This window comes from Maritimibacter fusiformis (genome assembly GCF_008086115.1).
Lineage (GTDB): Bacteria > Pseudomonadota > Alphaproteobacteria > Rhodobacterales > Rhodobacteraceae > Muriiphilus > Muriiphilus fusiformis.
Genome location: NZ_VSIY01000013.1, coordinates 55,540 through 113,054, shown reverse-complemented (window position 1 = coordinate 113,054; position 57,515 = coordinate 55,540). Strand labels below are relative to the sequence as shown.

At 68.8% G+C, this 57,515-nt stretch carries 48 protein-coding genes (2 of these 48 only partly in view); 22 read left to right on the top strand and 26 right to left on the bottom strand.

The window, feature by feature from the left end; all coding sequences use genetic code 11:
* The 8 genes from glpK to FVF75_RS12735 all read right to left on the bottom strand — a co-directional run.
* Window positions 1-158, bottom strand: partial view of a glycerol kinase GlpK gene (gene glpK / locus FVF75_RS12770; RefSeq protein ID WP_148378564.1) — the 5' end (the start) only. Its footprint begins 1,330 nt before the window's first position; only the first 158 of its 1,488 coding nucleotides appear in the window; the start codon lies at window positions 156-158; its stop codon lies off the left edge, out of view.
* Window positions 136-1,641, bottom strand: coding sequence for a glycerol-3-phosphate dehydrogenase (glpD, locus tag FVF75_RS12765; RefSeq protein WP_148378561.1), 1,506 nt, complete (start codon window positions 1,639-1,641; stop codon window positions 136-138). The genes glpK and glpD overlap by 23 nt, the downstream gene beginning before the upstream one ends.
* A gap of 73 nt (window positions 1,642-1,714) precedes the next feature.
* A complete protein-coding gene (locus tag FVF75_RS12760) occupies window positions 1,715-4,831 on the bottom strand; it encodes an efflux RND transporter permease subunit (RefSeq protein WP_148378557.1) in 3,117 nt (1,038 codons plus the stop codon).
* Entirely contained in the window at window positions 4,828-6,177 is a 1,350-nt protein-coding gene (locus tag FVF75_RS12755; protein ID WP_148378554.1) for an efflux RND transporter periplasmic adaptor subunit, read from the bottom strand. Before FVF75_RS12755 ends, FVF75_RS12760 begins: the two co-directional genes overlap by 4 nt.
* Entirely contained in the window at window positions 6,177-6,776 is a 600-nt protein-coding gene (locus FVF75_RS12750; RefSeq protein WP_148378552.1) for a TetR/AcrR family transcriptional regulator, read from the bottom strand. The genes FVF75_RS12755 and FVF75_RS12750 overlap by 1 nt, the downstream gene beginning before the upstream one ends.
* Complete coding sequence (locus tag FVF75_RS12745; protein ID WP_148378550.1) at window positions 6,773-7,171, bottom strand: hypothetical protein; 399 nt, start codon at window positions 7,169-7,171, stop codon at window positions 6,773-6,775. Before FVF75_RS12745 ends, FVF75_RS12750 begins: the two co-directional genes overlap by 4 nt.
* 480 nt (window positions 7,172-7,651) lie before the next feature.
* Window positions 7,652-8,638 carry a hypothetical protein gene (locus FVF75_RS12740; protein WP_148378548.1) on the bottom strand — a complete coding sequence of 329 codons (987 nt, stop codon included), beginning with the start codon at window positions 8,636-8,638 and terminating at the stop codon, window positions 7,652-7,654.
* Window positions 8,639-8,661: 23 nt separating this feature from the next.
* Window positions 8,662-9,093: an META domain-containing protein gene (locus FVF75_RS12735; protein ID WP_148378545.1), complete on the bottom strand. Its 432-nt coding sequence runs from the start codon at window positions 9,091-9,093 to the stop codon at window positions 8,662-8,664.
* 115 nt (window positions 9,094-9,208) lie between these two features.
* On the opposite strand from FVF75_RS12735, the gene mnmH reads away from it, so the two are divergent.
* Complete coding sequence (gene mnmH, locus FVF75_RS12730) at window positions 9,209-10,264, top strand: tRNA 2-selenouridine(34) synthase MnmH (protein ID WP_187393069.1); 1,056 nt, start codon at window positions 9,209-9,211, stop codon at window positions 10,262-10,264.
* A 46-nt stretch (window positions 10,265-10,310) separates the two neighbouring features.
* On the opposite strand, the gene FVF75_RS17580 is transcribed toward mnmH, so the two are convergent.
* The 5 genes from FVF75_RS17580 to FVF75_RS12700 form a co-directional block, all read right to left on the bottom strand.
* Entirely contained in the window at window positions 10,311-11,549 is a 1,239-nt protein-coding gene (locus tag FVF75_RS17580; protein WP_187393068.1) for an SPOR domain-containing protein, read from the bottom strand.
* Between the two features lie 89 nt (window positions 11,550-11,638).
* The gene (upp, locus tag FVF75_RS12715) at window positions 11,639-12,271 is read right to left on the bottom strand and encodes a uracil phosphoribosyltransferase (protein WP_148378535.1); all 633 of its coding nucleotides are present in this window, start codon (window positions 12,269-12,271) and stop codon (window positions 11,639-11,641) included.
* Window positions 12,264-13,247, bottom strand: a complete 984-nt coding sequence (locus tag FVF75_RS12710) for an adenosine deaminase (protein WP_148378532.1) — start codon at window positions 13,245-13,247, stop codon at window positions 12,264-12,266. Before FVF75_RS12710 ends, upp begins: the two co-directional genes overlap by 8 nt.
* Window positions 13,244-14,455: a phosphopentomutase gene (locus FVF75_RS12705; protein WP_148378529.1), complete on the bottom strand. Its 1,212-nt coding sequence runs from the start codon at window positions 14,453-14,455 to the stop codon at window positions 13,244-13,246. Before FVF75_RS12705 ends, FVF75_RS12710 begins: the two co-directional genes overlap by 4 nt.
* Window positions 14,456-14,458: 3 nt before the next feature.
* On the bottom strand, window positions 14,459-14,848 hold the full coding sequence (locus FVF75_RS12700) for a cytidine deaminase (protein WP_148378526.1): 390 nt from the start codon (window positions 14,846-14,848) through the stop codon (window positions 14,459-14,461).
* 163 nt (window positions 14,849-15,011) lie between these two features.
* Here FVF75_RS12700 and FVF75_RS12695 point away from each other — a divergent pair, with 163 nt between their 5' ends.
* A complete protein-coding gene (locus FVF75_RS12695; protein ID WP_148378523.1) occupies window positions 15,012-17,297 on the top strand; it encodes an NADP-dependent malic enzyme in 2,286 nt (761 codons plus the stop codon).
* Here FVF75_RS12695 and FVF75_RS12690 read toward each other — a convergent pair.
* Window positions 17,294-18,802, bottom strand: a complete 1,509-nt coding sequence (locus FVF75_RS12690; protein ID WP_148378521.1) for a hypothetical protein — start codon at window positions 18,800-18,802, stop codon at window positions 17,294-17,296. The genes FVF75_RS12695 and FVF75_RS12690 overlap by 4 nt on opposite strands.
* Before the next feature lie 300 nt (window positions 18,803-19,102).
* Here FVF75_RS12690 and FVF75_RS12685 point away from each other — a divergent pair, with 300 nt between their 5' ends.
* Both FVF75_RS12685 and FVF75_RS12680 read left to right on the top strand, forming a co-directional pair.
* Window positions 19,103-20,992: a propionyl-CoA synthetase gene (locus tag FVF75_RS12685; RefSeq protein WP_148378518.1), complete on the top strand. Its 1,890-nt coding sequence runs from the start codon at window positions 19,103-19,105 to the stop codon at window positions 20,990-20,992.
* 70 nt (window positions 20,993-21,062) lie between these two features.
* Window positions 21,063-22,430, top strand: coding sequence for a sigma-54-dependent transcriptional regulator (locus FVF75_RS12680; protein ID WP_148378515.1), 1,368 nt, complete (start codon window positions 21,063-21,065; stop codon window positions 22,428-22,430).
* Window positions 22,431-22,500: 70 nt separating this feature from the next.
* On the opposite strand, the gene FVF75_RS12675 is transcribed toward FVF75_RS12680, so the two are convergent.
* The 4 genes from FVF75_RS12675 to FVF75_RS12660 form a co-directional block, all read right to left on the bottom strand.
* Window positions 22,501-22,899 carry a curlin gene (locus tag FVF75_RS12675; RefSeq protein ID WP_148378513.1) on the bottom strand — a complete coding sequence of 133 codons (399 nt, stop codon included), beginning with the start codon at window positions 22,897-22,899 and terminating at the stop codon, window positions 22,501-22,503.
* Between the two features lie 29 nt (window positions 22,900-22,928).
* Window positions 22,929-23,324 (bottom strand): curli-like amyloid fiber formation chaperone CsgH, encoded by a 396-nt coding sequence (gene csgH / locus FVF75_RS12670; protein ID WP_148378510.1) that lies wholly within the window; start codon window positions 23,322-23,324, stop codon window positions 22,929-22,931.
* Between the two features lie 80 nt (window positions 23,325-23,404).
* A complete protein-coding gene (locus FVF75_RS12665) occupies window positions 23,405-23,845 on the bottom strand; it encodes a curlin (RefSeq protein WP_148378507.1) in 441 nt (146 codons plus the stop codon).
* A 377-nt stretch (window positions 23,846-24,222) separates the two neighbouring features.
* A complete protein-coding gene (locus tag FVF75_RS12660; RefSeq protein ID WP_148378504.1) occupies window positions 24,223-24,984 on the bottom strand; it encodes an NAD kinase in 762 nt (253 codons plus the stop codon).
* Window positions 24,985-25,146: 162 nt separating this feature from the next.
* On the opposite strand from FVF75_RS12660, the gene glyA reads away from it, so the two are divergent.
* Window positions 25,147-26,439, top strand: a complete 1,293-nt coding sequence (gene glyA, locus FVF75_RS12655; RefSeq protein WP_148378500.1) for a serine hydroxymethyltransferase — start codon at window positions 25,147-25,149, stop codon at window positions 26,437-26,439.
* A 457-nt stretch (window positions 26,440-26,896) separates the two neighbouring features.
* On the opposite strand, the gene FVF75_RS12650 is transcribed toward glyA, so the two are convergent.
* Entirely contained in the window at window positions 26,897-27,919 is a 1,023-nt protein-coding gene (locus tag FVF75_RS12650) for a hypothetical protein (protein WP_148378497.1), read from the bottom strand.
* Between the two features lie 63 nt (window positions 27,920-27,982).
* Complete coding sequence (locus FVF75_RS12645; protein ID WP_148378493.1) at window positions 27,983-29,611, bottom strand: AMP-binding protein; 1,629 nt, start codon at window positions 29,609-29,611, stop codon at window positions 27,983-27,985.
* 112 nt (window positions 29,612-29,723) lie between these two features.
* Between FVF75_RS12645 and FVF75_RS12640 the strand changes: the two genes are divergently transcribed.
* From FVF75_RS12640 to FVF75_RS12630, 3 genes are all read left to right on the top strand, one after another.
* Window positions 29,724-30,374, top strand: coding sequence for a sulfotransferase family 2 domain-containing protein (locus tag FVF75_RS12640; RefSeq protein ID WP_148378489.1), 651 nt, complete (start codon window positions 29,724-29,726; stop codon window positions 30,372-30,374).
* A 183-nt stretch (window positions 30,375-30,557) separates the two neighbouring features.
* A complete protein-coding gene (locus tag FVF75_RS12635; protein WP_187393067.1) occupies window positions 30,558-31,256 on the top strand; it encodes a Hint domain-containing protein in 699 nt (232 codons plus the stop codon).
* 152 nt (window positions 31,257-31,408) lie between these two features.
* Complete coding sequence (locus tag FVF75_RS12630) at window positions 31,409-31,960, top strand: GNAT family N-acetyltransferase (RefSeq protein ID WP_187393066.1); 552 nt, start codon at window positions 31,409-31,411, stop codon at window positions 31,958-31,960.
* On the opposite strand, the gene selD is transcribed toward FVF75_RS12630, so the two are convergent.
* On the bottom strand, window positions 31,957-34,149 hold the full coding sequence (gene selD / locus FVF75_RS12625) for a selenide, water dikinase SelD (RefSeq protein ID WP_425463233.1): 2,193 nt from the start codon (window positions 34,147-34,149) through the stop codon (window positions 31,957-31,959). The genes FVF75_RS12630 and selD overlap by 4 nt on opposite strands.
* A 171-nt stretch (window positions 34,150-34,320) precedes the next feature.
* On the opposite strand from selD, the gene FVF75_RS12620 reads away from it, so the two are divergent.
* The 3 genes from FVF75_RS12620 to FVF75_RS12610 are packed head-to-tail and all read left to right on the top strand — an operon-like array spanning window position 34,321 to window position 39,182.
* A complete protein-coding gene (locus FVF75_RS12620) occupies window positions 34,321-34,800 on the top strand; it encodes a GbsR/MarR family transcriptional regulator (protein ID WP_148378475.1) in 480 nt (159 codons plus the stop codon).
* Window positions 34,801-34,804: 4 nt separating this feature from the next.
* The gene (locus FVF75_RS12615) at window positions 34,805-36,049 is read left to right on the top strand and encodes an efflux RND transporter periplasmic adaptor subunit (protein WP_187393065.1); all 1,245 of its coding nucleotides are present in this window, start codon (window positions 34,805-34,807) and stop codon (window positions 36,047-36,049) included.
* Between the two features lie 4 nt (window positions 36,050-36,053).
* Window positions 36,054-39,182 carry an efflux RND transporter permease subunit gene (locus FVF75_RS12610; RefSeq protein ID WP_148378465.1) on the top strand — a complete coding sequence of 1,043 codons (3,129 nt, stop codon included), beginning with the start codon at window positions 36,054-36,056 and terminating at the stop codon, window positions 39,180-39,182.
* 73 nt (window positions 39,183-39,255) lie between these two features.
* Here FVF75_RS12610 and FVF75_RS12605 read toward each other — a convergent pair whose 3' ends face one another.
* On the bottom strand, window positions 39,256-39,774 hold the full coding sequence (locus FVF75_RS12605) for a hypothetical protein (protein WP_246138082.1): 519 nt from the start codon (window positions 39,772-39,774) through the stop codon (window positions 39,256-39,258).
* Between the two features lie 222 nt (window positions 39,775-39,996).
* On the opposite strand from FVF75_RS12605, the gene FVF75_RS12600 reads away from it, so the two are divergent.
* From FVF75_RS12600 to FVF75_RS12590, 3 genes are read left to right on the top strand one after another with little or no spacing between them, the layout of a single operon-like run.
* Window positions 39,997-41,061 (top strand): TRAP transporter substrate-binding protein, encoded by a 1,065-nt coding sequence (locus tag FVF75_RS12600; RefSeq protein WP_148378461.1) that lies wholly within the window; start codon window positions 39,997-39,999, stop codon window positions 41,059-41,061.
* Between the two features lie 30 nt (window positions 41,062-41,091).
* Window positions 41,092-41,607 carry a TRAP transporter small permease gene (locus FVF75_RS12595; RefSeq protein WP_148378458.1) on the top strand — a complete coding sequence of 172 codons (516 nt, stop codon included), beginning with the start codon at window positions 41,092-41,094 and terminating at the stop codon, window positions 41,605-41,607.
* Window positions 41,604-43,100: a TRAP transporter large permease gene (locus tag FVF75_RS12590; protein ID WP_148378456.1), complete on the top strand. Its 1,497-nt coding sequence runs from the start codon at window positions 41,604-41,606 to the stop codon at window positions 43,098-43,100. Before FVF75_RS12595 ends, FVF75_RS12590 begins: the two co-directional genes overlap by 4 nt.
* 81 nt (window positions 43,101-43,181) lie before the next feature.
* Here FVF75_RS12590 and FVF75_RS12585 read toward each other — a convergent pair whose 3' ends face one another.
* Window positions 43,182-44,198, bottom strand: a complete 1,017-nt coding sequence (locus tag FVF75_RS12585; protein WP_148378453.1) for a DUF2125 domain-containing protein — start codon at window positions 44,196-44,198, stop codon at window positions 43,182-43,184.
* Window positions 44,199-44,265: 67 nt separating this feature from the next.
* Between FVF75_RS12585 and FVF75_RS12580 the strand changes: the two genes are divergently transcribed.
* From FVF75_RS12580 to FVF75_RS12570, 3 genes are all read left to right on the top strand, one after another.
* Complete coding sequence (locus tag FVF75_RS12580; protein WP_425463236.1) at window positions 44,266-44,805, top strand: gamma-glutamylcyclotransferase; 540 nt, start codon at window positions 44,266-44,268, stop codon at window positions 44,803-44,805.
* 88 nt (window positions 44,806-44,893) lie between these two features.
* Entirely contained in the window at window positions 44,894-46,069 is a 1,176-nt protein-coding gene (locus FVF75_RS12575) for a biopolymer transporter ExbB (RefSeq protein ID WP_148378450.1), read from the top strand.
* A 1-nt stretch (window position 46,070) separates the two neighbouring features.
* The gene (locus FVF75_RS12570) at window positions 46,071-48,290 is read left to right on the top strand and encodes a peptidoglycan -binding protein (protein WP_148378446.1); all 2,220 of its coding nucleotides are present in this window, start codon (window positions 46,071-46,073) and stop codon (window positions 48,288-48,290) included.
* Between the two features lie 4 nt (window positions 48,291-48,294).
* On the opposite strand, the gene FVF75_RS12565 is transcribed toward FVF75_RS12570, so the two are convergent.
* The 3 genes from FVF75_RS12565 to gloB all read right to left on the bottom strand — a co-directional run bounded on the left by FVF75_RS12565 (window position 48,295) and on the right by gloB (window position 52,789).
* Window positions 48,295-49,284, bottom strand: a complete 990-nt coding sequence (locus tag FVF75_RS12565) for a M23 family metallopeptidase (protein ID WP_148378443.1) — start codon at window positions 49,282-49,284, stop codon at window positions 48,295-48,297.
* A 97-nt stretch (window positions 49,285-49,381) separates the two neighbouring features.
* The gene (clpA, locus tag FVF75_RS12560; RefSeq protein ID WP_148378440.1) at window positions 49,382-51,715 is read right to left on the bottom strand and encodes an ATP-dependent Clp protease ATP-binding subunit ClpA; all 2,334 of its coding nucleotides are present in this window, start codon (window positions 51,713-51,715) and stop codon (window positions 49,382-49,384) included.
* A gap of 306 nt (window positions 51,716-52,021) precedes the next feature.
* Window positions 52,022-52,789, bottom strand: coding sequence for a hydroxyacylglutathione hydrolase (gene gloB, locus FVF75_RS12555; protein ID WP_148378437.1), 768 nt, complete (start codon window positions 52,787-52,789; stop codon window positions 52,022-52,024).
* A gap of 63 nt (window positions 52,790-52,852) precedes the next feature.
* Between gloB and FVF75_RS12550 the strand changes: the two genes are divergently transcribed.
* The 5 genes from FVF75_RS12550 to FVF75_RS12530 all read left to right on the top strand — a co-directional run.
* The gene (locus FVF75_RS12550; protein ID WP_246138081.1) at window positions 52,853-53,524 is read left to right on the top strand and encodes a DUF938 domain-containing protein; all 672 of its coding nucleotides are present in this window, start codon (window positions 52,853-52,855) and stop codon (window positions 53,522-53,524) included.
* 89 nt (window positions 53,525-53,613) lie between these two features.
* Window positions 53,614-54,414, top strand: a complete 801-nt coding sequence (locus tag FVF75_RS12545; RefSeq protein WP_148378435.1) for a class I SAM-dependent methyltransferase — start codon at window positions 53,614-53,616, stop codon at window positions 54,412-54,414.
* A gap of 292 nt (window positions 54,415-54,706) precedes the next feature.
* Window positions 54,707-55,270, top strand: coding sequence for a F0F1 ATP synthase subunit delta (locus FVF75_RS12540; RefSeq protein ID WP_148378432.1), 564 nt, complete (start codon window positions 54,707-54,709; stop codon window positions 55,268-55,270).
* Window positions 55,271-55,274: 4 nt separating this feature from the next.
* Window positions 55,275-56,813, top strand: a complete 1,539-nt coding sequence (atpA, locus tag FVF75_RS12535; protein ID WP_148378430.1) for a F0F1 ATP synthase subunit alpha — start codon at window positions 55,275-55,277, stop codon at window positions 56,811-56,813.
* Window positions 56,814-56,842: 29 nt separating this feature from the next.
* Window positions 56,843-57,515: the 5' portion of a F0F1 ATP synthase subunit gamma gene (locus FVF75_RS12530; protein WP_148378428.1), read on the top strand. It continues 209 nt past the right edge of the window; 673 of the gene's 882 nt are visible here — the first part of the coding sequence; the start codon lies at window positions 56,843-56,845; the stop codon falls past the right edge of the window.

The window sequence follows — 57,515 nt, the reverse complement described above, 5'->3', positions numbered from 1 at the left end:
CTGTCCCAGATATCCGCCGGGTCGTGTTCGACCTGGCCCGAGGCCGGGAAATGCTGGGCAAACTCGCGCTGCGCCGAGGCGACGGGCCGCATCGCGGCGTCGAACGCGATGGCGCGCGACGAGGTCGTGCCCTGATCAATCGCCAGAATGTGTTTCATATCCCCTCCCGTTTTCTGCCATCCAGTCCTCGACCGCCCGCGCCTCGCCGGGGGTCATGTGCAACCCCAGCTTGGTGCGCCGCCACAGCACGTCCTCGGCGCTGCGGGCAAACTCGTGGCCCACCAGCCAGCCCAGTTCCGCCTCGGTCAGGGTGGCGCCGAACGACCGGCCAAGGTCGGCGGCCTTTTTCGCCCCGCCCAGAAGCGCCCGCGCCTCGGTGCCGTAGGTTCTGACCAGCCGCGCCGCCCAGTCGTCGCCCAGGAACGGATAGGCCGCGCGCAGTTCCTCGGTCAGCGCCTCGGCCCCGTCCCAGGGAAAATCCCCGCCCGGCAGCGCCACGCCGGCGGTCCAGCCGTCCCCATGCCCCAGCTTTTCCAGCGCATGTTCGGCCAGCCGGCGATAGGTGGTGATCTTGCCGCCGAACACGCTGAGCAGCGGCGCGCCGTCCTCGTCCAGCGACAGCACGTAGTCGCGCGTCGCCGCCGTGGCCGAGCTTGCCCCGTCGTCGTAAAGCGGGCGCACGCCGGAAAAGCGCCAGACGATGTCGGCCTTTGTCACCGGGCGGGCGAAATAGTCCGAGACGAAATCGCAAAGGTATTCGGCCTCGGCCTCGGTGCATTCCGCCGCGCCGGGGGGGCCGTCGTGGTCGGCGTCGGTGGTGCCGATCAGGGTGAACTCGCCCTCGTAGGGCATCGCAAAGACGATCCGCCCGTCGCCGCCTTGCAGGATATAGGGCTGGTCGTGGGCGAACAGCCGGCGCGTGACGATATGGCTGCCGCGCACCAGCCTGATGTGTTCGTCGCTGTCGATGCCCAGCGTGTCGCCCAGCACCTCGGCCACCCACGGCCCTGCGGCATTGACCAGCGCGCGGGCGCGGTGGCGGGTCTCGGCGCCGGTCGTCGCGTCCTCGGTCGTCACCTCCCAATGGTCGGCGTGGCGCCGGGCGCCGGTCACCTTGGTGCGGGTCAGGATGGTGGCCCCGCGCGCCGCCGCGTCGCGGGCGTTGAGCGCGACAAGGCGGGCGTCCTGCACCCAGCAATCGGAATACTCGAAACCCTTGGTATAGGCGGGTTTGAGCACGCCGCCCACCGGCGAGGCGGCCAGATCGAGGCTGCGCGCCGCGGGCAGGTGTTTGCGCCCGCCCATGTGGTCATAGAGAAACAGCCCCAGCCTCAGCAGCCAGCGCGGCCGCAGCCCCTTGTGATGCGGCAGCACGAAGCGCATCGGCCAGGCGATATGCGGCATCGCGACCAGGAGCACCTCGCGCTCGCGCAGCGCCTCGCGCACCAGCCGGAACTCGTAGTATTCGAGATAGCGCAGCCCGCCGTGAAACAGCTTGGACGAGGCCGAAGATGTGGCCTGCGCCAGGTCGCCCTGTTCGGCCAGCGTCACCGACAGGCCGCGCCCGGCGGCGTCGCGCGCGATGCCGCAGCCGTTGACGCCGCCGCCGATGACGAACAGATCCTGGATGTCGTCGCCCAATCGTCACCTCCGTTTGCCGCGCCTCGTCAGGCTGCACGGCATCGCCGGGGGATTCAACCGGCTTCGCCGCCCATCAGGCCGTGGCCTCCGCCGCTTCGGGCCGGTCCTTGTCCTCGCCCAGCGTGGTCAGCCCGAAATCGTCGAGGATGACGTAGACCGCCGGCAGCACCAGGATCACCACCAGCATGGCCACCACCAGCCCGAACACCAGGCTGGCCACCAGGGGCACCAGGATCTGCGCCTGGATCGAGGTTTCGGTCAGGATCGGGATCAGCCCGACCACCGTGGTTCCGGTGGTCAGGAACATCGCCCTGAACCGCGCCCTGACCGCCGCCGACACCGCCTCGGTCACGCTGGCGCCGCCTTCGCCGTGTTCGTGTTTGACGAACTCGACCAGCAGGATCGAGTTGTTCACCACCACCCCCGCCAGCGCGACATAGCCCAGAAGGCTGGGCATCGAGAAATCCAGACCCATCGCCATGTGCCCGAAGATCGACCCGACCAGCGCCAAGGGGATCACCAGCATGACCACGATCGGCTCGAGGTAGGAGCGGAACTGGAAGCTGAGCAGCGCGAACACCCCGAACAGCCCGATCACGAAGCCCTGCATCATCGACATCTGCGTCTTGGTCGCCTCGGCGCGCTGGCCCTCGACATCGAGCGAGATGCCCGGATACCGCTCCAGCAGCCCCGGCAGGAACCGCGCCAGCGTATCCGAGACGATGGCGTTGGCATTGGCCACGCCGGTGTCGATGGTGCCCTGCACGGTGACCGCCCGCACGCCGTTTTCGCGGTTGATCCGGGCAAAGCCGCGCCCGGTCGTGACCTCGGCCACCACCGACAACGGCACCGCCGCGCCATCCGGGCGGAACACCACGAAATCGTCGAACACCCTCGGGCTGGCCGCCGCCGCCTCGGCCAGTTGCGCGGTCACCTCGAGGGTCTGGCCCTCGACCATGATCTCGCTGATCGTGGTGCCGAAATAGGCGGCGCGAAGCTGGTCGGCCACCATCGCCGCGGTCACGCCCATCGGGCCGGCGGCCTCGGTCAGGCTGATGCGCATCTCGCGCTTGCCGGGGCGCAGGTCGTCCATCACCGAGGTCACGCCCTCGTAGCTCCAGAACCAGTCGGTCAGTTCCACCGCCGCGGCCTTGAGCGCCACCAGGTCGTCGCCCTTCAGCCGCATGTCGAGCGCGATGCCCGCCGGGCCGATGGTGCTTTCGTCGTATTTCAGGGCGACCACGTCGGGCAATTCGCCGACCTCCTCGCGCCAGGCGGCCATGATCGGGTCGGGCCGCAGTGTGCGCTCGGCCGAGGGAAGCAGGTCGACCGAGACCGTGGCGACATGCGCGCCTGCCTCGAAGGCGTCGCGGTTGACGCCGCGCAGCACGGTCACGTGGCGCACAAGGTCGGTGCCGCCCGGCTGGTCCGGGGCATAGCGCGTGTTGACCGCCTCGATCCCCGCCACCAGCCGGTCGATCACCTCGTCGGTGCGCGCCTGCGGCGTGCCCTGCGGCAACAACAGCCGCGCCTCGACCACGTCGCCGTCAAGCTCGGGAAAGGCGGTGAACTTGAGGTTACCGCCGGCGATCTGCGCGACCGCAACGAACAGAAGCGCCACCGACAACCCGGTCGTGACATAGCGCGTGCGGATCATCGCGTCGGCCAGCCGTCCGGTGCCCTCGCGCATCCAGTCCATGAGCTTCTCGGTCGCCGCCGCCATCCGCCCGCGCCGCGGTTCGAGACTGCCAAGCAGGTGGTGGGGCAGGATCAGGAACGCCTCGATCAACGACACCGTCAGCACGAACAGCATCACCGCCGGCACCACGCGCAGCACCGCCCCAAGGTCGCCCTTGAGAAAGGCGAGCGAGCCGAACACCATCGCGGTGGTCACGAACGAGGCCAGCACGTTGGCGAACACCTGCTGCGTGCCCACCACCGCGGCCTCCAGCGGCGCCAGCCCGCGCTGGCGGTGGCGCGCGATGTTTTCGGCCACGACGATGGCGCTGTCCATCAACAGCCCGATCACGATCAACAGCCCGATCGTGGTCATCAGGTTCAGCGAATAGCCGGTCACCGACATGATCGCGACACCGCCCATGAACGAGGTCGGCAGCGCCAGCGAGACCCAGAAGGCGAACCTCAGCCCGAAGAAGATCCACAACAGCCCGAACACCAGCGCAAAGCCCTGGACGCCGTTGACCACCACCAAGAGCAGCCGCTCGCGGATGACCGAGGCGCTGTCGGACACCACTTTCAGCGAGACCCCGGGCGGTGCGGCGGCGCGCTCGGCCTCGAGGAAGGCCTCAAGCGCGTCCATGGTGCGCAGCGAATCGTCCGCCGCCGTCTTGGTGACATCGAGCAGGGCGGCGGGCTGGCCGTCAAACGCGATGGTGCCGTCGGCCGTGCCATAGCCCTCGCGGATCGTCGCCATCTCGCCCAGCCGCACCTGGCCGCCGCCCGACGAGGCGCGCACCACGATATCGGCCAGCGCCTCGGGGGTCTGGCGTTCTTCGACGACCCGGATCAGCAGGCTTTCGGCGGCCCCGTCCAGGTTGCCCGCCGGCATGTCGAGGCTTTCGGCACCGACCGCACGCGCGATATCGCTGACCGACACGCCAAAGCGGCGCATCGCGGCAGGGTCGATCTCGATCCTGAGTTCCAGGCTTGGAAAGCCACGGATGTCGACCTTGGGAATGCCGCCCCAGCGCAACATGCGGGTGCGCAGCGCCTCGGCATAGGCCTCGAGGTCGGTGCGTGTCGCCGGGCCGGTGACCGCCACGGAGGCCACGAAATCGGTCAGCCCCAGCGGGCGCACCTCGATGCGCTCGGCGCGGTCGGGGAAATCGGTGATCGCCTCGACCTCGCCGGTGACCTCGGCCACGAACGACTGGAAATTGCCGCCCTCGCGCATCCGCGCGGTTGCCCGGCCCAGCCCCTCGCGCGCCTCGCACGAGGCGCGCTCCAGCCCGGTGACCGCATCCAGCGCCGATTCGATCCGGTCGCAGATGCCGGTTTCCACGTCCTCGGGCCGGGCGCCGGGGTAGGGGACGCTGATCTCGACCTCGCTGGCGGTCTTGCGCGGAAAGGTCTCGCGCAGAAGCGTCGGCGCGGCGATCAGGCCGGCAGCCAGGAACACCAGCATCAGAAGGTTGCCGACCGTCGGGTGGCCCGCGAAGAACCGGATCATTCCGTCGCCTCCAGCCGGGCGGCCAGCGCCTCATCCTCAAGCGGGGTCAGCAGCATCCCGGCGACCGCCACCGGCGGATCGCTGACCACCACGCGCTCGCCGGCGTCAAGGCCGTCGGCGATCACCGCCACCTCGCCCTCGATCAGAACCGGCGTCACGGCGCGCACATCCAGCCGGTCGTCATCCCCGGCAAGGCGCAGCGCGCCCTCGGAAAGCGCGGCGCGCGGCACCACCCGGCCCTCGACTTTGGGCCCCGAGATCGCGACCTCGACGAACATGCCCTTGGTCAGGGGCGGCTGGTCGCCCGGTGTGGCGCCCGCATAGGCGCCCTCGACCGCGACGATCACCCCCAGGGTGGCGGTTTTTGCGTCGATGGTGTCGCTCACCCGGTCCACCCGGGCGGGCCAACGCAGGATCTCGTCGCCCAGGTCCAGCCGCACCTCGGCCGACAGCCCCAGTCCGCGCAGCACCTCGGTGATCGCGGTCGGGTCGGCGGCGTAGGCGTCGGCATCCGGCGCGGCCATGCGCAGAAGGCGGCGCAGATCGGCCACCGGCACCCGGGCCTCGACCTCGGCGGTCTCGACCCCGTCGAAGGTTGCCGCCACCTCGCCGACGCGCAGGAATCGCCCGGTCTCGACCTTCACATCCGACACCCGTGCCGCGAACGGCAGGTGCAACTCGGTCCGTGCCAGGTTCAGCCGCGCGGTCTCGAGCGCCGCGCGCGACACGGCGATCTGTTCCATCTGCACCGCGCGCTGGGTCGGGATCAGCGCCAGCGTGCTGTCGATCGACTGCACCTTCTGGCGCTGCGCCAGATGCGCCGCGCGGGCCGCGTCAAGCGCGGTGCGCGGGATGTTTCCGCCCGCCTGCAGGGTCTCGGCCCGTTCCAGGTCGGCGGTCTTGAGCGCAAGCACCTGGGTCTCGATCTCCAGCGCGAGGCGCTGGTTTTCCTCGGACACCGCAAGCTCGGCCAGCCGCGCCTCGGCCGAGCGGATATTGGCCTCGGCCTGGGCCACGGCCAGTGCGTAATCCTCATCTGCGATCCTGACCAGCATCGCGCCCGCCGGCAACACCGCGCCGCGCGCCAGCCTCGGGTGGATCTCGGCCACCGTGCCGCCGACCTGGGCGATCGCCTCGAAGGTGCGCGCCGGCGCGACCAGCCCGTGGCCGATCACCACCGGTGTCACCGCGCCGTCGCGCGCCGTGATGACTCGGACCGGCGTTGCCCGTTCGGCCTGTTCCACCTGCACCGGCGGGGCCTTGGTCCGAATGGTATAGACCAGGAAACCGGCCCCCAGGGCCGCCAGCGGCAGGGCCACCAGGATCATCTTGAATCCGCTGCGCATCACGCCTCGCTTTGCCGCCCGAAGGCAGCCAGTTGCAGGTTTAGAAGTCTCGTGCCGTCCTCGACCAGCACATCGGGGTTACGCCCCAACAGAAGCCGCAGGACCAGGCTTTGCAACACCCCGGCGATCAGCGCCGCCATGTCGCGCGGGTCGATATCGGCGCGCAGGTCGCCCTCGGCCTGGGCCTGGGTGCAGAATTCCAGAAGGGTCTTTTGGAACGACGCCATACGCGCCTGCATGGTGATGCGCACCACCGCCTCGTCGCTGTCGGGTTCGCGCGCCAGCATGATTTCGGGCAGCGCCGGGGTCCGGCTGATCAGTTCCAGATGCCCGAGCATGAGCCGGCGCAGCCGGGACAGCGCCGGGTCGGTGCCGGACTGGGCCTGGGTCACGTTTTCGGACACTTCGGCGCCCAGACGGTCGGTGATCGCCGCCCATAGCTCGGCCTTGCTGGCGAAGTGGCGGTAGATCGCCGGCTGGGTCAGGCCCAGGCGCTCGGCGATGGCCACGGTGGTGACGCGGTTCGGCCCGCCCTCGAAGGCCAGGGCCAGCGCGGTGTCGAGGATCTCGTCCTTGCGATTCCGGCGCGCTGCGCTCATGCGCGGTTCCGCCGCAACACCACCGCCGAGATCAGCGTCCAGACCGCGACGCGCAGCGCCAGCGCGCCGACCGTGCGCATCTCGAACGCCGCCCCCTGAAAGGTCACCCAGGCGAAGCCGACCGCGACCAGCGCAGTGGCGACCGCGATCCCGACCGCGAGCCGCGCGGCCCAGGGCCGGCCCTGCCAGATGCCCAGCGCGGCGGTCACATAGGCAAAGCCCGCGATCAGGTTGAACCAGACCACGAAGGGCACGATGTCCCCCGCCGCCACCCGCGCCGCCTCGGGCCCGAACAGCACCGAGCCGGCGCTGAAGATGGTGGCAATGCCGAACAGGCCGCCCAGAAGCGCAGCGATGCGCGTGGGCCACGGGTTTGATCGGGAACGGTTGGGCATCGGTCACACCTCCGGTTTGTGTCGAGGCACGTGTTATACCAATATAACGCCGGCGTCGAGAGGCGATTGTCACGGGCGCTGCGGAGCAATGTCGCAGGGTGTGGTGTGGTGGTCTTGCCGGAGTGCGCAGGACGTCGGCGGGATGGGGCGTGCCGGGAAAGGGTCGGCTTTGCGGTCGGACAAGGCTATGCAGCGTTGCCGGTCGCACCGCGCAGCGGTTGCGATGGTGCGCCGATGGCTGCTGCCAAGGCGTGCCAAACGGCGGCCCAGGCCAAGGCCCACGCCCTTCTGACGTGCGAAACCCGGTGCCACACCCCGCGACTCACCGATCGCTCCGCATTGCGCCGTCGCCCAGAAAGGCCGGTCGTCGCAGCAAGAACCTGTCACACCGATCCACCTTTCGCGCCGTTTCGGGCGCGCTGAACCCGCCCGACGCCCCAACCCCGACCGCCTGCGACAGCCCGATCGGGCAACCAGCCGCTATGCCCCGGCGGCAAGGCTCAGCCGGTTCAGGGTTTCGGCCAGCGAGGTGATCGCCCCGGGAGACCACATCTCACCGGGCGGGGCGCGCGGCGGGCGCGGCAGCGTGATGTCCCATTCCCGTTTCAGCCACGCCAGGTCGTCGCGGCCAAGCCGGTCTTCCCATGCCGGGGCCAGGCTGACCGGCGCGCCCTCGACCGCATGAAGCCAGTCGCGCGCCCCGCGCGCCGGGTTGCGCACGCCATCCGAGAACGCCGGCGCGACCCGGGCCAGCGCGTCGGCCAGCGCCAGCCCCTCTGCCGACAGGGACTGATTCGACACGATGTCGCGGATAAGACCCTCGGGAACCTGCCCGGGTGCGGCGACGTCCAGGAAATCCGTGGTGATCTGGCCGCCGGCGAGCGTGGCTCGGTCGAGCGCCCTGACCACGACGCCCGGCCGCCCGAATACCGCCACCAGCTTTTCGATCTCGCGGCGCAGCGGATAGGGCCGCGCCTGCGCGCGTTCCCCGGTCAGCGTCGCCACGCCCTGTTTCACCCGCTCCTGCACCGCGCTGCGGGCATGGGCGACGGGGTGGCGGACATAGACCACCACGCGCAGGGATTGCGCGCGCCCGAGAAGATGGTCGCGCAGCCGCGCAAGGTCGCCGTCGGGCATCGCGATCAGGTGTTCCGACGACAGCAACAGCGTCCTGCCCCGCGCCAGATGCAGATGCCGGTTGAGGAATTTCAGCCCCGCCGCGCGCCCCTTGTCCAGCACGGCCGGGTCGGTCACCGCGTTGTTGCGGTTCCAGAACAGGCTGGCCGGATCGGAGTGAAACGCATCGATCACACGGCGTTGTCGCAGCACGGGCGCCTCGGGATAGATCAGGCCGTGACGCGCCAGCGCCCCGGCATTGGCGCGCAATGTTTCCTGCAGCGTGGTCGAGCCGCATTTCCAGAAACCGACGTGCAGGACCACCTGCCTGATCTGCCTTGAGCCGCGCATGGCCCGAGCAAACCCGAAAGTCGTTAATTCCGGGTTTCCAGCGCGCAGGTCTCGACGTTTTCCTCGAACATCCGGGCAAAGAGCAGCACCGGCGCCTCGCCCCCGGGGCGCAACTCCATGCGTTCGGCCAACGGGTCATAGGCCACCGCGACCGTGCCCCGCAGCGCCGACAGCACCGCAGTTTCCTGCGCGCCCAGCGTGCCGGGGCAGGCCATGCGGGTGACCGCCATGGCCTCGGAAAAGGTCAGCTCGCCCGGCGCGGCCTCGATGCCGCCGGAAAAGCGGTTGCAGCCGGTCGAGCCGAACACGCCGTCCGCGCCGAAGCCGATGAACGCCTCGCCCTCGGCCGGGGTCTCGCCGACCGACAGCAGCCGCCAGGTCCGGGCCTCGGGGTCGGCCAGGGCCGCCGAGCCTGCCGTGATCGCCGCAAGGGCGAGGGGAACGATCCAGCGCATTTCAATCTCCTTTCGTCCGAAGGCTAGGCGGCAGGCGGGGCCATTGCAACGGGCCGCGCTGGCGCTCGGCGGCCGGGCGCGCTAGGACAGGCGGCAATCCGCCCCCAGGTAGACCATGCCCCTGACGCTTCGTGCCCTGACCGACCTGACGACCCTGCCGTTCGACGAGGTGATCGACGTGCGCTCGCCCTCGGAATATGCCGAGGATCATATCCCGGGCGCGATCAACCTGCCGGTTCTGAGCGATGACGAGCGCGCCCGCGTCGGCACCATCTACGTGCGCGAGGATCGGTTCCTGGCCCGCAAGATCGGCGCCGCCCTGATCGCCCGGAACGCCGCCGCCCATCTGCAAGGCCCATTGGCCGACCGCGACGGCGGCTGGCGGCCCCTGGTCTATTGCTGGCGCGGCGGGCAGCGGTCGGGGTCGCTGGCGGCGATCTTCGGCCAGATCGGCTGGCGGGTCGACACCGTTGCCGGCGGCTATCGCGCCTTTCGGCGGCTGGTGGTCGAGGCGCTTTACGATCGGCCATTCGCGCCGCCCGTGGTGCTGATCGACGGCGGCACCGGCACCGCCAAGACGCGGCTTCTGGCACATCTTGCGGCAGCCGGGGGGCAGGTGATCGACCTCGAGGGCATGGCCCGGCATCGCGGCTCGGTGTTCGGGCCGACGGGCGCGGGCCAGCCGACGCAAAAGACCTTCGAATCGGGGCTGGCGATGGCGATGACCCGGCTCGACCCGGCCCGCCCGGTCTATCTCGAGGCCGAAAGCTCCAAGATCGGCAACATCGTGGTGCCGCCGTCGCTGTGGCAGGCGATGCTCGCCGCGCCCCGGATCGGGCTGAGCGCGCCGCTGGCCGCGCGCGCCGCGCATCTGGCGGCGGACTATGCCGACCTGACCGCCGATCAGGACCGGCTGGCCGGGGTGCTCGACCGGTTGGTGCGCTATCACGGTCATGCCCAGGTCGATGCCTGGAAGGCGCTGGCCGCCGAGGGCGCGTTCGCCGCGCTGGCCGAAGACCTGGTCCGGGTGCATTACGATCCGCGCTATGCCCGCCAGTCACGCCACGGCGCGACACGGCTGGCCGGGTTCGACCTGCCGGATCTGTCCGACGACACCCTGACTGCCGTCGCGCGCGAGATCGTCGCGGGTGAGCGGGGGCGCGGGGGATAGCCCCGAAGGCTGGGGCCGCTTCCCCGCCGGGTGCGCGCGCGTCGCCTCAGCCGCGTGCGAAGGCGTCCGAAAAGCCGTTGCGGCGGGCCGTTGCCAGCGCGCTTTGCAGGGCACCGGCGTCGTTGAACGGCCCGGCCAGAACCACCGACATTCCCGAGGCGGTCTTGCCGATCCGTCCGGGCAGGCCGATCCCGGCCAGCCGGTTGGCCGCAGCCGTCGCGTTGGCCGGGTTGGCAAAGACGCCGACCTGCACATAGCGCGCGGCGGTGGCCACCGGGGCGGGTGCGGCGACGCCCTTGGTCGAGATCACCGCTCCGGTGCCCTCGGCCCGGCGCATCGGCATGTCGTCGGTCCAGGTCGCGGCCATCTGGGCATCGCCCAGCGCGGTGCGCGGGCCGCGATTGGGGTTCAGCCGGTCATCGTCCCAGGCCGGACGATAGCCCGCAGGCACATAGACCCGGCCCGCGTTCGGCTGAACTGGCAGGCCATAGCCCGAGCCGAAGGCAGGCGCGGCGGGCGCGGCCTGGGCCGGGGCGCGGCTGGGGGCGACCAGCCGAGGTGCGGTGGCGCTGGGCACCGGGTCGGTGACCGGGCCTCCCACGCCGACGCCGTAGCCGGAGCCGAAATTGTTGCCGGGGCCGCCCGGCGGCACGCCGCCGATGCGCACCCGGGCCGAACCGGCGGGCAGCGCCGCCACCGGGGCCGCCGCGGCGGCAGGTGCGCGCGCGGTCACTACCGGAAGCGAGGCGGGCGCGGGCGGGTTCACGATCAGGCGGGTGCGTTCGCCGTTGGGGTGGCTGACAATGGTGGTTGCGGGCTGGGTCTGGCCCGGCGCGCAGGTCACGCGGATTGTCGAGTTCCCGACCCGCACGCGCGCCGTGCTTCCGTCGGCGGGGCAGGTCACGGTCAGGGTGCGCACCGGGGCCGCGGGCGCAGCAGCGGGTGCCATCGCCACCGGCGCGCTGACCGGGGTCACCGGTGCCGCCGCCGGGGCGGCGACCAGCGGCGGTGGCGGGGTCGAGGCCCGGCGCGTGTTCGTCGACGGTGTCAGCCCGCAGACCACCTGTTTGCGGTCACTGGTCAGGCGCGGCACCCAGTTCACCGTGTTGCCGATATTGGCGCGCACATAGGCGCAGCCCCGGCTGTCGACATAGACGTCGCTGGAATAGCCCGATGGCGGACGCTCGCGCGGCTCGGCGGCTTCGGCCAGGGAATAGGCATTGGCAGTCGTGCCCGTCGCGATGACCAGCATCGCCAAAGCACTCGCATTACGGAACAATTTCATGTTGTGCCCCCACACAAGATGTTGGGGCCAGCATGTCGTATCGGCAGGCGAGTGTCTAGGGTTTCAGGACAATCCGCGCCAATTACCGGCTATTTGGTTCCATACATCCGGTCGCCCGCGTCACCGAGGCCCGGTATGATATAGCCCTTTTCGTTCAGCCGTTCGTCGACCGCGGCGGTGATGATCGGCACATCCGGGTGCGCCTGTCCCATTCGCTCGACCCCCTCGGGGGCGGCCAGAAGGCAGAGAAACCTGATGTTCCTGGCGCCCGCCAGTTTCAGAAGGTCAATCGCCGCAACCGAGGAATTGCCGGTGGCCAGCATCGGGTCGACGACGATCACCAGCCGGTCCTCGAGCTCGGTCGGCACCTTGAAGTAGTATTGCACCGGCTGCAGCGTTTCCTCGTCGCGATACAGCCCCACGAACCCGACCCGGGCCGAGGGGATCAGCTCCATCACCCCGTCGAGCAGCCCGTTGCCCGCCCGCAGGATCGAGATCAGCGCCATCTTCTTGCCGGCAAGGATCGGCGCTTCCATCTCCTGCAGCGGCGTTTCGATGGTCGTGCTCGTCATCGGCAGTTCGCGCGTGACCTCGTAGGCCAGCAGCAGCGAAATCTCGCGCAGCAGCCGGCGGAAACTGGCGGTCGAGGTGTCCCTCTGGCGCATCAGCGTCAGCTTGTGCTGCACCAGCGGGTGTTTCACGATCGTGAGGTGGTCATACATCGGACGGCTCCAGTTTCTTGGCGATGCGCGCGCGGGTGTTTTCATCGCAGAAAGCGGCGTTGAGCGCCACCTTGTTGAGGTCGGAAAAATCACCTTCGTCCCAGCCGAAGGCGCGCGCCAGTTCCTCGTATTCGCGGGTCATGGTGGTGTGAAAGAACGGCGGGTCGTCGGTCGAAATGGTGACCTTCACACCGGCCTCGCGCAGCCGGGCGATAGGGTGAGACGCGAAATCCCGGTAGACCCCAAGCGCCACGTTGGAGCCGGGGCAGACCTCCAGCACCACGCCGGTCTCGGCCAGGTGTTCGACCAGCGCCGCATCTTCGATGGCGCGCACGCCGTGGCCGATGCGTGCAACCTTGAGGTGGGTAAGCGTGTCGCGGATTTCCTGCGGCCCGCGCCACTCGCCGGCATGGGAGGTCAGGCTCAGCCCGGCCTCGCGCGCCATGTCGAAGGCATAGGCGAAATCGCGCGGGTGCCCGGCGTTCTCGTCACCGCCCATGCCGAACCCGACCACCCAGTCGCCCGCCGTCTCCTGCGCGCAGCGGGCGGTCTCGATCGCCGCCTCGGGGCCGAAATGGCGGATGCAGGTGACGATGCCGCGCAGCGTGATGCCTTGGGCTTCGGCGGCATTGGCCGCGTCCTGCATCGCGTGCAGATACTCCTTCCACGCGCCCACGTCGCGCCCGCCGCAGAAGTCGGGCGACAGGAAGCTTTCGAGATAGACGACGCCGTGTTCCGCCGCCTCTTCCAGAACCGCCGTGACCAGATCGGCATAGTCCCGCGGGGTCGACAGCGGCGCGGTCGCGGCCTCGTAGACATCGAGAAACTGCAAGAAACCATCGTAGTGATAGCCGCCCCGCTCATCGAAAATGCCGGAAATGTCCATGTTCTTCTGTTTCGCCAACGCACGCACAAAGGCGGGCGGCGCGGCGCCCTCGATGTGGTGGTGCAGCTCGATCTTGGGCAGGGATTTCACAGAAACGACCTCCCCGCGCCGCGCTCGGCAAGGCCCAGGTGGGCCGCGACCGAGGCGCCGATATCGGAAAACCCGACGTGGCCGATGGCTTTCAGACCGACCCCATAGCCGACCACCGGCACCCGTTCGCGGGTGTGGTCGGTGCCGAACCAGCTTGGGTCGTTGCCGTGGTCGGCGGTGAAGATCACCAGGTCGCCGTCGCGCAGCCTTTCGATCAGGCGCGGCACTTGCGCGTCGAACCATTCCAGTGCTGCGGCATAGCCTGGCACATCGCGGCGGTGGCCGAACTGGGCGTCGAACTCGACGAAATTGGCAAACACCAGCGCGCCGTCCCGGGCGGTGTCCGCCAGCCCGATCAGCCCTTCCATCAGGTCCGCATCCGCCCCCTTGACCTCGTCGGTGATGCCGCGATGGGCGAAGATGTCGCCGATCTTGCCAACGGCATGCACCGGGCGGCCTTCGCCGGTGGCCCAGTCGCACAGCGTCGGGCTGGGCGGGTCGAGGGCGAAATCCTTGCGGTTCACGGTGCGCTTGAACCCGTCTTCGGCGGAGCCCACGAAGGGCCGCGCGATCACCCGCCCGACGCGCATTCCGTGCACCATCGGGGCGACCGCCCGGCACATGTCGTAGAGCCGCTCCAGCCCGAACACCTCCTCATGCGCCGCGATCTGCACCACCGAATCGACCGAGGTGTAGACGATGGGCCAGCCGGTGCGCATGTGCTCGCCGCCCAACTCGTCGAGGATCACCGTGCCCGATGCGTGCTTGTTGCCGAGGATGCCTTCGGTCCCGGCGGCCTTGATCAGCGCCTTGGTCAGATCGTCGGGGAAGGCGGGTTCGGTGTCGGGGAAATAGGTCCATTCCCACGGCAGCGGCACTCCGGCGATTTCCCAATGCCCCGACGGCGTATCCTTGCCGCGCGACACTTCGGTCGCGGCACCCCAAAGCCCGGTGGGCGTTGCGCCAAGCCCCGGCCCGTCGTGACCCGAGGCCAGTTTCAGCGCCGCCCCCAGCCCCAGCGCATCGAGGTTGGGCATGTGCAGCGGGCCGTTGCGCCCCACGTCGGCGCGGCCCTCGGCGCAGGCGTCGGCGATGTGGCCAAGGGTGTTGGCGCCGGTGTCGGGGCGGCCATCGTTGAAAAAGCTGTCGGCATCCGGCGCGCCGCCGATGCCGACCGAATCCATCACCACCAGGAACGCGCGGGGCATCGCCTAACCCTCCATCTGGGCCTTGGCGAAGGCCTCCGGCAAGAGCTCCTCGATCTTCATGGTCAGGGTCTTGCCGGTCATGGTGCCCATCGTGACGACGACCCCCTTGGGCGCGAACTCGGCGATCTTCTGGCGGCAGCCGCCGCAGGGCGTGACCGGGGCAGGGGCGTCGCCCACCACCGCGACCTCGGCGATCTCGGTGTCGCCCGAGGCCACCATCGCGGCGATGGCCCCGGCCTCGGCGCAGGTGCCTTCGGGATAGGCGGCGTTCTCGACGTTGACGCCGACATAGACCTTGCCCGAGGCGGCACGGATCGCCGCCCCCACCTTGAAGCCGGAATAGGGCGCATGGGCGTTGTCGCGCACCGCCTTCGCGTCATCCATCAAACTCATCGCCGCCTCCGTTTGACCTGTTGGTCCAAGGTTGCAGGCACGCGGCCCGCGCGCAAGCCGAAAGCACGTGCTATGCTGGCGGTGCTTGCGGCAGCGGCGCAGTTTCGGTTAAGTGCGAAAGCAAGCGATAGTTTAATGCTAAACTACCTCTGAGGAGATCCATTTGACCGACCCCGTATCGAGCCCGAAACGTCACGCGGCGCTGGATTACCACGAGTTTCCCAAGCCCGGCAAACTGGAGATCCGCGCCACCAAGCCGATGGCCAACGGGCGCGACCTGAGCCTCGCCTATTCGCCCGGCGTGGCCGAGGCCTGCCTTGAGATCAAGGCCGATCCCGACGCCGCCAGCCGCTATACCGCGCGCGGCAATCTCGTGGCGGTGGTGACCAACGGCACGGCGGTTCTGGGGCTGGGCAACATCGGCGCGGGGCCGTCCAAGCCGGTGATGGAGGGCAAGGCTGTCCTGTTCAAGAAGTTCGCCAACATCGACTGTTTCGACATCGAGCTGGATGAGGCCGACCCCGAGAAGCTGGCCGATATCATCTGTGCGATGGAGCCGAGCTTTGGCGCCATCAACCTCGAGGACATCAAGGCGCCGGAATGTTTCATCGTCGAACAGATCTGCCGCGCGCGCATGAAGATCCCGGTGTTTCACGATGACCAGCACGGCACCGCCATCGTCGTCGGCGCCGCCGCGACCAACGCGCTGCGCGTCGCGGGCAAGCGGTTCGAGGATATCAAGGTGGTTTCGACCGGCGGCGGCGCGGCGGGGATCGCCTGTCTCAACATGCTACTGAAACTCGGGGTGAAGCGCGAGAACGTCTGGCTCTGTGACATCGCCGGGCTGGTCCACGAGGGCCGCACCGAAGAGATGACGCCGCAAAAGGCGGCGTTCGCGCAGGCGTCCGACTTGCGGTCGCTGGGCGAGGTGATCGAGGGGGCCGATCTGTTCCTGGGCCTGTCCGGGCCCGGTGTGCTGACTCCCGAGATGGTGCAGAAAATGACCCCGCAGCCGATCATCTTCGCGCTGGCCAACCCGACGCCCGAGATCATGCCGGAGGACGTGAAAGCCATCGCGCCGGACGCGATCATCGCCACCGGGCGCTCGGATTATCCCAATCAGGTCAACAACGTGCTGTGTTTTCCGTTCATCTTTCGCGGCGCGCTGGATGTCGGCGCGACCGAGATCAACGACGCCATGCAGATCGCCTGTATCGAGGGCATCGCCGAGCTTGCCCGCGCCACCACCAGCGCCGAGGCCGCCGCCGCCTATCGCGGCGAGAAGCTGACGTTCGGCGCCGACTACCTGATCCCCAAGCCGTTCGATCCGCGCCTGATGGGCGTGGTCGCCAGCGCCGTGGCCAAGGCCGCATCCGAGACAGGCGTAGCCCGGCGCCCGGTCGAGGATCTGCGCCGCTACAAGGAACGGCTGGACGGCTCGGTGTTCCGCTCGGCCCTGATCATGCGGCCGGTGTTCGAGGCCGCCGCCACCGCCGAGCGCAAGATCGTCTTTGCCGAGGGCGAGGACGAGCGCGTGCTGCGCGCCGCCAACGCGATGCTCGAGGAAACCACCGATGCGCCGATCCTGATCGGCCGCCCGGAAGTGGTCGAAAGCCGGCTGGAGCGCGCCGGGCTGCCACTCAAGATCGGGCGCGACCTCGACGTGGTGAACCCCGAGAACGACCCGCGCTACCGCGACTACTGGGAGACCTACCACGACATCATGATGCGCCGGGGCGCCACGCCCGACATCGCCCGCGCCGTGATGCGCACCAACACCACCGCGATTGCCGCCGTGATGGTCCACCGGGGCGAGGCCGACAGCATGATCTGCGGCACGCTGGGGCAATACCTGTGGCATCTGAACTATGTCACCCAGATCCTCGGCACCGGACCGGGCGGGCTGCACCCGGTCGGCGCGATGAGCCTGATGATCCTGCAGGACGGGCCGCTGTTCATCGCCGATACTCACGTCCACCCGCAGCCCACCGCCGAGCAGATCGCCGAAACCGTCCGCGGCGCGGCCCGGCATGTGCGCCGCTTCGGGCAGGTGCCGCGGGTGGCGCTGTGCAGCTATTCGCAGTTCGGCAACCTCGACTGCGACACCGGGCGGCGGATGCGGGCAGCGCTGGATATCCTCGACTCCGAGCCACGCGATTTCGCCTATGAGGGCGAGATGCACGTCGATGCCGCGCTCGATGTCGACCTGCGCAACCGGATCTTCCCCGATTCGCGGTTCGAGGGGCCCGCCAACGTGCTGGTGTTCGCCAACACCGACGCGGCCTCGGGGGTGCGCAACATCCTCAAGATGAAGGCGGACGGGCTCGAGGTCGGCCCGATCCTGATCGGCATGGGCAACCGGGCGCATGTGGTCACCCCCTCGATCACCGCGCGCGGGCTGTTGAACATGTCGGCCATCGCGGGCACGCCGGTGACGCTCTACAGCTAGGGACGTGCCCCCGGCTTGCCGCCCGCCGCGCCAAGGCGCGCCGGGTCGGTCCCGACCGGCGGGTCCAGCCCGAGGCGATCCGCCCCGGTCGCGTCGGCGTCCGGGCTGGTCAGGACCACGCCGCCACCGCCCAGAAGCATCGGGTCAAGGCTTTCGCCGGTCTCGGGATAGATCGGCGGCTCGCGCATGTCCGGCATCGGGGGCGCGGAGGCGCGTGCCGGGCTTCGTTCCGCCAGCACCGCCACGATCATCGCCACCGGCGGCGCCAGCGCGGGCGCGTCCACCCCATCGAACGCCACGCCGCCCGGCGCGGTGTCCGGCCGGGGCGGGGCAAGGTCGGCCTCGGGAAGCGCGATGACCGGCACAGCATCGGACCTTGGCGCCGATATCGTCGGCAGGGGCACGATGCCCGGCGACATCTCGGGCAGCGGCGGCAGCGGGGCAAGGACCGCGCCCGACAGCCCGGCCAGCACCACCTCGGTTCCCGGCCCGGTCGCGGGCCGGTCGGGCCAGGCCTCACCCCCCGGCAATCCCGGCTGGTCGGCGGTTTCCAGCACCTCGGGCGGCTCCAGCGACGGCAGCGGCGCGCCTTCCAGCACCGCGATCGCCGCCTCGCCGGTCAGCTCGTCCAGCAGCACCATGTCACCGCCCGAGATGTCGAAGCGTTGCAGACAGGCCTCATAGCCGAACACCCCGCAGAACGATCCGTGCAGGTCGAGCGTGAGCAACCCGCCGGGCGCGCTGTCATAGCCCCGGATCACGTCGACGAACAGCGGTTGGAACTCGGTCTCGCGGTTGAGGTAGAAGCCCACCGTGCATCCCCCCGAACCACAGTGGAGCGAGGCCATTTCCGAGCAGACCGCAGCGGCGAAATCCACCACCATGTCGGTGCGGCCATCGCCGTCGAGGTCTTCGGCGCGCTCGAACCCCGGCTCGACCTCGACCGTGCCGCCAAGGGCCGCGCAATCGTCCTCGATCTGGGCCAGCACCTGGGCGGCGGGCGCTGTCCGGGGCGGCATCGGCCTGGGCGGTTCCGGACAGGCGTCGATCACCGCGGCAATCGCCCGGCTGGAGCCGCGCAGGGAAATGTCGCGGCGGATGATGCCGCCGTCCGCCCCGATGATCAGCGCCGCACGGTTGCCGCCGCGCAGCCGCGCAATCAACTCGCGGTGCAGGCGCGCGTCGTATTCGGCGCGGTAGCGATAGATATCCTCGTCCGGCGCAGGCGTGATTGCCAGCGTGCCGACCGGCTGGCCATCCACGTCGATCCCGACCAGCAGCGGGTCGAGCGGCGCGCCGGTGTCATAGGCCACCTCGTAGTGGACCGGCCCGCCATCGGCGCAGCCGAGCGTGAAGCAGAACGCATCGCCGATTTCGGCGTCCGGGCAGATCGTGGCGACGGGTCCGGCGCGGCTGTCGTCCTCTGGCAGCAATTCCCAGACCTGCGCGCGCGCGGGCAGTGCGGCGACGAGCAGGGCGAAAAGGAAAAGGCGAAGGGCGATCATGCGGGGGTCCGGTCGGTGCGCCCGGCCAGTCTAGCGAGTTCCCCCCGCCCCGCAACGCATCAGCTTCGGTCGGGGCGAATCGCTCTTGGGAGGTTTGCATCATGCGGAAGAAGACTTTGCAAACTCGTCCACATTCGCAACCCTGCTGCATAGCCACAAGGATTTTTGCAAAACTTTGCAGGCCGATTATCGCCATAACTGCAAAGCGGCGCGCGAAATTGTCCCGCCCGGGGCCAACCCCCTTGCCCGAAGGGCGGTGCGGGCATAACACCGAAACAAGCGGCTTTGGAGGAGGACCCGATGCGATACAAGGACGTCTACGCAGCCTGGCAGGCCGACCCGGAAGGGTTCTGGATGGATGCAGCCAAAGCCATCGACTGGGACAGGATGCCCACCAAGGCGCTGTTCGACGACAAGGCCCCGATCTACGAATGGTTCTCCGACGGGCTGGTCAACACCTGCTGGAACGCGGTCGACCGCCATGCCGAGGGCGGCCGCGGCGACCAGGTGGCGATCATCCACGACAGCCCGATCACCGGCACCCAGCAAAAGATCACCTTCGCCGAACTGCAGGACCGCGTGGCGCGTTTCGCCGGCGGGTTGGCGGCGCGCGGCATCGGCAAGGGCGACAGGGTCATCATCTACATGCCGATGGTGCCGGAAGCGGTCATCGCGATGCTGGCGGTCACGCGGATCGGAGCGATTCACTCCGTGGTGTTCGGCGGGTTCGCGGCCAGCGAACTGGCGGTTCGGATCGACGACGCGACGCCCAAGGCGATCATCGCGGGGTCGTGCGGCATCGAGCCGGGGCGCATCGTGGCCTACAAGCCGCTTCTGGACGGTGCCATCGAGCGCGCCGGCCACAAACCCGACTTCTGCGTCATCCTGCAACGCGACCAGCAGCCCGCCGACCTGACACCCGGCCGCGACGTGGACTGGGCCGATCTGGCCGCCGCCGATCCGGTGCCCTGCCTGCCGGTCGAGGGCAACCACCCGGTCTATGTGCTCTACACCTCCGGCACCACCGGCGCGCCCAAGGGCGTGATCCGTCACACCGGCGGGCATCTGGTGGCGCTGAACTGGACCATGAAGAACGTCTACAACGTCGATCCCGGCGACGTGTTCTGGGCGGCCTCCGATGTCGGCTGGGTCGTGGGCCACAGCTACATCTGCTATGCCCCGCTGATCCACGGCAACACCACCGTGGTGTTCGAGGGCAAGCCGGTCGGCACGCCCGATGCCGGCACCTTCTGGCGGGTGATTTCAGAGCATGGCGTGCGCAGCTTCTTCACCGCCCCGACCGCGTTCCGCGCCGTCAAGCGCGAAGACCCCAAGGGCGAATTCATCAAGAAATACGATCTTTCCTGCCTCGAAACCGTCTATCTGGCCGGCGAACGCGCCGATCCGGACACGATCATCTGGGCGCAGGATCATCTGAAAAAGCCGGTGATCGACCACTGGTGGCAGACCGAGACCGGCTATCCGGTGGTCGCCAACCCGATGGGGATCGAACCGCTGCCGGTCAAGATCGGCAGCCCGACCGTGGCGATGCCGGGCTATGACGTGCAGATCCTCGACGAGGCGGGCAACGAACTGCCGGCCGGCGAACTGGGCGCCATCGCGATCAAGCTGCCGCTGCCGCCGGGCACCCTGCCGACCTTGTGGAACGCCGAGGACCGGTTCGTGAAAAGCTATCTCAGCACCTTCCCCGGCTACTACGAATCCGGCGATGCCGGATACAAGGACGAGGACGGATACCTCTACATCATGGCGCGCACCGATGACGTGATCAACGTCGCCGGGCACCGGCTGTCGACCGGCGCGATGGAGGAGGTTCTGGCCAGCCACCCGGACGTGGCCGAATGCGCCGTGATCGGGGTGTCGGACGAGCTCAAGGGCCAGTTGCCGATGGGCTTTCTCTGCCTCAGCAAGGGGGTCGAGCGTGATCCCAAGGACGTTGTCGCGGAATGTGTCCAACTGGTGCGCGACCAGATCGGCCCGGTGGCGGCGTTCAAGCTGGCGGTGGTGGTCGACCGGCTGCCCAAGACCCGCTCGGGCAAGATCCTGCGCGCCACGATGGTGTCGCTGGCCGATGGCAAGGATTTCAAGCTGCCCGCCACGATCGACGACCCGGCGATCCTTGATGAAATTCGCGAGGCGTTGCAGGAACTTGGCTATGCCGGCGGCTGAAAGGCTGGCATTGCGCGCCGCATAGGCGCATGCTGCGGGCGGGCGCGCGACATCAGATGGAGGCCCCGGTGTGAACAGCCATGCCAAACGACGACAACCGCAGGCGGAGGATGCGGCGCCGCTGACGGTTCTGGTCGTGGGCGAGGACACCGAGACCCGGCCGCTGCCCGACAGCCCGTTCATCAAGGCCGGCTGCGCCGTGGTGCGCATGACCAACCCGGCGATGCTGCCGGCGATCTGTGCCAAGCACCGCCCGCAGGTCGCCTTCGTTCCCCTGACCATCGGGGGCGAGCCGGCGCAGTCGGTGCTGCGCGCCGCGATGGCGCCGCAACGGCTGCCGGTGGTGGTGGTGCTGGCGGAAAACGAAGAGATCAACGCCGCCGCCGAGGCGATGCGCGAAGGCGCCTATGACTGCCTGTTCCGCCCGTTCTCGGACGCCCGGCTGGCCAAGACCATCGACGGCGCGCTGGGCCAGGTCCGCCGCAGCGGCCGCCCGGTGGCACGACCCGCCCCGCCGCCGGCCAAGGCGCCGCTGGTGCGGCCCGACCCGGCGCCGCTGCAGATCGAGGCCGAGGGCATCGTCGCGGTCGCGCCCGAGACCCGCAAGGCCCTGAGCCGGATCGAGGCGGTCGCGCGCTCGTCCGCGCCGGTGCTGTTCACCGGCGAGGTGGGCACCGGCAAGAGCCGCCTGGCGCGGCTGTTGCACGATCGTTCGCCACGGGCCGATGCGCCCTTCGTGGTCCTGGATTGCGCCACCCTCAGCCGCCCCGCGCTCGCCGCCGAGGCCGAGGACGCCGACGGCGCGCTGGCCCGGGCGGCGCAGGGCACGCTGTTTCTGGACAATCTCGCCGCCGCCGACCCCTCGATCCAGCCGCATCTGACCGGGCTGATCGACCGCGCGTCGGGGTCCGGTATCCGCCTCGTCGCCGCGCTGCGCCAGCCCGAACCGGGGGCGGGCGGATTGCGGCCCGAGATCTACTACCGTCTCAGCGTCGCCTCTGTCGCGCTGCCGCCGCTGCGCCAGCGGATCGAGGACATCGCCGCCCTGGTCCCCGCCCACCTGTCGGCCTGCGCCGAGCGCGAGGGCCGGGCGGTGCTGTCGCTCGATCCGGACGCGATGGCGCGGCTGGCCGCGCACACCTGGCCGGGCAATCTGCACGAGCTTCTGAACCTTCTGTGGCACCTGACCCTGACCCATGACGGCCCGTCGGTCACGGCACAGGATCTCGCCCCGAGCCTGCCCGATGGCGCCGGCGTCGACCGCGCCGGGGGGGTGGCGCCGATCGCGACCGGGCAGACCCTCGCCGAGATCGAGCGCGCCGCGATCGAGGCGGCGATCCGTGCCGCGCATGGCTCGATCCCGCGCGCAGCCCAGATGCTCGACGTGTCGCCCTCGACGATCTACCGAAAGCGCGACGCCTGGCGCAAGGACGACTGATCACCGCCACCGCACACCAAAAAACCGCCCCGGAGCAGCGCCGGGGCGGTTTTTTCGGGTGCGGTGCGGATCAGTCCCAACCGGCCTGAAACAGAAGGCCGGTGCCGCCGTTGCCGTTTTGCTCGACATGACCCGAGGTGCCGGAGCCGAACTGGAAGATGCCATAGGCGTTGTTGTCGCCGTCCTGGGCCAGCGTCGCCTCGTGGCCGTCGCCGTTCTGTTCGATCACGCCGAAGTTGCCGTTGCCGAACTGGCCGATGCCGGCGGCGTTGCCGTCACCCTTCTGGATCACCGAGGCGTCGCCCTCGATGGCGCGGCCGATGGCATAGAGCGCGAGGCCGAGGCGCACGGCGTTTGCCTCGTCGGGGGTCGAGGGGGTGTATTCGAAGCTGACCGAGCCGCCGGCGCTGGCCGGGGTGGCGGTGAGCGTGGCAAGCGCGAGAAGCGAGGGGATGAGGATGCGTTTCATGGGTCTGTCTCCTGTTGGATTGGTCTGGTTCAGATATCGAGGCTGGGGCAGCGGTAGCGGGTGCCGTTCCAGTCAAGCGTGAAGTCGATGTCGTATTGGCCGGGCGCGCCGCCCATCACGGTCTGGCCGAGCACGGCGCGCTTGCCGGTTTCGACCTCAAAGGCGCCGCCCTGGTCGATCCGGGCCGAACCGCCGCCCGACGCCTTGACGATGGACAACTCGTAGGTGGCGGCCATGTCGGTCTCGGCGTCGACGAAGGCGGTCAGCGACACCGCGCCGATCATGTCGTCGACCGAGACGCCGCAGGTGAACGGCAGGGGGTCGGTGGCGGTGCCGGCGGTGCCGGCGGCGGCCAGGGCGGCAAGCCCGAGCGCGCCAAGGGCTGCGCCGGTGAACTTGCGGGATTTCGGGGTCGGGGTCGTCATGGCTTTGTCCTTTCGGCTGGTGGACTGTGCGGCGCCGGGCACGGTCGGCGGGAGGGGCCGCCGGCCCGGCGCGCGTCTGGTCAGTCCTGCACGATGACGGCGACGTTGCCGCTACCGTATTGCTGGGCTTCGGCGTTGTTGCCGTGGCCGGCCTGGATCACGCCGATGGCGTTGCAGGTGCCGTCCTGGGCAACCGAGGCGTCGTTGTGACCGCCGAACTGGGCAACACCGGCGACGTTGCAGGCACCGGCCTGGCTGATACCGGAGTTGTTGTGATGGCCGGACTGCCCGACCACGGTGCGGTTGTCGAAACCGTCCTGGGTCTGGATCGCGGTGTTGCCCCAGCCGGTCTGGATCACGGTCATCCGGTTCCAGCTTCCGTGCTGCGCACCACCGGCGGCGTTGTCGGTGCCCCACTGGTCGATGAAGACGTTGTTGCCCGATCCGGCGAGGGCCGGGACGGCGCCGGTCACGAGCATCAGCGAAACGGCGGCGGTCTTGAGGGTCATGGTGAAGGTCATTGGTCTAATCTCCGGTCTGTTGGTTTCAGGTTTCAATCTCAGGTCCTCGGCGCTGCGGCTGGCCCGTCCAATCGCTTGTTTGCTGCGGGGGCTGCGGTGCCGATGACCCAGCAATGACCCGGGGGCCGCCGGCCATTCAATATCACCGCCCTGCTATGTCCTGACGCCCCCGGCGCGGCCGGGTGTTATCAGATAGCAAGGGGGATAATGTCGTTTTTTCAAGGGGTTGGAGATTCGCCCCGGCGGGCGCGTGACCCGGGCCGGGAATGCCGCGCTGCAGCCTGAAATGCCGCGGCGCAGCCATATCGGGGGCCTCGGCGCCGTCTGGCCGCCGGTGTCATGTGATAGCAGCCGGGATCACCCCGGCCCGCCCCGGATCAGACGAATTGTTCGCGAATCAGGCGCTCTTCCAGCCCGTGCCCGGTGTCGAACAGCACCCGGTGCTCGATGTCGGTGGCGCTTTCGACCTCGACCGAGGTGACGATGCCCGAGGCCCGGCTGTCGGCATCCGCCATCACCGGGCGCTTGTCGGGTTCGAGCACGTCGACCCTGACCCGCGCCCGCTTGGGCAAGAGCGCGCCGCGCCAGCGCCGGGGCCGGAAGGCCGCGATCGAGGTCAGCGCCAGCACATCCGCGCCGATCGGCAGGATCGGGCCGTGGGCGGAATAGTTGTAGGCGGTCGATCCCGCGGGCGTGGCGATCAGCGCGCCGTCGCAGACCAGCTCGGCCATGCGCAGCCGCCCGTCGACCGAGATCGCGAGCTTTGCCGCCTGCGGCCCGGCCCGCAGCATCGACACCTCGTTGATCGCCAGTGCCTCGCGCATCGAGCCGTCAACCCGGGTGGCGCGCATCCGAAGCGGGTTGATCACCGCGGTCTCGGCGGCGGCGATACGCTCCGGCAAGTCCTCCTCGCCGTATTCGTTCATCAGGAACCCGACCGTGCCCCGGTTCATGCCATATACCGGGGCCGACAACTCCTGTGTCGAATGCAGCGTGTGCAGCATGAAGCCGTCGCCACCCAGCGCGACGATCACGTCGGCCTTGTCCAGCGGCGTGTCGCCATACCGCGCGGCCAGCGCCGCCCGGCCTTCCTCGGCAAGCCGGCCATCGGCGGCGGTAAAGGCCAGTTTCATGCTCATATCGGTTTCCCGTCCGGTCCATCGCGTTCCGAAACAACCACAAGTTTCCCCGCCATACCAGCGGATGCGTCGCATTCGGCCGGCTTGCGGTCGGCAGGGGCTTCCCGGCCCCGCCGCAATCGAATAGGACAACGGGCAAATCCATGGCGACAGGAGCATCTCATGACCGACATCCGCGACCCGGGCTTCTTTTCCGAACCTCTCGACAGCCGCGACCCCGAGATCGCCCGCGCCATCGACGGCGAGCTTGCCCGCCAGCGTGACGAGATCGAACTGATCGCCTCCGAGAACATCGTCAGCCGCGCGGTGATGCAGGCCCAGGGCAGCGTGATGACCAACAAGTATGCCGAGGGCTATCCGGGCCGGCGCTACTATGGCGGCTGCGAATGGGCCGACGTGGTCGAGACCCTGGCCATCGAGCGCGCCAAGGAACTGTTCGGCTGCGACTTCGCCAACGTGCAGCCGCATTCCGGCAGCCAGGCCAACCAGGGCGTGTTCATGGCGCTGGCCAAGCCCGGCGACACCATCCTGGGGATGAACCTGGCCTCGGGCGGCCACCTGACCCACGGCGCGCCGCCGAACCAGTCGGGCAAATGGTTCAACGCGGTGCAATACGGCGTGCGCCGGCAGGACAACCTGATCGACTACGACGAGGCCGCGCAACTGGCCGAGGAACACAAGCCGCGGCTGATCATCGCCGGCGGCTCGGCGATCCCGCGCCAGATCGACTTCGACCGCTTCCGCGAGATCGCCGACAGCGTCGGCGCGCTCCTGATGGTCGACATGGCGCATTTCGCGGGGCTGGTGGCGGCGGGCGAACATCCCTCGCCGTTCCCGGTGGCCGATGTCGTCACCACCACCACCCACAAGACCCTGCGCGGCGCGCGCGGCGGCATGATCCTGACCAATGACGAGACGATCGCCAAAAAGGTGAACTCGGCGATCTTTCCGGGCATGCAGGGCGGCCCGCTGCTTCCTGCCATTGCCGGCAAGGCGGTGGCCTTCGCCGAGGCGCTCCGGCCGGAATTCAAGGCCTACCAGAAACAGGTGCGCGCCAATGCCGTGGCGCTGGCCGACCAGTTGATGCGCGGCGGTCTGGACATCGTGACCGGCGGCACCGACACCCACCTGGTGCTGGTCGACCTGCGCCCCAAGGGCGTCAAGGGCAACCAGACCGAAGAGGCGCTGGGCCGGGCCAACATCACCTGCAACAAGAACGGCATCCCGTTCGACCCGGAAAAGCCCACCGTCACCAGCGGCATCCGCCTCGGCACCCCGGCGGGCACCACCCGCGGCTTCGGCGAGGCCGAGTTCCGCCAGATCGCCGACATGATCGTCGAAGTGGTCGACGGGCTGGCGCAGAACGGCGCCGACGACAACGGCGCGGTGGAAGACGCGGTCAAGACCAAGGCCGCCGCACTCTGCGCCCGCTTCCCGATCTACCCGGACCTGTAGTTCCGGTTTCATCTTGGTATATCAACTTCAGCCCTCGCGGCGGTCTTGCAAGCAAGACCGCCTGCCGGGTGCGCAACCGTGCCCTTGGCACGGTCACTCAGGGGTCCGGGGGACAGCGTCCCCCGGCCCGGGCTGGGGGCTTTGCCCCCAGACCCCCAGAGTATTTCGGCCAAGATGAAGCAACGCGCGCAGGGTTTCACAGGCGTTAACCCTTTCCTGCGATAACCTCTCCCGTGCACGAAAGTGGTATCCGTGCCTCGACCCCGGCCTAAAAGCCTGGACGAGAGGCAGCCGGGACACCTAAGACCACCTGATGAAGGTGCAGGCGAGGCTCTGCGCCCGGCGAAGGAACACTTGCCCCAAAGGCGGGCCCGCCACTTTACCCCTTGTGAGTATGTGAGCGATGAGAACGCAGACACCCTGCCGGGAGACACCCCGCGCGGGGCCAAAGCCCTGTTCAGCCGGTGCAGATCCCTTGCAGGCTGATCCAGTCGGCATCCGGCAGGAGCGGTTCGGCCGCGCTGACCGGCACCGGGTCGGCCTCGATCAGGCCGAGCACGGTTTCCCCGGTCTGGTCCAGCGCGAAGGCATAGGGGGTCGAGCGCAGGCCGGCCTCGGAAAACCGCGCCAGCAGCGCCTCGTCGGGCAGGGGCTCGGGCGCGGTGGTCAGGAGCACCTCGGCATAGCTGTCCAGCACCTCCTCGGCGATCTTGCCGGTGGTCAGAAGCTTGGCGGTGGCCAGCGTGCCGGCGTGCTCGAGCAGCGCCAGCATCGGGTCGTTGCGCCGGGCGCGCAGATCCTCGGCTAGGATGAAGCCGGCGGCCACGTCCGGTTCCTCGTAATCCTCGACCAGCGCCCGGTTGATCAGGATGATGCCGCCGGGCAGGTGATCGGCATGGGTCACGCCCGCCGACAGCACCACAACGCGCCCCGCGTCGGTTCCCAGCACCCGGCGCGCCAGCTTGGTCATCGCGGCCCGGCCGGCAGGCGCTGCACAGGGTGCGCCCGCCACCCGCCTGACCCGGACCAGCAGTTTCTGCCCCACCGCGCTGCGCGTCACCTCGGGCAGCACCGAGACGGTCTGGCGCACCAGCGCGTCCGGCAGCCAGGTCAGCGCCAGCGTGCCCATCAGCGCCACCATGCCCAGCGTCACCACCAGCCTGAGCCGTCCCGACCGGGGCCGCCCCCGCTCGATCGCCGCGCGCAGCTTTTCGATCGCCGCGATCATGTCGCGGTCGTCGATCTCGAGGGTCTCGCCCGCGTCGCCCTCGGCGGTGGGAGCATAGAGCGCCGGCAGTTTGCCCGGGTTCAGGCGCACCAGCGCCGGCAGCGACCAGTGCGACAGCGGCCTCTCGCTGGTGTCGGTCACGGTCAGGGTGGCGTCGCCGATCGAGACGACGACGTTCTGGCGCTGCGCCTCGGGTGAGGCGCGCCACAGGCCGGGGGCTTCCAGCCGGTCGAATTGGGTCAGCGCCGTCATGGTCGGGCAGGTGGCTCCTCGATGGTCAGGTTAGCCCGCGCTCCGGCGGATCGTCCAGCCGCGCTAGACCGCGTCGATCAGCTTGCGCAGTTCGAATTTCTGGATCTTGCCGGTCGAGGTCTTGGGCAATTCGGTGAAGATCACCTGTTTCGGCGTCTTGAACCCCGCCAGCCTTTCGCGCGCGAAGGCGATGAGTTCCTCCTCGGCGGCGCTTGCGCCCTCTTTCAGCTCGACGAAGGCGCAGGGCACTTCGCCCCATTTGTCGTCCGGTTTCGCCACCACCGCGCAGAGGCTGACGGCGGGGTGGTGCATCAACGCGCCCTCGACCTCGACCGACGAGACGTTTTCGCCGCCCGAGATGATGATGTCCTTGGAGCGGTCGGTGATCTTGATGTAGCCGTCCGGGTGCTGGAACGCGATGTCGCCGGTGTGGAAATAGCCGCCGCGGAACGCCTCGGCGCTGGCCTCGGGGTTTTTCAGGTAGCCCTTCATCACCACGTTGCCCCGGCACATGACCTCGCCGATGGTGGCCCCGTCCATCGGCACCTGCGCCATGCTGTCCGCGTCCAGCACGGTGACATCCTCCATCATCACCTGCGCCACCCCGGTGCGCGCCTTCATCGCATAGCGATCCTCGTCGGGCAGTTCGGCCCAGTCCTCGCGCCAGATGCATTCGACCACGTGGCCATAGGTTTCGGTCAGGCCGTAGACCTGCGTGACGGCAAAGCCCAACGGCTCGATACCCGCCAGCGTGGCGGCGGGCGGCGGGGCGCCGGCGGTATAGACCTGCACGACATGGTCGAAGTTACGCCGATCCGCGTCCTTGGCGTTGATGATCATGTTCAGCACGATCGGCGCGCCGCCGAAATGGGTCACGCCCTCGTCGGCAATCGCGTCGTAGATCGCCTTGGCGGTGATGTCGCGGCAGCACACGACGGTGCCGCCGACCGCCGGGATCGACCAGGTGTGCACCCAGTTGTTGCAGTGAAACAGCGGCACGATGGTCAGATAGACGGTGTCGCGCGACAGCCCCCAGTCCAGCGACAGGCCCAGCGTGTGCAGATAGGCCCCCCGGTGCGAATAGACCACGCCCTTGGGCCGCCCGGTGGTGCCGGAGGTATAGTTGAGCGCGAGGCTTTCCCATTCGTCGCCCGGCATGACCCAGGCGAATCCCGCATCCCCCGCCGCGATGAAATCCTCGTATTCGGTGTGGCGGCCCGAGGCGGGAAAGCCCGCGGCATCGTCCGCGACCTCGATCAGGCGCGGCCCGTCGCCCTCCATCCGCGCGATGGCGGCCTCGGCCACGGGCAGGAACTGGCTGTCGACCAGCGCCACCCGGGCGCCGCCGTGGCCGAAGATATAGGCAATGGTGTCGGGGTCGAGCCGCGTGTTGATCGTGTTGAGCACCGCGCCGGTGGCCGGCACGCCGAAATGCGCCTCGGCCTGGGCCAGGGTGTTGGGCAGCATCGTCGCCACCACGTCGCCGGGGCCGACACCGGCCCCCGCCAGCGCCGAGGCCAGTTGCGAGGCGCGGGCGTGGTAGTCGCGGTAGGAAAACCGCCGGCCCCGGTCGACGATGGCGGTCCGGTCGGGAAACACCCGTTTGGCCCGGTTCAGGTGCGACAGCGGCGAGAGCGGCACGAAGTTCGCCGCGTTGCGTTCCAGCCCGGTTTCGTCGTTCAGCCAGCCCATGTGCCCCTCCGGTAATGCCTCAGACGGATTTGCACCGCAGCGCCCGCCCGGTCAATGACGCAATGGCACGGATGCAATGGCAATCGCCGGGGGGCGGCGCTAGGTTTGGCCCATGATCCTGTCGCGCGGCCGCCGCTATATCTTTGTCCATGCCCCCAAGACCGGCGGCACCTCGCTGGCGCTGGCGCTCGAGGCGCGGGCGATGGCGGACGACATCATGCTGGGCGACACCCCGAAAGCGCGCCGCCGGCGCGGGCGGGTGAAGGATGTGGCAACGTCGGGGCGGCTGTGGAAGCATTCGATGCTGACCGACCTCTACGGGCTGGTGACCCAGGACGAGATCGAGGCGTTCTTCGTCTTTACCCTGGTGCGCAATCCCTGGGACCGGATGGTCAGCTATTACCACTGGCTGCGCGAGCAGACATTCGACCACCCGGCGGTCGGCTTGGCGCAGCGCTTGTCCTTTTCCGACTTTCTGCACACGGATGAGGTGCAGGCGGGCATGCGGGAGTTTCCATATTCCCGCTATGTGCGCGATGCCCGGGGGGTTGATCGGGCCGACCTCTATATCCGGCTCGAACACCTGAAAGAAGACCTCGTGCCACTTGAACGCCATCTTGGCTTCAACCTTGGGGAGATTCCCCACGAAAACTTCTCGAATCGGTTGCGGGACCATCGTGCCTATTACTCCGATCGGGACGTGGATTGTGTCCGAATCGGGTGTGAATTGGACATTTTGGCGTTCGGATACCGCTTCGGCTGAGGCGAACCGTCGCCGAATCGGCATCAATGCCGCCCAAGACACCCGCATCGGTTCGAAAATCCGAACGGTGCCCAAACAATGCCCCATTTCTGTCCAAGATTTTCCCTGTGGCGCAAACAAACCTTAACCATGACGAAAGCGAGGCAGGTTTCGCTCAACCGTCGGAAGCTAGGGAATGACGCCATGTTTGGTTTCAAGAACAGACACCTCTCCGTCCGCATCGCCCGCGGTGTGGCCGAGCCGGGTTTCGCAGGCACCGGCGAGGAAACAACGAGCATTGCCAGCTACCGGACCAAGGGCTTCGTCAACGGCAGCCGCGTGGCCACCCAACTGGGCTGGCGCCCGGTCGAGGCGGTCACCGTGGGCGACCGGGTGATGACCTTCGACAACGGCATGCAAAAGGTCGTGGCGGTGACGCGCAATGTCCACTTCGCCTCGGACGACACCATGCCCGAGTTCGCCAGCCCGATCCGCGTGCCGGTCGGCGCCATCGGCAACGATCACCCGATGACGCTTCTGCCGTGCCAATGCGTGATGATCGAGAGCGACGCGGCCGAAGAGCTGACCGGCGATCCCTTCGCGCTGGTTCAGGCCCGTGCCCTGGTCGGATTTCGCGGCATCGAGCGGATGACCGGCCAGCGCCCGATCGAGGTCGTGACCCTGCATTTCGCCGCCGACGAGGTCGTGTTCACCGATGGCGGCGCGCTGGTCCATGCCCCGGCCGACATTCCCGGCACCGTCAATGTCGACTTCATCGACCACGAGGCCGAAACGCCCTATGTGGCCTACACCGCGGACGAGGCCCGCAAGCTCATCGCCGCAATGGCCAAGGAGGATGCACGCGCCTACGCTGCCGGCGCGCGCATGGTAAACGCCGCCTGACGGGGTGGCGGCGCATCGTCCCACACCGCGCCGCCCCCCGGACCTCTCTCCAATTCGCGCTCGTTCCTGCCCCCCACTCACAGCGCGAGTAGCCCCGTCCGCATCCCCTTGCCGGACGGGGCAACCCTTTTGGGGACATGCTAAGATCAGGCATGACCCATGTGATCCAAAGCGTCGACCAGACCAATTTCGCCGATCTCGCCCGCCTGATCGAGGCGCGCGGCGGGCCGCACTATTGCTGGTGCATGGCGTGGCGTGACAAGCCCCCCGAGGTGACACGCGCCAAGGGCACCGAGGGCCGGGCGCTGCGCCGCGCGGCGATGCAGGCGCGGGTTGCGCGCGGCGATCATGTCGGCCTCCTGGCCTATGACGGCGGCACCCCGGTCGGCTGGTGTTCGACCGGGCCGCTGTCGACCTTCGCCCGCCTCGGCGGCCCCAGGGACATCGACCCGGCGAAAACCTGGGCGATCTCGTGTTTCTTCGTGCCGCGCGAGCACCGCGGGCAGGGCATTTCGCACGCCCTGACCGCCGGAGCCATTGACACGGCGCGCGCGGCGGGGGCGAGGCTGTTTCAGGTAACGGCGGTCGACGCGGCATCGCCGTCCTACCGCTTCATGGGCAAGGTCGGGCTTTACGAGAGCTTCGGGTTTCGCAAGGTCGCAATGGCCGGCACGCGCCGCCACGTCATGCGGCTGGACCTCTAGGGAGAGACGCAGCGGATCATCGGCGGCCCCGCGACCAGCGTGCCGATCACCGCCGCCTGATGCCCGGCGGCGCGCAACTCCATCGCCAGCCCGAAGGCCTGGTCCGGGTCGACCGCCGCGAGCAGCCCGCCCGAGGTTTGCGGGTCGTGCAAAAGCGCGCCCAGCGCACCCTCGGCCCCGGAAACGGGTGCGGCGGCGCGGTTGGCGGCGAAGATCGACGAGCGGTGGCCGGCGCTGGCCAGATCCAGCGCCCCGGCATAGACCGGCACCGCGTCAAGCTGCACCTCGGCGCCCAGCTTTGATGCCGCGCAGATCGCCATCAGGTGCCCGGCCAGCCCAAAGCCGGTCACATCCGTCATCGCATGCGCGCCCGCCAACAGCCGCGCCGCGTCGCCCTGCGGCGTCGCCATCACCGCCAGCATCGCCGCCACATCCGCCCCCGCCGCCTTGCCCTGCATCTCGGCGGCCAGAATGGTGCCGCTGCCGATCGGCCGGGTCAGGATCAGCGCATCGCCCGCGCGTGCGCCGGCGGTGCTGATCGGCGCGCCCTCCACCAGCCCGGTCAGGGTGAAGCCCAGCGTCATCTCGGCCCCCATCGAGCTATGCCCGCCGACCACCTCGGCGCCTTCGGGGCCGAACACCTCGCCCGCACCTTGCATGATCTCGGCCATGCTGCGGGCCTGCAACGGCTCGGCCATGCGCGGCAGGATCACGCTGACCAGCGCGGCCTGCGGGCTGGCGCCCATCGCCCAGATATCGCCCAGCGCATGCACCGCCGCGATCCGCGCGAAGAGGCCATGATCCTCGGAGAAGGCGCGCAGGTGGTCGGTGGTGATGACCTGCGTGGCACCCCCGACCTGCAGCACGGCGGCATCGTCGCCCGGCCCCGACAGCACGTCATCGCGCCCGGAGCGGGGCAGCGTGGCCAGCGCGTGCGCCAGCGTGCCCGGCCCGACCTTGGCGCCGCAACCGGCGCACAGCGGCTTGTGATTGCCGGCCATTTCCTCGGCCACGCCCAGCGCCACCGGGTCGGGCAGGGCGGGCGGCGTCATCTCGGGCAGGTGGCGGAACTTGTCCATGAATTTCTGGTCGATCCGGTCCTTCCAGCGCCACATCACCGGCGCGGCAAGGCTTTTGCCCCACTTTTCCGCCAGCGCCGCCTTGCCGCCCAGCGACACCAGCTTGAGGTAATCCTTCTGCGGCCTGAACGCGCGCAAGGCCCCGCCCGACAGCGAGGCGGCGAGGTTGCGGTAGAGCACCGGCCCGGCGCGCACCGCGAAAACGCCCGCCTTGGGGCGGGGCGCGTGCGGCATGTGGGCGCAATCGCCGACCGCGAACAGGCTGTCGTGGCCCGCCACGCGCAGGGTTTCGTCGACCGGCAGAAAGCCGTCGGGCGTGGTCGGAAGGGGGCTGTCGGCCAGCCAGCCATGGGCAAAGGCCCCCGCCGCGCCGACGGTGAAATGGCTGCGCACAGGAGCGCCCGAGGCCAGCAGCACGCGGTCCGCCTCGATCCGGGTGACAGTGGCCGAGGTATGCAGGGTGACGCCCAGCCGCTCCATCGCGTCCGCCAGGTGGCGGCGGGTGGCGGGGTTGTTGGCGGTGATGTCGGCCTCGGCCTCGATCAGCGCCACCCGTGCGGCCGGCCCCACGTCGCGGCGCAGCGCGTGCGCCATCGCCAGCGCCAGTTCCGACCCGGCCACCCCGCCGCCGATCACCGCAACCTCGGGCGCGACCTCGCCCGCCGCCGCGCGGGCCAGGAAGTCGCGCCAGCGCGCGGCGTAGGTGTCGAGCGGCTTGGCCCCGGTGGCGTGGTCGGAAAAGCCCGGGATCGCCGGCATCTCGGCATGGATGCCCACGTCGACCGAGGCGATGTCATAGCCGACCTGCCCGCGCCCCGCGATGGTGACGGTTTTCGCCACCGGATCAATTGCCGTCGCCGCGCCGAGGATCAGCCGCGCGCCGGCAAACCGCGCCAACTTCACCAGGTCGATATCGAGCGCGTCGCGGGTGTAGTGCCCGGCGATATGGCCCGGCAGCATGCCCGAATAGGGCGCGGTCGGGCCGGGGTTGATCAGCGTCACGCGCACGCCGGGCAGGGGCTTCATCCCCCACATCCGCGCCACCAGCGCATGCGCGTGCCCGCCCCCGATCAGGACGAGGTCGCGGGTCAGCGGCAGGGGCATCGGCATCATGGCGGGCACTTTCCAGGGCGTTCGGCGCCTCGATAGCGCAGATGCGCGCGGGGTTCTATGCGGCGGATGCGCGATCCGGGGTTTGCGGCGCGGCGGTGGCAGAATTTCTGCGGTCAATGCGTTCAATACCTATTGAATGCATTGACCGCATCCCCTATGTCGCCTGCCATGACCACGCCGCGCGACCAGTTTATCGAACAGATGGGCCTGATGATGCAGGCCGAGGGGCAGCCACGCATCGCCGGGCAGATCCTCGGCTACCTGATCGTCGAGGGCGAGGCGCGCACCCTGAACCAGATGACCGAGGCCTTGAAGATCTCGAAAGCCTCGGCCAGCACCAATGCCCGGATGCTGGCCGATCGCGGCACCGTGCAGCGGGTGTCTCCGGTGGGGACGCGGCAGGATGCCTACAAGGCCGAGTTCGACGCGATGCCGCAGATGCTGCGCGCCATGGCCCGGCGTTTTCGCGCCAACGGCGAGCGCATCGACCAGATCGTCGCGGATTTCCCCGACGACGACACCGGCGCGCGTGATCGGGTGGCGGGGTTCGCCCGTACCTATCGCGATTCGGCGGACTTCTTCGAGGAATGGGCGGCCCGGGTGTCGCAAACGGGCTGCGACGGGCCTTCAAACGAGAAAAATGAGTGATCCGATGAGCAAGGACTTTGCCAAGCCCGACTGGGCGATGAACAAGCGTGAGAAGGCCGCTGCCGAGCGCGCCGAAAAGGGCCTGCCCCGGAAAAAGCGCCGCTGGTGGCTGTGGCCGCTGCTGATCGTTCTGCTGGCCGGCGGTGCGGTCGGGTATTTCTACCAGACCGGGCAGTTGCAGGCGGTGATCGAGGCGCGCGAGGCCGCGCGGATCGCCGAAGCCGAGAAAGAGGCCGCCCGCGCCGCGCGCCCGCCGTTGTTGCAGCTTGCCCCGTTCGAGATCGCGACGGTCGCGCCGATGGAATTGCGCGAGACGCTGAAAACCACCGGCTCGCTGGCCCCGGCGCGCCAGCTTCACCTGTCGGCGGAGGTGTCGGGACGGGTGGTCACGGTCGACGGTCAGCCCGGCGACACCGTGGCGGAGGGCGACGTGCTGGTGCAGTTCGATGTCGACGCGCTGGAAAGCCAACTGGCCCAGGCGCGCGCCAATGCCGAGGCAACGCAGGTGCAGCTTGATCTGGCGCGCACCGAATACGAGCGCACGCAAAGCCTGGTCGACCGGGGTCTGTCGGCGCCCAACGCGCTGGACCGGGCCCGTTCGAACCTCGACCAGTTGACCGCCTCGCTGGCGGCGCAGACGACGATGGTGGAGAACGCCCGCCGCTCGCTGGAGCGTGCCACGGTCACAGCGCCCTTCGACGGGGTGATCTCGGAGCGCCAGATCGACCCCGGCCAGTTCGTCGGCGCCGGCTCGCCGCTGATGACCGTGGTCGACCTGACCCGGCTCGAGGTCGAGGCCACCGCGCCGGTCAGCTATGGCCCGCAGCTTGCCCCCGGCCAGCCGGTCGAGTTGAAGGTCGAGGGCTTTGGCGAGCGCGTCTTTCAGGGGCGTCTGGAACGGCTCAACCCGGTCGCCATCGAAGGCAGCCGGATGCTGCCGATCTATGTCTCGCTGCCGAACGAGGGCGGCGAGTTGCGCGGCGGCATGTTCGCCTCGGGCCGGATCGTGCTGGAAGCGAAGCAGGACGGGCTGGGCATTCCGTCCGGCGCGCTGCACCACGACGCGGACGGCGATTACGTGATCGTGGTCGAGAACGGCATGACCCAGCGCCGCGCGGTCGAGATCGCGCGCGAGTGGGACGCGGGCGCGGTGATCGAGATCGCCTCGGGGCTGGAGCCGGGCGAGGTCGTGGTGGCCGAACCCCTGCCGGAGCTGAAGCCCGGCATGCAGATCGAGCTGGTGGAGTGACCCGATGATCCTGACCCGTATCAGTGTCGCCCAGCCGGTCTTTGCCACCATGGTGATGGTGGCGATGCTGGTGATCGGCGCGTTTTCCTACATGCGCCTGCCGATCGAGCAATTGCCCGATATCGACTTTCCGGTGGTCGCGGTGGTGCAATCCTACCCCGGCGCCACGCCCGAAGCGGTGGAAAGCGACATCATAAAGCCGATCGAGGACGCGGTATCGACGCTGGCGGGCATCGATTCGGTGCAGGCCACGGCGCGCACCGGCTCGGCGCTGGTGCTGATCCTGTTCGACCTCGAGGTCGACAGCGCCTCGGCCGCCCAGGACGTGCGCGACCGCATCGCGCAGGTGCAGGCCGCGTTTCCCGACTCTGCCGACGACCCGCAGATCTTGCGCTTCGACCCCGGCGAGATCCCGGTGATGTCGGTCGGCGTCCGGTCAGAGCGGCTGGGTGTGGGCGCGCTGACCGCGTTGACCGAGGACGTGATCGCCAAGCGGCTGGCCAACATCCGCGGCGTCGGGCGGGCCTCGGTGGTCGGCGGCGTGCCGCGCGAATTGCATGTCGAGGTCGACCCCGACCGGCTGACCGCGCTGTCGGTGGGCGTCTCGGAAGTGACCGGCGCGCTGGCCGTCGAGAACCAGGACCTGCCGGCGGGCGCCATTTCCGACGCGGCCTCGACCACCTCGGTGCAGGTCGAGGGGCGGCTGAAAACGCTGGCCGATTTCGCCGACATCATCGTCGCGCGCCGCGCCGGGCAACCGATCCGGCTGGGCGATATCGCCACGCTCGACGACCGGCTGGCCGAGCGCACGTCGCTGGCGATGCTGGACGGCGAATACGCGCTGGCGGTCGACATCGTGAAGACCCAGGGCGCCAACACCGTCGAGGTCGCCGGCAAGATCCGCGAAGAGCTGGACAGGATGGCCGCCGAGGACGAGTTCGGCGATGTCGGGATCGAGGTGCTGCGCGACAACGCCAAACCGGTGATCGACAGCTTCCACTCGGTCCAGAACATGATCATCGAGGGCGCGGCGCTGGCCACCTTCATCGTGTTTCTGTTCCTGAATTCCTGGCGCTCGACGGTGATCACGGGCCTGACGCTGCCGATCTCGATCATCGGCACGATGACGGCGATCTATTTCCTCGGCTTCACGCTGAACATGATGAGCCTGATGGCGCTGTCCTTGGCCGTCGGCATCCTGATCGACGACGCCATCGTGGTGCGCGAGAACATCATGCGCCACCTCAAGATGGGCAAGTCGCACCGGCAGGCGGCGCTGGACGGCACCAACGAGATCGGGCTGGCGGTGCTGGCCACCACCCTGTCCATCGTCGCGGTGTTCCTGCCGGTGGCCTTCATGGAGGGCATCCTCGGCCGGTTCTTCCTGCAATTCGGCGTGACGGTGTCGGTGGCGGTGCTGATCTCGCTGTTCGTGTCGTTCACGCTCGACCCGATGATGTCCTCGGTCTGGTATGACCCTTCGGCGGACGAGAACGCCAAGCGCGGGCCAATTGGCCGGGCGGTGGCCCAGTTCGACCGGTTCTTCGAATGGCTGGGCGTGCAATACGGCAAGCTTCTGAAAAAGGCGCTGAAGTTCCGCAAATCGACGCTGGCGGTCGCGGCCGCGGCGTTTGTCGCGGGCCTGGCGGTGTTTCCGCAGGTCGGCGCCGAGTTCGTGCCGCCGTCCGACACCTCGGAATACCAGGTCGACCTGCAAACCCCGGTCGGCACTTCGCTCGAGCGCACCGCCGAGAAGATCCGCCAGATCGACGCGCTCTTGCGCGCGCGCTTTCCCGAAGTGATCGGCACCTATGCCACGATCAACTCCGGCACCACCTCGGGCGACAACCGGGCCACCATCATCGTGCGCATGGTGCCGCAGGACGAACGCGAGCGCAGCCCGGAAGACCTCGCCTCCGAGACCCGCGAGGCGCTCAAGGCCATTCCCGGTGCGCGCTTTTCGGTCGGCGCGCCCTCGGGCTTCGGCGAGGTCGCGCCGCCGGTCGAGATCAAGATCTTCGGCCCCGACCTGGGGGTGCTCGAGCGGCTGGCCAACGACCTGCGCGCCGAGCTTGAGGCCATCGACGGCTTTGTCGACGTGCGCACCACGCTGGACGATCCGCAGCCGACGCTGGGCATCCGGCTCGACCGCGACGTGGCCTCCGACCTCGGGGTGTCGCTGCAACTGGTGGGCAATACGCTCAACCCGATGCTGAGCGGGCAGACGGTGTCGGAATGGACCACTCCGGCGGGCGAGACGCTCGACGTGGTGGTGCGCCTGCCCAAGGACGCGCGGCGCGATGCCACCGTGCTGGGTGCGCTGCCGATCGCCCAGAGCGGCGCCACCGGCGCGGCGGGGGTGGTGCGGCTGGACCAGGTCGGCACCATCGTCCAGTCCGAAGGCCCGGGCGAGATCAACCGCGAGGACCGCGACCGTTCGGTGCGCGTCACCGCCAACCTCGACGGTCTCAAGATCGGCGATGCCACGCCGCTGTTCCAGGCGGCGATGGAGCGGCTCGACATGCCGCTGGGCTACCGCGTCAAGACCGGCGGCGATGCCGAGCAATTCGCCGACATCACGGTCGCGGCGGGGGCGGCGCTGCTCTTGGCGGTGATCTTCATCTACCTCGTGTTGGCCAGCCAGTTCGGCTCGTTCCTGCAACCCTTCGCGATCATGTCATCGCTGCCATTGGCGCTGATCGGGGTGATGCTGGGGCTTCTGGCCTGGGGCTCGACGCTCAACATCTTCTCGATCATCGGCTTCATCATGCTGATGGGGCTGGTGACCAAGAACGCCATCCTGCTGGTCGACAACGCCAACCAGCAGGTGCGCGAGGGGCGCAACCTCTATGACGGCCTCGTCCATGCCGGGCGCACCCGGTTCCGGCCGATCGTGATGACCACGCTGGCGATGATCTTCGGGATGCTGCCGCTGGCGCTCAACCTGCATGGCGGCACCGGCGAGAACGCCTCGATGGCGCATGCCGTGATCGGCGGGCTGATCTCGTCGTCGCTGCTCACGCTGGTGGTGGTGCCGGTGCTTCTGACCTATACAGACGGGCTGGGGCGGCGGATGAAACGCCTGTTCCCGGCCCCGCCCGACCACGGCTTCGAGGGTCAGCCGGGCGAGTGACCGGCGCCTTCATCCTGGCCAGAATACTCCCGCCGGAGGCAAAGAGCGTTGCTCGATGCTCTTTTTCCCGGCCTCAGAACACCCGGCAGGCTTCGGCCAGTTCTCCGGCGGCGACCGGGTAGCCGGGGCCGGGGTTCACCACCACGTCCTGCACCGCGGTGATCTTCATCGCGCAGGCGCGGGCCGCGCTGGCCGAGGTTTCGGCCCCGCCGACATAGATGTCCAAATGCACCCGCCCGTCGCGCCCGCCGCCGCAGGCGCCGCACAGATCCTCGACCACCGCGTATTTCATCAGCCCGGACAGGTAGAGGCGCGTGCCCGGCTCATAGTGCCAGTCATTGCCCGAGCGCCCCACCGCCACCGTCACCGGATCGGCCCAGGTGCCGATGCCGCCGGCCTCGTCATGCACCACCGGGCGGGCGATCGCGGCCGACCCGGGCGGGGTGTTGTCCCAATAGGTATAGCCGGTGATCCAGGCCGAAAGGCGCTGCTGGCCCTTGGTCGAGATGATGGTGTCCGCGCCCGCCTGGCCCGCGGCCTGCAGGGCAAGGGCAGTCAGGGCCATGGCGGCCCGGTTCAGTCTCTTGGTCATGGTCGTCCTCGGATGTTCGATTTGCGCCGATCCGGCGCGGCTGCGGCTCCATAGACGCATGAGGCCCGGGCGCCAGAGGCGACGGCCAAAGCGCCCTGTGCGGGCGGGTTTCTGCCGGTTGTCCCGCTTTGCCCGGCAAAAATTAACCGACGCCGGGGCGCGCAAAGGCATGGAAAAGCGCGCCGGGCTGTGCCAGATCGTCCTGAGCGAACGGAGGATTGCATGACCAAGACACACAGGATCGCCCGCCTGGCCACCGCCGCCGCCCTGGCCGCGTTCACCGCGACGGGTGCGCTGGCACAGGAGGTGACGTTGAAGCTGCACCAGTTCCTGTCACCGCAGGCCAACGTGCCCAAGCTGATCCTCGATGTCTGGGCCGACAACGTCGAGGCGCAGTCCGGGGGCCGCATCAAGGTCGAGCGCTACGGCGCGATGGCGCTGGGCGGCACGCCGCCCGAGCTGATCGACCAGGCCATCGACGGCATCGCCGACGTGATCTGGACCGCCGTTGGCTATACGCCCGGGCGCTTTCCCACCACCGAGGTGTTCGAGCTTCCGTTCATCGTCGAGGATGCCCGCGCGGCCTCCTGCGCCTTCTGGCAGATGTATGACGAACACATGAAGGACGGCGAGTTTCGGGATGTGAAGATGATCGGCACCTGGGTGCATGGGCCGGGGGTGTTGCACACCACCGACCCGGTGCGGGTGCCCGGCGACCTCGAGGGCATGAAGATCCGCGGCGGATCGCGCATGGTCAACGCGATGCTGGAGCAGATCGGCGCCGAGGCGGTGGGGATGCCGGTGCCGGCCCTGCCCGAGGCGCTGTCGCGCGGCGTGGTCGAGGGGGCGACGCTGCCCTGGGAGGTCACCGGCGCGCTCAAGGTGCCGGAACTGGTCACCAACCACACCGAGTTCGAGGGTCCGGCGCTCTACAACCTCACTTTCATCCTGGCGATGAACAAGGCGGCCTATGACGGTCTTCCCGACGACCTCAAGGCGGTGATCGACGCCAATTCCGGGCTGGCGTTCTCGGTCTTTGCCGGCGGCACCCAGGCCGATGCGGATGCCCCGGCGCGGGACATGGCGCTTGATCTGGGCAATACCATCGTCACCATTCCCGCCGACGAGGCGCGCGACTGGCACGCGCTGGCCAGCCCGATCCGGGCCGACTGGGCCGCCGAGATGGACGCGGCCGGGATGGACGGGGCCGGGCTGATCGCCGAGGCCGAGGCGCGGATGGCCACCTGCGCCGCCGAGATGGCGACGCTTGACATCTACGGCCGGTAAGCGGGCACCGACCGGGGGCGAAAGCCGATCATGCACCGTTTCTTCCTTGGCATCTCGACCGGGTTCGCCATTGCCGGCGGGCTGGTGCTGGTGGCGCTGATCGCGGTGGTCGGCGCCTCGATCATCGGGCGCGAGACCGGGCTGGGCGCGATCACCGGCGATTATGAACTGGTCGAGGCCGGCACCGCCTTTGCCGTCTTTGCCTTTCTGCCCTATGCCCACATCACCGGCGGGCACGCGGTGGTCGATGTCTTTACCCGGTATCTGCCGGCGCGCGCGGGCCGGGTGCTGGACATGGTCATCGCGCTGGTCTTTGCGCTGGTGCTGGTGGTGATCGCGGTGCAGTTGTTTCACGGCACGCTGGCCAAATACCGCAGCGGCCAGACCACGTTTCTTTTGCAGTTCCCGCTGTGGTGGGCCTACGGCGCAAGCCTTGTGGCAGCCTCGGCGGGCGCCGTGGTCGGGGTCTATGTTGCGGTTGCCCGCATCGTCGAGGCGGCGAACGGGCGCATGGTCCTGCCCGCGCCGACCGGGGTGACGGATTGAGCCCGGTCGAGATCGGCCTGTGGTCGTTCCCGGCCCTTCTCGCGCTGATCTTCCTGCGCGTGCCGATCGGGCTGGCGATGTTCGTGACCGGCTTTGTCGGGCTGAGCCTGATCGACGGCAGCCCGCGGATCGCGCTGGCGCGGCTCAAGACCGAGACCTACACCACGTTTTCCTCCTATTCGCTGTCGATCGTGCCGATGTTCCTGCTGATGGGCCATTTCGCCACCCTCGGCGGCATGAGCCGGGCGCTGTTCAAGGCCGCCGAGGCCTGGCTGGGGCATCGCAAGGGGGGCGTGGCGATGGCCACCATCGGCGCGTCGGCGGGGTTCGGGGCGATCTGCGGATCATCCTTGGCCACGGCGGCGACGATGGGGCGGGTGGCGCTGCCGGAACTGCGCGCCGCGGGCTATTCCGGCGGCTTCGCCTCGGCGACGCTGGCGGCGGGCGGGACGCTGGGCATCCTCATTCCGCCCTCGGTGGTGATGGTGATCTACGCGGTCCTGACCGAACAGAACATCGCCAAGCTGTTTTTGGTCGCCATCGTGCCGGGGGTGCTGGCGGCGCTGGGCTATGTGCTGGCGATCTCGGTCTACGTGCGGGTCAACCCCGGTGCGGCCGGGGTGCGCGCGGCGGTGCCGATGGCGGCGCGGGTCAGGGCGCTGGCCGATGTCTGGCCGGTGATGCTGGTGTTCGCGCTGGTGGTCGGCGGCATCTACGGCGGGCTGTTCACCCCGACCGAGGGCGCGGCGGTTGGCGCGCTGGGCACCGGGCTGATCGCGGCGCTGGGCGGGGCGCTGGGCTGGCGGGCGCTGGCCGAGGCCTTCACCGCCACGGCAAGCTCCACCGCGATGATCTTTTTCATCGTGCTGGGGGCGGCGTTCTACAACGGCTTTCTGGCCGTGACGCAGGTGCCGCAGGGGCTGGCCGAGTGGGTCGTGGCGCAGGGCTTCGGCCCCTACATGGTGCTGGTGGTGATCCTCATGGTCTACCTGGTGCTGGGCTGCCTGATGGACAGCCTGTCGATGATCCTGCTGACCATCCCGATCTTTTTCCCGATCGTGGCGGGGCTGGACTTCGGGCTGGTCGATTTCACCGCGATGCAACTGGACGAGGCCGCGCGCATCCTGGCGGCGGGCGTGCCGGAGGGCATCGCGCCCGACATGCTGGCGGGGATCGAGGCGGCGCTGGCCGAGGGGGTGCAACTTGGCCGCGATCAGGCGCGCGCGCTGGGGGTGGGGATCACCGAGGCGCGCGCCGCGATGATCGGGGCCGAGCACCTCGCGCTGTGGTTCGGCGTGCTGGTGCTGATCGTGGTCGAGGTCGGGCTGATCACGCCGCCGGTGGGGATGATCCTGTTCATCATCAACACGATGGACCGCGACACGCCGATGGTCGCGACCTACCGGGCGGTGCTTTGGTTCCTGGCCTCGGACCTGGTGCGGGTCGGGCTCCTGATCGCGTTTCCTGCGATCACGCTGTTCGTGCTGGGGTAGGGGGTATCCCTGACGACCTTGCGCCCGGCGCGGCCCTCGGGATCAAGGGCACGCTTTTGCGTCAGTCGGCTATCCGGGCCCCTACCACAACCTGATCTTCGGGGCCGCGCCCACCGGGATCGGGCCGACCGACATGAGGCCGCGACCGAAGCGCAGCGGCACGTCCAGCGTTTCCGGGTCGCCCGACAGCCCGGCCAGCGCCTCGAGCGCGCGGGTCAGCGGCACGACCCAGTCCGCCGACAGCGCGCCGGTGGCCTCGGCCAGCGCGATCATCTCGCGCCAGTTGGTGGCCTTGACGGCGATCTCGCCGGTCGGGGTGCCGTCGGCGGCGACATCCAGCGCGCCGGTGGCGGCCAGCGCCAGGTCGCCCCAGGCGGCGTCGAGGCTGTCCAGCTCGATCCGGGTGGGCTGGGGCCGCCGCCGCTCGACCGCGAACCGGTCCCACGGCGCGTCGAAGGTGGCGCGGCCATTCACCGTCACGCTGTCGATCACGTCGGGCAGGTTAGCCACGCCGCGCAGGGTCTGCATGTAATCGTCGCCCGGCACCATGTCGGTGGCGGCAAGGTAGAGATCATAACTGTTCGCCGCCCCGCCGGGGGTGCGCCGGATCGACAACTGGCCGTGACCGATCCGGCTTTGCCAGCCGTTGGACGAGGCGATGTCGGCACCCGAGGTCTCGAAGGTGGCATGATCGACCGGCAGCGTCAGGTCGGGCTCGAAGCTGATCGAGGCACGCATGTCGTCCGAGGCGATGGTCAGGCGCTGGTCGGGCCGGGCCAGCACCTGTTCATGCGGCCAGACGGCGATGAACTTGTGCGGCGTGTAGCTCAGCGTGAGAACCTGGAACAGCGGCGCCTCCCAGGCCAGGTCGTTGTCGGGGTCGGCCAGGCTCAGGCCGGTGAAGGTGGTGTCGAACCGGTTGGGAAACCCGGCGGTGTTCAGGTCGTCGTATTCCGCCACCCAGCCATCGGCGCGGCGCGCTTCGAACCAGCCGGAAAACGCAGACTCGGTCGTGCGGGCACCGACCAGCCAGTAGCCGCCCCAGCCCGCGAAGGCCACGACACCGAGAAGAACCAGAACCAACGGCAACTTGCGCATGAAAGCCTCTCTGTTAGGAATGTGGCCGTTCTATCGGCAGGAAAGGCGAGTGACCAGCGCGATGACGATGCAGGATCTATGGGTGTTCGGCTATGGCTCGTTGATGTGGAATCCGGGCTTTCCCCACGTCGAGACCCACCTTGCCACCCTGTCGGGCTATGCCCGCAGCTTCTGCATGCGCTCGATCCACCATCGCGGCACGGTCGAGAATCCGGGCCTTGTGCTGGCGCTCGACCCGCATGAGGGCGCGGCCTGTCACGGGCTGGCGTTCCGGGTGTCGCCGGATGCCCATGCGCCGACCCTGTCGGCCTTGCGCGAACGCGAACTGGTGTCGTCGGCCTATGTGGAGCGGGTGCTGACGCTCGACCTGCATGACGGGCGGCGCATCGAGGCGGTGTGCTACGTGATCGACACCGAGCACGTGCAGTATTGCGGCGGGCTGCCGCTGAGCGAACAGGCCCGGATCATCGCCCATGCGGTCGGCGGGATGGGGCCGAACCGCGAATACCTCGAGAACACCGCCCGTCACCTGGTCGAGCTTGGCATCGAGGATGAAGACCTGACGTGGCTTGCGCGCAACGTGCGGCGCCACCTGGCGGCGGGGTAGGACGGCGCGTGGCCCTTTCTGTTCTTGGCATCGCGGCCCTCTGCCCGTATCCTCCGCGCGTAATGATAATGGCGACGGGAGTGTCCTGATGGACCAGCCGGATCGCGGGGCCGAGCCGAATTTTACCCAGCCCGTGGGAAAAATCCTGACCATGCTGATCGTGCTCGCACTGGTCGGTGTCGGGGTCTATTTCGCGTTGCCGCGCGTGTTGCCGGTGTTCCTCGCCAACCTCTATCTCAACGGGTTCATCCTGTTCGTCTTCCTGGTCGGCCTCGGGGCCTGCTTCTGGCAGGTGTTCCAACTGTTCTCGTCGGTAAGCTGGATCAAGCGCATCACCTCGGCCGCGGGCACGGACGAGGACGACAGCGCGCCGCGCCTGCTGGCGCCGCTGGCGGCGCTTCTGCGTGCGCGGGGCGCGCGGATGCAGATCGGCGCGGCCTCGGCGCGCTCGGTGCTCGACTCGGTCGCCACGCGGATCGACGAAGAACGCGACATCACGCGCTATATCACCAACCTCTTGATTTTCCTTGGCCTTCTGGGCACCTTCTTCGGCCTTGCCACCACCGTTCCGGCGGTGGTCGAAACCATCCGCTCGCTGGCGCCTGACGAAACCGACAGCGGCGTCGAAGTGTTCAACCGGCTGATGAGCGGGCTTGAAAGCCAGTTGGGCGGCATGGGCACGGCGTTCTCGTCGTCGCTGCTGGGTCTGGCCGGGTCGCTGGTGGTGGGGCTCTTGGAGTTGTTCGCCACCCACGGCCAGAACCGGTTCTACCGTGAGCTCGAGGAATGGCTGTCTTCGATCACCAAGTTCGGCTTTGCCCCCGGCGACGGCGAGGGCGAGGCGATGGGCGAACCGGCCGGCGCGAACGCGTGGCTGGCGCATATGGCCGAGCAGATGGAAGCGCTGCAGACCATGTTCACCCAGTCCGACGTGAGCCGCGCGCTGGTCGACGAGCGGCTGGGCGATCTGGCCGGGTCTATCGACCGGCTGACGCGGCGGATCGAGGACGAGGGTGTCTCGACCCCCTACCTGATCCGCATGGCCGAAAGCCAGGACCGGATGCTGGCGCATTTCGAGGCCCAGGCCGAGGACGGCGGCGCGCATGTGGATGCCGAGAGCCGGATGCGCCTGCGCTCGATCGACGTGCAGCTTCTGCGCATCCTCGAGGAAATGTCGGCCGGGCGGCAGGAAAGCCTGGCCGAGCTGCGCGCGGAAATCGGGGCGCTGACGCAGGCCATCCGGCAGGCGACGGGGCGCGGCTGACATGGCCCTGTCGCGCCGATCGACGCAACGGATTTCGGGGTCGATCTGGCCCGGGTTCGTCGATGCGATGACGGCGCTGCTGCTGGTGCTGATGTTCGTTCTGACCATCTTCATGGTGGTGCAATACGTGCTGCGCGAAACCATCTCGGGGCAGGCCAGCGAGTTGAACGAGCTGTCGGCGCAGGTGGCCGAACTGGCCGAGGCGCTGGGGCTGGAACGCGGCCGCTCGGCGCGGCTGGAAACCGAGGTCGGCACGCTGACCTCGTCGCTCGACCGGGCGACGGAGGAGGCCGAGACCCAGGCTGCGCTGATCGCCTCGTTGAATGCGCAGATCGAGGCGCAGCAGGGCGAGCTTGCGGCGCGGGCGGCGCGCATCACCTCGTTCGAGGCGCAGGTGGCCACCCTGCTGGCCGAACGCGACACGGCGCGCGAGGCGGGTGCGCGGATGTCGGCCACCATCGAGGAGCTTGAGGCGGCCCAGGCGCGGCTGATCTCGGAGCAGGAGGCGCTGAACCTGGCGCTGGCCTCGGCGCGCGACGAGATCGACGCCCAGGCCGAAGCCGCCCGGCTGGCCGCCGCACGGCGCGAGGCGCTGGATGCGCTGGTGGCCGATCTGCAAAGCCGGATCGAGGAGCGCGACACCTCGCTGGCCAACGCGCTGGCGCGGCTCGAGGACCGCGAGGCGGCGCTGGAGACCGCCCGGGCCGAGCTTGCCACGCGCGAGGGAACGCTGTCGCAGACGCTGGCGCGGCTTGAACAGGCCGAAACCACGCTGGAGGAGCGCGAAAGCACGCTGGCCGATGCGCTGGCGCGGCTCGAGGACGGGACTGCGACCGCCGAGGGGCTGGCGGCGCGCGTGGCTGAGCTTGAGGCGGGGTTGACCGAGGAGGAATCCGCGCGGCTGGCCGAACGCGCCGCTGCCGAGGCGCTGCGCCAGCGTCTGGCCGAGGTCGAGGTGGCGCTGTCGGACGAGGAGGCGGCGCGGCTCAGGGAACAGGCGGCGGCGGCGGCGTTGCGCGAGCGGCTGTCGACGATGCAGGCGGACCTGTCCGATGCCGAGGCCGCGCGTCTGGCCGAACTGGCCGCTGCCGAGGCCCTGCGCGCGCGTCTGGCCGACGCCGAGGCGGCGCTGAGCGACGAAGAAGCCGCGCGGCTGGCCGAGGCCGCCGCCGCCGAGGCGCTGCGCGAACGGCTGAAGAACGCCGACGATGAGTTGACCGCGATGACGCTGGCGCTGGAGGAACAGCGCAAGCGCGCCGAGGAGACTTTGACCCTGCTGGCCGCCGCCGAGGCGGCGAATGCCGATCTGAACGCCAAGCTGGCGGCGGCCCTGGCCGAGGCCGAGGCGCTGTCGGACGACGTGGGCGACGAGGCGGCGCTGCGCGAACGGCTCGCCGCCGCGCTGGCCGAAAAGGCCGCCGCCGAGACCGAGGCGCGCGAGGCCCTGAGCGAGGCCGACCGGCGGGCGCTGCTGCTGTCGGCGGCCAATGCCGAGTTGTCCGAGGAAAAGGCGGTGTCTGCCGAGGCGCAGCGCAGGATCGCGCTGCTCAACGAACAGATGGTGGCGCTGCGCCGCCAGCTATCCGGCCTGCAGCAGATCCTGGCCGAATCCGAGGCCCGCGACGAGGCCGCACAGGTGCAGATCGAGGCGCTTGGCACGCGGCTGAACGCGGCCCTGGCCCAAGTCGCCGCCGAGGAACGGCGCCGCGCCGAGCTGGAAGAGGCCGAGCGCAAGCGGCTGGAGGAGGAAGCCAAGAAACTGGAAGCCTACCGTTCGGATTTCTTCGGCAAGCTGCGCGAAATCCTCGGCGACCGCGAGGGCGTGCGCATCGTCGGCGACCGCTTCGTGTTCTCGTCGGAAGTGCTGTTCGACCCCGGCAAGGCCGAACTGTCCGAAGGCGGCCGCGCCCAGATCGCGCGGGTGGCGGAAATCCTGTCCGACGTGGCCGACCAGATTCCGCCCGAGATCGACTGGGTGATCCGGGTGGATGGCCACACCGACAAAACCAAGCTGGGGGTCAACAGCGACTATGCCGACAACTGGGAACTGAGCCAGGCCCGCGCGCTGTCGGTGGTGCATTACATGATCGAGGAGCTTGGCTTCCCGCCAGACCGGCTGGCGGCGACGGGGTTCGGTGAATTCCAGCCGGTCGATCCCGGCGACAGCCCCGAGGCGCTGGCGGCGAACCGGCGGATCGAGTTGAAACTGACCGAGAAGTAGGGCGTCAGTCGTCGACGGTGACCCGGCCCGACATCATGTCCAGCACCGCCCCGCCCCGGCGCAATTCCACGACAATGCTCCATCCCCCCGGCGTCCAGCCGCCCTCGGGGCGTTTGCGGCCAGCGGCGCGGAACAGTTGCGCCTGGGTTTCTTCGAGCGTGATCTCCCGCGAAACCAACGTGCTGCCGTCGGGTGCCTGCAGGCTGATCGCCACCACGTCGCCCGCGCGCCCGCCGAACAGGTAGGCCCAGCCGACCAGTGCGGCGGCGTCGGCGGGCATGGTGGCGCGCGCCGCCGTGCCTGCCTTGATGGCGTCATAGGCCGGCACCTCCTGCGCCATGCCGACCGCGATCAGCCCGCCTGGCACGTAGGGCAGCGGGTCTTTCCACATGTCGTCGTCCGGGCCATCGTCGGCGCCGCAGGTCACGATGCCGTCGGTGTTGAACGGGTCGACCTCGCGATCCCCGTCGCGCAGGGCGAAATGCAGATGCGGGAACTCGGTCACGCCCGACAGGCCGACCTGGCCCAAGACCCGCCCCATCGCCACGCGCTGCCCCACCGCGACCGTGACGGACCCCATGCTGAGGTGGCAGTATTGCGTGCTCCAGCCGTCGCCGTGGTCGATCACCACGCCGTTGCCGCATTCCTGCCCGTCGAGGGTGTCGGGTGGAGTGCCCGCCAGCCCCGCGTCCGGCATCCCGTCGCGCAGCGCGCGCACCACGCCGGGGGCGGCGGCGATCACATCGACGCCCGCCGCCATCGCGGCCAGCGAGTTGAGGGCGAAATCGGTGCCGCCGTGGCCGTCATAGCTGAGCGTGCCGCAGGTGAAATCGGCCCCGCCCGGGCCGGGGTCGGCGTCGACATGGTGCTGGATGAAACAGTCTTCGCCCAGGGTGCAGGCGATGGGCAGACCCAGCAACGGCTCGCGCGCCAGCGCCGGGGCGGCGAGGGTGGCAAGGGCGGCGGTGGCGAGGATCGCGGCAAACCGGGTCATGCGTCGACCATAGGCCGCGTGGTGATCCGATCAAGCGGCAAGAAAAAGGACCGGCCACGCGGGCCGGTCCTTTGTCGTTTCGTCGCGGTCGGGCCGCTCAGTCCGCGGTCAGAAGCGGCGGCTTCTTGCGCGAGGTCAGGCGGGCCTTTTGCGGCTCTTCGATCTTGAGGTCGATCTCGCCGTTCTTGACGCCGACCTTGACCAGACCGCCCTTGGCCAGCTTGCCGAACAGAAGCTCCTCGGCCAGCGGCTTCTTGATGTGCTCCTGGATGACCCGGCCCAGCGGGCGCGCGCCCATCTTGTCGTCGTAGCCCTTTTCGGCCAGCCATTCGGCGGCCTTGCGGGTCAGTTCGATCGACACGCCCCGGTCGAGAAGCTGCGCTTCGAGTTGCAGCACGAATTTCTCGACCACCTGCAGGATCACCTCGCGCGACAGCGGCGCAAAGCTGATGACTGCGTCCAGGCGGTTGCGGAATTCGGGCGTGAAGGTGCGCTCGATGGCGGCGGTATCCTCGCCCTCGCGCCGGTCGCGGCCAAAGCCGATGGCCTCTTTCGCCTGTTCGGTGGCGCCCGCGTTGGTGGTCATGATGACCACCACGTTGCGGAAGTTCACCGTGCGCCCGTTGTGGTCGGTCAGCTCGCCGTGGTCCATGACCTGAAGCAGGATGTTGTAGACATCCGGGTGCGCCTTTTCGATCTCGTCCAGCAGCAGCACGCAATGCGGGTGCTGGTCGACGCCATCGGTCAGAAGCCCGCCCTGGTCGAACCCGACATAGCCCGGCGGCGCGCCGATCAGGCGCGAAACCGCGTGTTTCTCCATGTATTCCGACATGTCGAAACGCAGAAGCTCGACGCCGAGCTGGTCGGCCAGTTGCCGCGCCACCTCGGTCTTGCCGACGCCCGTGGGACCGGCGAACAGGTAGTTGCCGATGGGCTTTTCCGGCTCACGCAGTCCGGCGCGGGCCAGTTTGATCGCGCTGGCCAACGCCTCGATGGCCTTGTCCTGGCCGAACACCACGCGCTTGAGTGACGCGTTGAGGTCGCGCAGCACTTCCTGGTCGTCCTTGGAGACGCTTTTCGGCGGGATACGGGCGATCTTGGCCACGATGGCCTCGATGTCCTTGGCGCCGATGGACTTGCGCCGCTTGGAGGCCGCCAACAGGTGCTGGGCCGCGCCCGCCTCGTCGATCACGTCGATGGCCTTGTCGGGCAGCTTGCGGTCGTTGATGTAGCGGTTCGACAGTTCCACCGCCGACTTGATCGCCTCGTTGGTATACTTGATGTGGTGGTGATCCTCGAAATAGGGCTTGAGGCCCTTGAGGATCTTGACCGTGTCATCGACCGAAGGCTCGTTCACGTCGATCTTCTGGAACCGGCGGCTGAGCGCGCGGTCCTTTTCGAAGTGCTGGCGGAACTCCTTGTAGGTGGTCGAGCCCATGCAGCGCAGCTTGCCGCCCTGCAGCGCGGGCTTGAGCAGGTTGGAGGCATCCATCGCGCCGCCCGAGGTGGCACCGGCGCCGATCACCGTGTGGATCTCGTCGATGAACAGCACCGCGTCGTCGTGGTTCTCAAGCTCGTTGACCACGGCCTTGAGCCGTTCCTCGAAATCGCCGCGATAGCGGGTGCCGGCCAGCAGCGCGCCCATGTCGAGCGAGTAGATGGTGGTCTTCGACAGCACCTCGGGGGTTTCGCCCTTGACGATCTTGTGGGCCAGACCCTCGGCGATGGCGGTCTTGCCGACGCCGGGATCGCCGACCAGAAGGGGGTTGTTCTTGCGCCGGCGGCACAGCACCTGGATGCAGCGCTCGACCTCGTGGTCGCGCCCGATCAGCGGGTCGATCTCGCCCGCCTCGGCCTTGGCGTTGAGGTCGACGCAGTATTTCGCCAGCGCGGAGTCGCTCTTTTCCTCGATCTCGTCGTCATCGGCGCTGGCGGTGCTTTCCTCGAAATCCGGCGCGCCGGTGATCGGCCGCGCCTCGCCATACGAGGGGTCCTTGGCCACGCCGTGCGCGATGTAGTTGACCGCGTCGTAGCGGGTCATGTCCTGTTCCTGCAGGAAATAGGCCGCGTTGCTTTCGCGCTCGGCAAAGATCGCGACCAGAACGTTGGCGCCGGTCACTTCGGTCCGGCCCGAGCTTTGCACATGGATCGCGGCGCGCTGGATCACGCGCTGGAAGGCCGCCGTCGGCACCGCCTCGGAGCCTTCGATATTGGTTTCCAGCGTGGTCAGGTCGTCGTCGATATACTTGACCACGGTGGCGCGCAGTTCTTCGAGGTTGACCGAGCAGGCCTTCATCACACGGGCCGCGTCGGGTTCGTCGATCAGCGCCAGAAGCAGGTGCTCGAGCGTCGCAAGCTCATGCCGCCGGTCGTTGGCATGGGCAAGTGCGGCGTGGATCGCCTGTTCAAGGGTGTTCGAAAAGGATGGCACCTGTTTTTCTCCTCGTTCTCGGGCCGGCGCCTGACCGACCCTCGCCTCACGATCTTAAAGTTCGGTTTTCCCGCCGCGTCTTCAACCCTTTTGTTGTCAACTTTCCTTGTGTCCGCACGATTCGGCCTGTTTCGGCGGGCTGGCGCGGCGGCGGATCGGGTGAAACCGCCTTCACAGCCATGGCCTGCGCCGCTCTGGCTGCCGCCGCCGGCGGGGCCGGGGGCAAATCGTCGCTATCTGGGTCAAGTATAGCCTGCCCGCCGCGCGACAACAATTCAAATGCCGGGGCGCGCGGCGGGCATGTGGCTAGAACGCATCCTTGGCGGCGCGGATATGGGCAAAGACCTCGACATCGCGTTCGCCGGCCATCTTCAGCCCCGCCTTCATGCTGTCGAGCCCGGCGCGCAGGAAGGGGTTGGTCGCCTTTTCCAGCGCCAGCGTCGAGGGCACCGTGGGCGTGCCTGCCGCGCGCGCTGCCTCGGTGTGTTTCATGCGCTGCACCAGCGCCGGGTTGGACGGCTCGATGGTCAGGGCAAAGCGGGCGTTGGAGAGCGTGTATTCATGGCCCGAACAGATCTGCGTGTCGTCGGGCAGGGCGGCAAGCCGCATCAGGCTGTCCCACATCTCGGGCGCGGTGCCCTCGAACAGCCGCCCGCAGCCCAGCGCCATCAGGCTGTCGCCGGTAAAGGCCGCGCCCGCGTCGGCGAGATAGTAGGCGACATGGCCCGAGGTATGCCCCTTGGCGTCGATCACCTCGACCGGGTGGCCGGCGAAATCGACGGTCTCGCCCGGCGACACCGCGAGGTCGAGCGCGGGCAGGCGGTGGGCGTCGCGCGCCGCGCCGATGACGCGGGGGGCGTGGGCCGCGACCAGGTCGGCCAGCCCGTCGATGTGGTCGGCGTGGTGGTGGGTAATGAACACATCCGTCAGCCGCCAGCCGCGCCGCTCCAGCATCGCCTGGATCGGCCAGCTTTCCGGCGCGTCGAACAGCGCGGTCGCGTCGGTGGCGCTGTCATGCACGAGAAAGGCGTAGTTGTCGGACAGGCAGGGAATGGTCTCGATCTCAAGCGTCATGGCCCGTCGCCTTCCCCGTCTGCGTTCGCAACGATGTTGCCCTATCGCCCGCGCGGGTGCAACATGGGCGTGGAGACCGCGATGACAGCCAATGACAGACCACCGCCCGTGCATTCCCAGGCCGACCCCGAAGGCGACGACGGCCGGTTGAGCGCGCCCGCCGCGGCCCGCAACACCGGCCCGATCATCGAGGCGCTGCGTCCGCATGTGCCCAGCGCGGGCTGCGTGCTGGAGATCGCCGCCGGCACCGGCCAGCACGCGGTGGCCTGCGCGCGGGCCTTTCCGGCCCTCGACTGGCAACCCAGCGACATCGTGCCGGAGCGTCTGGCCAGCATCGACGCCTGGCGCGCCGCCGAGGGCGTGGCCAACATGCGGGTGGCGATCCACCTCGACGCTGCGGCGCCGGACTGGGCCTATGGCCCGGTCGAGCTGGTGATGGCGGTGAACCTGATGCACCTGATCCCCGAGGCCGCGGCGCGAAACGTGATTCGCGGCATCGCGCGGGCGTTGGGGCCGGGCGGTCGGTTTTTCCTCTACGGCCCGTTCCGCACCGGCGGCGGGTTCCGCTCCGAGGGTGACGCGCGGTTCGACGCGAGCCTCAGGCGCGACGATCCGGCGATGGGCTACAAGGACGCCGAATGGATCGCCGCCGAGGCCGCCGCCGCCGGGCTGGACCCGGTCGCCACCATCGAGATGCCCGCCAACAACCTGTCGCTGGTGTTCGCCAAGCAGTGATGCGGGCCGGGGGCGGTGCCTCTGCGGCAGGCGGCGCGGCGGCCGGAAACACTCTGGCAAATCCACGGTGATGCGGTAGTGTCCCCGCCATGCATCTCGATGTCCGCGATCTCAAGGCCTTCTACTATCGTTCGGCGCTGGGACGCGCAGCGCAGCGGGCGGTGCGTGACCGGGTGCAGGCGTTCTGGCCGGAGGCCGACAAGCAGACGGTGGTGGGCTATGGCTTTGCGGTGCCGGTCCTGCGCCCCTATCTGGCGCGGGCACGCCGGGTGATCGCGCTGATGCCGGCGCCGCAGGGGGTGATGCCCTGGCCATCGGGGCATCCCAATGTCTCGGTGCTGTGCGAAGAGGCGATGTGGCCGCTCGATACCGGGGTGGTCGACAAGCTGGTGGTGCTGCACGGGCTCGAGGTGACCACCGATGTCACGCTGCTGCTGGACGAGGCCTACCGGGTGCTCGGCCCCGGCGGGCGGGTGCTGTTCGTGGTGCCGAACCGGGCCGGGATCTGGTCGCGCTCGGACGCGACGCCGTTCGGATTTGGCCGGCCCTATACACTGGGCCAGCTCGAGGCGCTGTTGCGCGCGCACGGGTTCACCACCGAGCGCCATGACGCGGCGCTGTATCAACCACCGTCGACGCGACGTTTCTGGCTCAAGACCGGGCCGATGTGGGAGCGCACGGGGCGGCGGATGGCGATGGCGCGGGCCGGCGGGGTGCTGATGCTGGAAGCCTCCAAGCAGGTGCCCAAGCCGCGCCGCCCGGGGCTGGGCGAGCGGGTCAAGAAGCCGCTGTCGGTGCTCGACGGGCTGGGCGTGCCGGAGCCGTCGCACCGGACCCGGGCGGCTGCGGGGACGGCGGCGCGGCGCGGGCGCGGTGCCGACGTGCCGTGACCGGCCGTCTGCCGAACGCCAGCGGCGGGCCGAAATGCCGGGGGATTCGGCGCACCGGACGGGGCCGGACCCGAAGGCGGCGGCACCCACAGGGCGCGCAATCTGCCGCACCCTTGCCAAACCCCTTTCCAATAAGACCTGCATGTTGGCGATAAACCTGCGTATCAGTGTTGCGGGATCACAAAGCCTCTGCTAGACCCACGCCGATTTCAGATGGCTCGCGTCCGCGCGGCATCGCAGGCCGCCCCGCTCTGCCACGGCAGCGCTCAGAGGGGCTTAAGACATCGGAAGGGTGGACGTGTCCGGAGCTTCGATTTCAACTGGCATTGCCCAGCGCTACGCAACGGCGGTTTTCGAACTGGCCCGGGACAGCAAGCAGATCGCCAAGGTCGAGGCCGATCTCGACCAGATCGAGGCGGCGCTGGCGGGCAGCGACGATTTCCGCGCGATGATCACATCGCCGATCTATTCCCGTGACGAACAGGCCACCGCCGTCAAGGCGCTGGCCGCCAAGATGGGGCTGAGCGAGACCATGACCGGCGCGCTCGGCGTGATGGCCGGCAAGCGCCGGCTGTTCGTGCTGCCGCAGCTTGTCGCCGCCCTGCGCGAGGCGATCGCCGCCGACAAGGGCGAAGTGACCGCCGATGTGACCGCCGCCAAGGCGATGACCAAGGCACAGCAGGACAAGCTGGCGAAGGCGCTCAAGGCGTCGGTCGGCAAGGACGTCAAGATCAATCTGGCCGTCGATGAAAGCCTCATCGGCGGTCTTGTCGTAAAAGTGGGCTCGAAGATGATCGACTCGTCGATCCGTTCGCGGCTCAACGCACTTCAGAATTCCATGAAAGAGGTCGGATAGGACAATGGGTATCCAAGCAGCCGAAATCTCTGCCATCCTCAAGGAGCAGATCAAGAACTTTGGCCAGGAGGCCCAGGTGGCCGAAGTGGGTCGTGTGCTGTCCGTCGGTGACGGGATCGCGCGGGTCCACGGCCTCGACAACGTGCAGGCCGGCGAGATGGTCGAGTTCCCGGGCGGCATCCGGGGCATGGCGCTGAACCTCGAGGCCGACAACGTCGGTGTCGTGATCTTCGGTTCGGACCGCGACATCAAGGAAGGCGACACCGTCAAGCGCACCAAGTCCATCGTGGACGTGCCGGTGGGCGACGCGCTTCTGGGCCGCGTGGTCGACGCGCTGGGCAACCCGATCGACGGCAAGGGCCCGATCAAGACCAAGCAGCGCTCGGTCGCGGACGTGAAGGCGCCGGGCATCATCCCGCGCAAGTCGGTGCACGAGCCGATGGCGACCGGCCTCAAGTCGGTCGACGCGATGATCCCGATCGGCCGTGGCCAGCGGGAACTGATCATCGGCGACCGCCAGACCGGCAAGACCGCGCTGGCGCTCGACACCATCCTGAACCAGAAAAGCTACAACGACGCCGCCGGCGACGACGAGTCCAAGAAACTCTACTGCGTCTACGTCGCGGTGGGGCAGAAGCGGTCGACCGTGGCGCAGCTTGTGAAAAAGCTCGAGGAAAACGGCGCGCTGGACTATTCCATCATCGTGGCCGCGACCGCGTCGGACCCGGCGCCGATGCAGTATCTCGCCCCCTATACCGCCACCGCAATGGGCGAGTATTTCCGTGACAACGGCCGCCACGGCCTGATGATCTACGATGACCTGTCGAAACAGGCCGTGTCCTACCGCCAGATGTCGCTGCTTCTGCGCCGTCCGCCGGGGCGTGAAGCCTATCCCGGCGACGTGTTCTACCTGCACTCGCGCCTTCTGGAGCGTTCGGCCAAGCTGAACGAGGATCACGGCTCGGGCTCGCTGACGGCGCTGCCGATCATCGAGACGCAAGGCGGCGACGTGTCGGCCTTCATCCCGACCAACGTGATCTCGATCACCGACGGCCAGATCTTCCTCGAGAGCGAGCTGTTCTACCAGGGCATCCGCCCGGCCGTGAACACCGGCCTGTCGGTGTCGCGGGTCGGCTCGTCGGCCCAGACCAAGGCGATGTCGTCGGTCGCGGGCCCGGTGAAGCTGTCGCTGGCCCAGTATCGCGAGATGGCGGCCTTCGCGCAGTTCGGCTCGGACCTCGACGCCGCCACCCAGCGGCTTCTGAACCGGGGCGCGCGCCTGACCGAGTTGATGAAGCAGCCGCAGTATTCGCCGCTGACCAACGCCGAGATCGTCTGCGTGATCTTCGCCGGCGTGAACGGCTATCTCGACAAGCTCGACGTCAAGGACGTGGGCCGCTTCGAGAAGGGGCTTCTGAACCACCTGCGCACCAAGGCCTCCGACGTGCTCAAGGACATCACCGAGAACGACCGCAAGGTGAAGGGCGATCTGGAAGACAAGATCAGGGCCGCCATCGACAGCTTCGCCGAAGGCTTCGCGTAAGCCCGGGGTGAACCGAGAGGAGGCTGGCAATGCCAAGTCTTAAGGACCTGAAAAACCGGATCGAGAGCGTCAAGTCGACGCGCAAGATCACCAAGGCGATGCAGATGGTCGCCGCGGCCAAACTGCGCCGTGCGCAGGAGGCCGCCGAGGCCGCGCGGCCCTATTCCGAGCGCTTCAACGCAGTGCTCGCGGGGCTGGCCAAGGCGGCGGCCGGGTCGGATGCGGCACCGAAACTGGTGCGCGGCTCCGGGTCGGACCAAGTGCATCTGCTGGTGGTGATGACCGCCGAGCGCGGGCTGTGCGGCGGCTTCAACTCGTCGATCGTCAAGCTGGCGCGGGCCAAGGCGCAGGACCTGCTTGCCGCCGGCAAGACGGTCAAGATCCTGACCGTGGGCAAGAAGGGGCGCGAGCAGCTCAAGCGTGAATACGCCGACCACTTCGTCGGCCATGTCGACCTGTCCGGCATCCGTTCGGTCGGCTATGACAACGCGCAAGGCATCGCCACCGACCTGCTGCAACGTTTCGAGGCGGACGAGTTCGACGTCGCGACGATCTTCTACAACACCTTCCAGAACGTCGTGACCCAGATCCCGACCGAGATGCAGGTCATCCCCGCCACCTTCGAGGATGTCGAGACCGAGGCCGAGGACACCGGGCTGGTCTATGACTACGAGCCTTCGGAAGAGGCGATCCTGGCGACGC

Excerpts from the sequence above, each read along its gene's own strand:
- FVF75_RS12760 (WP_148378557.1), bottom strand. The coding sequence starts at position 4,831 with ATGATCCGGTTCTTCGCGGGCCACCCGACGGTCGGCAACCTTCTGATG.
- FVF75_RS12755 (WP_148378554.1), bottom strand. The coding sequence starts at position 6,177 with ATGCGCAGCGGATTCAAGATGATCCTGGTGGCCCTGCCGCTGGCGGCC.
- FVF75_RS12750 (WP_148378552.1), bottom strand. The coding sequence starts at position 6,776 with ATGAGCGCAGCGCGCCGGAATCGCAAGGACGAGATCCTCGACACCGCG.
- FVF75_RS12745 (WP_148378550.1), bottom strand. The coding sequence starts at position 7,171 with ATGCCCAACCGTTCCCGATCAAACCCGTGGCCCACGCGCATCGCTGCG.
- FVF75_RS12740 (WP_148378548.1), bottom strand. The coding sequence starts at position 8,638 with ATGCGCGGCTCAAGGCAGATCAGGCAGGTGGTCCTGCACGTCGGTTTC.
- FVF75_RS12735 (WP_148378545.1), bottom strand. The coding sequence starts at position 9,093 with ATGCGCTGGATCGTTCCCCTCGCCCTTGCGGCGATCACGGCAGGCTCG.
- mnmH (WP_187393069.1), top strand. The coding sequence starts at position 9,209 with ATGCCCCTGACGCTTCGTGCCCTGACCGACCTGACGACCCTGCCGTTC.
- FVF75_RS17580 (WP_187393068.1), bottom strand. The coding sequence starts at position 11,549 with ATGAAATTGTTCCGTAATGCGAGTGCTTTGGCGATGCTGGTCATCGCG.
- upp (WP_148378535.1), bottom strand. The coding sequence starts at position 12,271 with ATGTATGACCACCTCACGATCGTGAAACACCCGCTGGTGCAGCACAAG.
- FVF75_RS12705 (WP_148378529.1), bottom strand. The coding sequence starts at position 14,455 with ATGCCCCGCGCGTTCCTGGTGGTGATGGATTCGGTCGGCATCGGCGGC.
- FVF75_RS12700 (WP_148378526.1), bottom strand. The coding sequence starts at position 14,848 with ATGAGTTTGATGGATGACGCGAAGGCGGTGCGCGACAACGCCCATGCG.
- FVF75_RS12690 (WP_148378521.1), bottom strand. The coding sequence starts at position 18,802 with ATGATCGCCCTTCGCCTTTTCCTTTTCGCCCTGCTCGTCGCCGCACTG.
- FVF75_RS12685 (WP_148378518.1), top strand. The coding sequence starts at position 19,103 with ATGCGATACAAGGACGTCTACGCAGCCTGGCAGGCCGACCCGGAAGGG.
- FVF75_RS12675 (WP_148378513.1), bottom strand. The coding sequence starts at position 22,899 with ATGAAACGCATCCTCATCCCCTCGCTTCTCGCGCTTGCCACGCTCACC.
- csgH (WP_148378510.1), bottom strand. The coding sequence starts at position 23,324 with ATGACGACCCCGACCCCGAAATCCCGCAAGTTCACCGGCGCAGCCCTT.
- FVF75_RS12665 (WP_148378507.1), bottom strand. The coding sequence starts at position 23,845 with ATGACCTTCACCATGACCCTCAAGACCGCCGCCGTTTCGCTGATGCTC.
- FVF75_RS12660 (WP_148378504.1), bottom strand. The coding sequence starts at position 24,984 with ATGAGCATGAAACTGGCCTTTACCGCCGCCGATGGCCGGCTTGCCGAG.
- glyA (WP_148378500.1), top strand. The coding sequence starts at position 25,147 with ATGACCGACATCCGCGACCCGGGCTTCTTTTCCGAACCTCTCGACAGC.
- FVF75_RS12650 (WP_148378497.1), bottom strand. The coding sequence starts at position 27,919 with ATGACGGCGCTGACCCAATTCGACCGGCTGGAAGCCCCCGGCCTGTGG.
- FVF75_RS12645 (WP_148378493.1), bottom strand. The coding sequence starts at position 29,611 with ATGGGCTGGCTGAACGACGAAACCGGGCTGGAACGCAACGCGGCGAAC.
- FVF75_RS12640 (WP_148378489.1), top strand. The coding sequence starts at position 29,724 with ATGATCCTGTCGCGCGGCCGCCGCTATATCTTTGTCCATGCCCCCAAG.
- FVF75_RS12635 (WP_187393067.1), top strand. The coding sequence starts at position 30,558 with ATGTTTGGTTTCAAGAACAGACACCTCTCCGTCCGCATCGCCCGCGGT.
- FVF75_RS12630 (WP_187393066.1), top strand. The coding sequence starts at position 31,409 with ATGACCCATGTGATCCAAAGCGTCGACCAGACCAATTTCGCCGATCTC.
- selD (WP_425463233.1), bottom strand. The coding sequence starts at position 34,149 with ATGCCGATGCCCCTGCCGCTGACCCGCGACCTCGTCCTGATCGGGGGC.
- FVF75_RS12620 (WP_148378475.1), top strand. The coding sequence starts at position 34,321 with ATGACCACGCCGCGCGACCAGTTTATCGAACAGATGGGCCTGATGATG.
- FVF75_RS12615 (WP_187393065.1), top strand. The coding sequence starts at position 34,805 with ATGAGCAAGGACTTTGCCAAGCCCGACTGGGCGATGAACAAGCGTGAG.
- FVF75_RS12610 (WP_148378465.1), top strand. The coding sequence starts at position 36,054 with ATGATCCTGACCCGTATCAGTGTCGCCCAGCCGGTCTTTGCCACCATG.
- FVF75_RS12605 (WP_246138082.1), bottom strand. The coding sequence starts at position 39,774 with ATGACCAAGAGACTGAACCGGGCCGCCATGGCCCTGACTGCCCTTGCC.
- FVF75_RS12600 (WP_148378461.1), top strand. The coding sequence starts at position 39,997 with ATGACCAAGACACACAGGATCGCCCGCCTGGCCACCGCCGCCGCCCTG.
- FVF75_RS12595 (WP_148378458.1), top strand. The coding sequence starts at position 41,092 with ATGCACCGTTTCTTCCTTGGCATCTCGACCGGGTTCGCCATTGCCGGC.
- FVF75_RS12585 (WP_148378453.1), bottom strand. The coding sequence starts at position 44,198 with ATGCGCAAGTTGCCGTTGGTTCTGGTTCTTCTCGGTGTCGTGGCCTTC.
- FVF75_RS12580 (WP_425463236.1), top strand. The coding sequence starts at position 44,266 with ATGCAGGATCTATGGGTGTTCGGCTATGGCTCGTTGATGTGGAATCCG.
- FVF75_RS12575 (WP_148378450.1), top strand. The coding sequence starts at position 44,894 with ATGGACCAGCCGGATCGCGGGGCCGAGCCGAATTTTACCCAGCCCGTG.
- FVF75_RS12570 (WP_148378446.1), top strand. The coding sequence starts at position 46,071 with ATGGCCCTGTCGCGCCGATCGACGCAACGGATTTCGGGGTCGATCTGG.
- FVF75_RS12565 (WP_148378443.1), bottom strand. The coding sequence starts at position 49,284 with ATGACCCGGTTTGCCGCGATCCTCGCCACCGCCGCCCTTGCCACCCTC.
- gloB (WP_148378437.1), bottom strand. The coding sequence starts at position 52,789 with ATGACGCTTGAGATCGAGACCATTCCCTGCCTGTCCGACAACTACGCC.
- FVF75_RS12550 (WP_246138081.1), top strand. The coding sequence starts at position 52,853 with ATGGGCGTGGAGACCGCGATGACAGCCAATGACAGACCACCGCCCGTG.
- FVF75_RS12545 (WP_148378435.1), top strand. The coding sequence starts at position 53,614 with ATGCATCTCGATGTCCGCGATCTCAAGGCCTTCTACTATCGTTCGGCG.
- atpA (WP_148378430.1), top strand. The coding sequence starts at position 55,275 with ATGGGTATCCAAGCAGCCGAAATCTCTGCCATCCTCAAGGAGCAGATC.